This window comes from Kitasatospora sp. NPDC048722 (assembly GCF_040650235.1).
Classification (GTDB): Bacteria; Actinomycetota; Actinomycetes; order Streptomycetales; family Streptomycetaceae; genus Kitasatospora.
In genome coordinates this window covers 1-56,297 of record NZ_JBEZGX010000043.1, presented here as the reverse complement: position 1 = coordinate 56,297, position 56,297 = coordinate 1, and the positions used below count along the sequence as shown (strand labels likewise).

The 56,297-nt window shown below is 74.6% G+C and carries 51 protein-coding genes (1 of these 51 running past the window's edge); 23 read left to right on the top strand and 28 right to left on the bottom strand.

All coding sequences use genetic code 11. The annotated features are described in order from the left end of the window. The 8 genes from AB0C76_RS28095 to AB0C76_RS28060 all read right to left on the bottom strand — a co-directional run. A protein-coding gene (locus AB0C76_RS28095; RefSeq protein WP_359970911.1) for a helix-turn-helix transcriptional regulator crosses the window boundary here: on the bottom strand, positions 1 to 724 show its 5' portion. Its footprint begins 101 nt before the window's first position; 724 of the gene's 825 nt are visible here — the first part of the coding sequence; its start codon is at positions 722 to 724; its stop codon lies off the left edge, out of view. A gap of 118 nt (positions 725 to 842) precedes the next feature. Further along, entirely contained in the window at positions 843 to 2,156 is a 1,314-nt protein-coding gene (locus AB0C76_RS28090; protein ID WP_359970910.1) for an MFS transporter, read from the bottom strand. Further along, positions 2,153 to 3,397, bottom strand: a complete 1,245-nt coding sequence (locus tag AB0C76_RS28085; protein WP_359970908.1) for an ATP-grasp domain-containing protein — start codon at positions 3,395 to 3,397, stop codon at positions 2,153 to 2,155. Before AB0C76_RS28085 ends, AB0C76_RS28090 begins: the two co-directional genes overlap by 4 nt. 39 nt (positions 3,398 to 3,436) lie before the next feature. Continuing rightward, positions 3,437 to 5,518: a biotin carboxylase N-terminal domain-containing protein gene (locus AB0C76_RS28080; protein ID WP_359970906.1), complete on the bottom strand. Its 2,082-nt coding sequence runs from the start codon at positions 5,516 to 5,518 to the stop codon at positions 3,437 to 3,439. Between the two features lie 7 nt (positions 5,519 to 5,525). Continuing rightward, complete coding sequence (locus AB0C76_RS28075; protein ID WP_359970904.1) at positions 5,526 to 7,130, bottom strand: carboxyl transferase domain-containing protein; 1,605 nt, start codon at positions 7,128 to 7,130, stop codon at positions 5,526 to 5,528. Then, on the bottom strand, positions 7,127 to 8,386 hold the full coding sequence (locus tag AB0C76_RS28070) for an aminotransferase class I/II-fold pyridoxal phosphate-dependent enzyme (RefSeq protein WP_359970902.1): 1,260 nt from the start codon (positions 8,384 to 8,386) through the stop codon (positions 7,127 to 7,129). Before AB0C76_RS28070 ends, AB0C76_RS28075 begins: the two co-directional genes overlap by 4 nt. Before the next feature lie 318 nt (positions 8,387 to 8,704). Continuing rightward, positions 8,705 to 9,571: a PhzF family phenazine biosynthesis isomerase gene (locus tag AB0C76_RS28065; protein WP_359970900.1), complete on the bottom strand. Its 867-nt coding sequence runs from the start codon at positions 9,569 to 9,571 to the stop codon at positions 8,705 to 8,707. 40 nt (positions 9,572 to 9,611) lie between these two features. After that, positions 9,612 to 10,709, bottom strand: a complete 1,098-nt coding sequence (locus AB0C76_RS28060; protein WP_359970898.1) for a DUF5937 family protein — start codon at positions 10,707 to 10,709, stop codon at positions 9,612 to 9,614. A 101-nt stretch (positions 10,710 to 10,810) separates the two neighbouring features. On the opposite strand from AB0C76_RS28060, the gene AB0C76_RS28055 reads away from it, so the two are divergent. The 5 genes from AB0C76_RS28055 to AB0C76_RS28035 all read left to right on the top strand — a co-directional run bounded on the left by AB0C76_RS28055 (position 10,811) and on the right by AB0C76_RS28035 (position 15,448). Beyond that, positions 10,811 to 12,094, top strand: a complete 1,284-nt coding sequence (locus tag AB0C76_RS28055; protein WP_359970896.1) for an MFS transporter — start codon at positions 10,811 to 10,813, stop codon at positions 12,092 to 12,094. A 164-nt stretch (positions 12,095 to 12,258) separates the two neighbouring features. After that, entirely contained in the window at positions 12,259 to 13,062 is an 804-nt protein-coding gene (locus AB0C76_RS28050; protein ID WP_359970894.1) for an MBL fold metallo-hydrolase, read from the top strand. Between the two features lie 6 nt (positions 13,063 to 13,068). Continuing rightward, positions 13,069 to 13,500 (top strand): nuclear transport factor 2 family protein, encoded by a 432-nt coding sequence (locus AB0C76_RS28045; RefSeq protein WP_359970892.1) that lies wholly within the window; start codon positions 13,069 to 13,071, stop codon positions 13,498 to 13,500. 193 nt (positions 13,501 to 13,693) lie between these two features. Next, positions 13,694 to 14,941: an FAD-dependent oxidoreductase gene (locus AB0C76_RS28040; RefSeq protein ID WP_359970890.1), complete on the top strand. Its 1,248-nt coding sequence runs from the start codon at positions 13,694 to 13,696 to the stop codon at positions 14,939 to 14,941. 90 nt (positions 14,942 to 15,031) lie between these two features. Further along, entirely contained in the window at positions 15,032 to 15,448 is a 417-nt protein-coding gene (locus tag AB0C76_RS28035; RefSeq protein WP_359970888.1) for a DUF3592 domain-containing protein, read from the top strand. Here the strand turns inward: AB0C76_RS28035 and AB0C76_RS28030 are convergent. Further along, positions 15,445 to 16,326 (bottom strand): helix-turn-helix transcriptional regulator, encoded by an 882-nt coding sequence (locus tag AB0C76_RS28030; RefSeq protein WP_359970886.1) that lies wholly within the window; start codon positions 16,324 to 16,326, stop codon positions 15,445 to 15,447. The genes AB0C76_RS28035 and AB0C76_RS28030 overlap by 4 nt on opposite strands. Before the next feature lie 182 nt (positions 16,327 to 16,508). On the opposite strand from AB0C76_RS28030, the gene AB0C76_RS28025 reads away from it, so the two are divergent. After that, entirely contained in the window at positions 16,509 to 17,267 is a 759-nt protein-coding gene (locus tag AB0C76_RS28025) for an SDR family oxidoreductase (RefSeq protein ID WP_359970885.1), read from the top strand. Between the two features lie 54 nt (positions 17,268 to 17,321). Here AB0C76_RS28025 and AB0C76_RS28020 read toward each other — a convergent pair whose 3' ends face one another. Continuing rightward, the gene (locus AB0C76_RS28020) at positions 17,322 to 18,053 is read right to left on the bottom strand and encodes a GPP34 family phosphoprotein (protein WP_359970883.1); all 732 of its coding nucleotides are present in this window, start codon (positions 18,051 to 18,053) and stop codon (positions 17,322 to 17,324) included. Positions 18,054 to 18,079: 26 nt separating this feature from the next. Continuing rightward, positions 18,080 to 19,027 carry a Clp protease N-terminal domain-containing protein gene (locus AB0C76_RS28015; protein WP_359970881.1) on the bottom strand — a complete coding sequence of 316 codons (948 nt, stop codon included), beginning with the start codon at positions 19,025 to 19,027 and terminating at the stop codon, positions 18,080 to 18,082. 224 nt (positions 19,028 to 19,251) lie between these two features. Between AB0C76_RS28015 and AB0C76_RS28010 the strand changes: the two genes are divergently transcribed. After that, positions 19,252 to 20,937 (top strand): alkaline phosphatase family protein, encoded by a 1,686-nt coding sequence (locus tag AB0C76_RS28010; protein ID WP_359970879.1) that lies wholly within the window; start codon positions 19,252 to 19,254, stop codon positions 20,935 to 20,937. Positions 20,938 to 20,962: 25 nt separating this feature from the next. Here AB0C76_RS28010 and AB0C76_RS28005 read toward each other — a convergent pair whose 3' ends face one another. From AB0C76_RS28005 to AB0C76_RS27995, 3 genes are all read right to left on the bottom strand, one after another. Then, entirely contained in the window at positions 20,963 to 22,483 is a 1,521-nt protein-coding gene (locus AB0C76_RS28005) for a hypothetical protein (protein ID WP_359970877.1), read from the bottom strand. A gap of 239 nt (positions 22,484 to 22,722) precedes the next feature. Then, a complete protein-coding gene (locus AB0C76_RS28000; RefSeq protein ID WP_359970875.1) occupies positions 22,723 to 23,145 on the bottom strand; it encodes a hypothetical protein in 423 nt (140 codons plus the stop codon). Positions 23,146 to 23,151: 6 nt separating this feature from the next. Next, positions 23,152 to 23,706, bottom strand: coding sequence for a universal stress protein (locus tag AB0C76_RS27995; protein WP_359970874.1), 555 nt, complete (start codon positions 23,704 to 23,706; stop codon positions 23,152 to 23,154). Between the two features lie 362 nt (positions 23,707 to 24,068). Here AB0C76_RS27995 and AB0C76_RS27990 point away from each other — a divergent pair, with 362 nt between their 5' ends. From AB0C76_RS27990 to AB0C76_RS27970, 5 genes are all read left to right on the top strand, one after another. Continuing rightward, positions 24,069 to 25,517, top strand: coding sequence for a cytosine permease (locus tag AB0C76_RS27990; protein ID WP_359970872.1), 1,449 nt, complete (start codon positions 24,069 to 24,071; stop codon positions 25,515 to 25,517). 31 nt (positions 25,518 to 25,548) lie between these two features. Then, entirely contained in the window at positions 25,549 to 25,896 is a 348-nt protein-coding gene (locus AB0C76_RS27985) for a GntR family transcriptional regulator (RefSeq protein WP_359970870.1), read from the top strand. After that, positions 25,893 to 26,900, top strand: a complete 1,008-nt coding sequence (locus AB0C76_RS27980; RefSeq protein WP_359970868.1) for a DUF1648 domain-containing protein — start codon at positions 25,893 to 25,895, stop codon at positions 26,898 to 26,900. Before AB0C76_RS27985 ends, AB0C76_RS27980 begins: the two co-directional genes overlap by 4 nt. A 191-nt stretch (positions 26,901 to 27,091) precedes the next feature. Then, on the top strand, positions 27,092 to 27,781 hold the full coding sequence (locus AB0C76_RS27975; protein WP_359970866.1) for a DUF6304 family protein: 690 nt from the start codon (positions 27,092 to 27,094) through the stop codon (positions 27,779 to 27,781). Between the two features lie 103 nt (positions 27,782 to 27,884). After that, positions 27,885 to 28,637, top strand: a complete 753-nt coding sequence (locus AB0C76_RS27970; protein ID WP_359970865.1) for a hypothetical protein — start codon at positions 27,885 to 27,887, stop codon at positions 28,635 to 28,637. 245 nt (positions 28,638 to 28,882) lie between these two features. Here the strand turns inward: AB0C76_RS27970 and AB0C76_RS27965 are convergent, their stop codons facing one another. Together AB0C76_RS27965 and AB0C76_RS27960 are read right to left on the bottom strand one after the other, a co-directional pair. Further along, positions 28,883 to 29,593 (bottom strand): response regulator transcription factor, encoded by a 711-nt coding sequence (locus tag AB0C76_RS27965; RefSeq protein ID WP_359970863.1) that lies wholly within the window; start codon positions 29,591 to 29,593, stop codon positions 28,883 to 28,885. Between the two features lie 8 nt (positions 29,594 to 29,601). Next, complete coding sequence (locus tag AB0C76_RS27960) at positions 29,602 to 30,792, bottom strand: sensor histidine kinase (RefSeq protein ID WP_359970861.1); 1,191 nt, start codon at positions 30,790 to 30,792, stop codon at positions 29,602 to 29,604. Between the two features lie 133 nt (positions 30,793 to 30,925). On the opposite strand from AB0C76_RS27960, the gene AB0C76_RS27955 reads away from it, so the two are divergent. Then, positions 30,926 to 31,837, top strand: coding sequence for an ATP-binding cassette domain-containing protein (locus AB0C76_RS27955; RefSeq protein WP_359970859.1), 912 nt, complete (start codon positions 30,926 to 30,928; stop codon positions 31,835 to 31,837). Then, complete coding sequence (locus tag AB0C76_RS27950) at positions 31,834 to 32,661, top strand: ABC transporter permease (RefSeq protein ID WP_359970857.1); 828 nt, start codon at positions 31,834 to 31,836, stop codon at positions 32,659 to 32,661. The genes AB0C76_RS27955 and AB0C76_RS27950 overlap by 4 nt, the downstream gene beginning before the upstream one ends. Positions 32,662 to 32,794: 133 nt before the next feature. Here the strand turns inward: AB0C76_RS27950 and AB0C76_RS27945 are convergent, their stop codons facing one another. Next, a complete protein-coding gene (locus AB0C76_RS27945) occupies positions 32,795 to 34,267 on the bottom strand; it encodes an MFS transporter (protein WP_359970855.1) in 1,473 nt (490 codons plus the stop codon). 142 nt (positions 34,268 to 34,409) lie between these two features. Here AB0C76_RS27945 and AB0C76_RS27940 point away from each other — a divergent pair, with 142 nt between their 5' ends. Next, positions 34,410 to 36,485, top strand: a complete 2,076-nt coding sequence (locus AB0C76_RS27940; protein ID WP_359970853.1) for an MDR family MFS transporter — start codon at positions 34,410 to 34,412, stop codon at positions 36,483 to 36,485. Positions 36,486 to 36,488: 3 nt separating this feature from the next. Here the strand turns inward: AB0C76_RS27940 and AB0C76_RS27935 are convergent, their stop codons facing one another. Together AB0C76_RS27935 and AB0C76_RS27930 are read right to left on the bottom strand one after the other, a co-directional pair. Further along, positions 36,489 to 36,983 (bottom strand): GNAT family N-acetyltransferase, encoded by a 495-nt coding sequence (locus tag AB0C76_RS27935; protein WP_359970851.1) that lies wholly within the window; start codon positions 36,981 to 36,983, stop codon positions 36,489 to 36,491. Between the two features lie 42 nt (positions 36,984 to 37,025). Continuing rightward, positions 37,026 to 38,063, bottom strand: a complete 1,038-nt coding sequence (locus AB0C76_RS27930) for an aldo/keto reductase (protein ID WP_359970849.1) — start codon at positions 38,061 to 38,063, stop codon at positions 37,026 to 37,028. Between the two features lie 101 nt (positions 38,064 to 38,164). On the opposite strand from AB0C76_RS27930, the gene AB0C76_RS27925 reads away from it, so the two are divergent. Further along, positions 38,165 to 38,779 (top strand): TetR/AcrR family transcriptional regulator, encoded by a 615-nt coding sequence (locus AB0C76_RS27925; protein ID WP_359970847.1) that lies wholly within the window; start codon positions 38,165 to 38,167, stop codon positions 38,777 to 38,779. A gap of 58 nt (positions 38,780 to 38,837) precedes the next feature. Here AB0C76_RS27925 and AB0C76_RS27920 read toward each other — a convergent pair whose 3' ends face one another. After that, complete coding sequence (locus AB0C76_RS27920; RefSeq protein ID WP_359970845.1) at positions 38,838 to 39,446, bottom strand: hypothetical protein; 609 nt, start codon at positions 39,444 to 39,446, stop codon at positions 38,838 to 38,840. A gap of 89 nt (positions 39,447 to 39,535) precedes the next feature. Next, complete coding sequence (locus AB0C76_RS27915; protein WP_359970843.1) at positions 39,536 to 41,131, bottom strand: NAD(P)/FAD-dependent oxidoreductase; 1,596 nt, start codon at positions 41,129 to 41,131, stop codon at positions 39,536 to 39,538. Positions 41,132 to 41,220: 89 nt separating this feature from the next. On the opposite strand from AB0C76_RS27915, the gene AB0C76_RS27910 reads away from it, so the two are divergent. After that, on the top strand, positions 41,221 to 41,916 hold the full coding sequence (locus AB0C76_RS27910) for a C39 family peptidase (protein ID WP_359970841.1): 696 nt from the start codon (positions 41,221 to 41,223) through the stop codon (positions 41,914 to 41,916). A 24-nt stretch (positions 41,917 to 41,940) separates the two neighbouring features. Here the strand turns inward: AB0C76_RS27910 and AB0C76_RS27905 are convergent, their stop codons facing one another. The 3 genes from AB0C76_RS27905 to AB0C76_RS27895 form a co-directional block, all read right to left on the bottom strand. Beyond that, the gene (locus AB0C76_RS27905) at positions 41,941 to 43,023 is read right to left on the bottom strand and encodes a TerD family protein (protein ID WP_359970839.1); all 1,083 of its coding nucleotides are present in this window, start codon (positions 43,021 to 43,023) and stop codon (positions 41,941 to 41,943) included. A gap of 86 nt (positions 43,024 to 43,109) precedes the next feature. Next, entirely contained in the window at positions 43,110 to 44,294 is a 1,185-nt protein-coding gene (locus AB0C76_RS27900) for a cytochrome P450 (protein ID WP_359970837.1), read from the bottom strand. Between the two features lie 9 nt (positions 44,295 to 44,303). Continuing rightward, a complete protein-coding gene (locus AB0C76_RS27895; RefSeq protein WP_359970963.1) occupies positions 44,304 to 44,831 on the bottom strand; it encodes an inorganic diphosphatase in 528 nt (175 codons plus the stop codon). Positions 44,832 to 44,998: 167 nt separating this feature from the next. On the opposite strand from AB0C76_RS27895, the gene AB0C76_RS27890 reads away from it, so the two are divergent. The 4 genes from AB0C76_RS27890 to AB0C76_RS27875 all read left to right on the top strand — a co-directional run bounded on the left by AB0C76_RS27890 (position 44,999) and on the right by AB0C76_RS27875 (position 48,758). Continuing rightward, a complete protein-coding gene (locus AB0C76_RS27890) occupies positions 44,999 to 45,517 on the top strand; it encodes a PadR family transcriptional regulator (RefSeq protein ID WP_359970835.1) in 519 nt (172 codons plus the stop codon). Between the two features lie 186 nt (positions 45,518 to 45,703). Further along, on the top strand, positions 45,704 to 46,957 hold the full coding sequence (locus tag AB0C76_RS27885; RefSeq protein WP_359970833.1) for a DUF2306 domain-containing protein: 1,254 nt from the start codon (positions 45,704 to 45,706) through the stop codon (positions 46,955 to 46,957). 45 nt (positions 46,958 to 47,002) lie between these two features. Next, positions 47,003 to 47,860 carry a hypothetical protein gene (locus AB0C76_RS27880; RefSeq protein WP_359970831.1) on the top strand — a complete coding sequence of 286 codons (858 nt, stop codon included), beginning with the start codon at positions 47,003 to 47,005 and terminating at the stop codon, positions 47,858 to 47,860. A 70-nt stretch (positions 47,861 to 47,930) separates the two neighbouring features. Then, a complete protein-coding gene (locus AB0C76_RS27875; protein WP_359970829.1) occupies positions 47,931 to 48,758 on the top strand; it encodes a hypothetical protein in 828 nt (275 codons plus the stop codon). Positions 48,759 to 48,783: 25 nt separating this feature from the next. On the opposite strand, the gene AB0C76_RS27870 is transcribed toward AB0C76_RS27875, so the two are convergent. The 3 genes from AB0C76_RS27870 to AB0C76_RS27860 form a co-directional block, all read right to left on the bottom strand. After that, positions 48,784 to 50,679, bottom strand: coding sequence for a CocE/NonD family hydrolase (locus AB0C76_RS27870; RefSeq protein WP_359970828.1), 1,896 nt, complete (start codon positions 50,677 to 50,679; stop codon positions 48,784 to 48,786). Next, positions 50,676 to 51,083: a cupin domain-containing protein gene (locus tag AB0C76_RS27865; protein ID WP_359970961.1), complete on the bottom strand. Its 408-nt coding sequence runs from the start codon at positions 51,081 to 51,083 to the stop codon at positions 50,676 to 50,678. The genes AB0C76_RS27870 and AB0C76_RS27865 overlap by 4 nt, the downstream gene beginning before the upstream one ends. Before the next feature lie 167 nt (positions 51,084 to 51,250). Beyond that, positions 51,251 to 52,003, bottom strand: a complete 753-nt coding sequence (locus AB0C76_RS27860; RefSeq protein WP_359970826.1) for a Mut7-C RNAse domain-containing protein — start codon at positions 52,001 to 52,003, stop codon at positions 51,251 to 51,253. Between the two features lie 119 nt (positions 52,004 to 52,122). On the opposite strand from AB0C76_RS27860, the gene AB0C76_RS27855 reads away from it, so the two are divergent. Next, complete coding sequence (locus AB0C76_RS27855; protein ID WP_359970824.1) at positions 52,123 to 52,383, top strand: hypothetical protein; 261 nt, start codon at positions 52,123 to 52,125, stop codon at positions 52,381 to 52,383. Here AB0C76_RS27855 and AB0C76_RS27850 read toward each other — a convergent pair. Next, positions 52,287 to 53,585, bottom strand: a complete 1,299-nt coding sequence (locus tag AB0C76_RS27850; protein ID WP_359970822.1) for an MFS transporter — start codon at positions 53,583 to 53,585, stop codon at positions 52,287 to 52,289. The genes AB0C76_RS27855 and AB0C76_RS27850 overlap by 97 nt on opposite strands. Before the next feature lie 258 nt (positions 53,586 to 53,843). On the opposite strand from AB0C76_RS27850, the gene AB0C76_RS27845 reads away from it, so the two are divergent. Further along, positions 53,844 to 56,207 (top strand): molybdopterin cofactor-binding domain-containing protein, encoded by a 2,364-nt coding sequence (locus AB0C76_RS27845; RefSeq protein ID WP_359970820.1) that lies wholly within the window; start codon positions 53,844 to 53,846, stop codon positions 56,205 to 56,207. Positions 56,208 to 56,297: the final 90 nt, after the last annotated feature.

Here is a 56,297-nt window from a genome sequence, read left to right as displayed (position 1 = left end):
GCAGGCTGACCCGGTCACCGTCGCGGTTGGCGACCACGCAGGCCCGGTCGGCCCACAGCCGGCGGCAGACCGGGTCGCGCAGGACCTCGGTGAGCAGCGCGACGAGCTGTTCGTCGCCGGGGTAGCCGGCCATGGCGAAGCGGATCATGGCGAGGGTCATCCGGGCCTGCCAGGTCCAGTCGAGCAGCTGCGTGCGGGCCTCGGGGTCGGTCAGCAGCCAGCGGACGAGGTTGGCGCCGGGGCGGGCCACCCACGGGAACCACTCGGCGGCGGCCCGGTTGTAACCGACGACGTTCCAGGCGTGGTCCGCGAGGTAGGCGGGCTCCGGCATCTGACGGTCGACCAGTTCCTGCAGGTTGATCAGGTCCCCGGGCGCGTGCGGTCCGACGGCCGGGGTGCCGCCCATCGCGTACAGGTACAGCGAGGCCCGCTCGTCGGCGTCCAGCAGCAGGACGTCGGCGAGGCGGGCCAGCAGCCTGGGGTCGAAGCGGGCGCTGCCGCCGCGCTCCAGGTCGCGGTACCAGCGCTCGCTCATGCCGAGCGTGGTGGCGACGGTCATCTGCGGCAGCGGCTTGCCGAGGCCGAGCCGCTGCCCGGCCCGGGCCCGCCAGTCGCGTAACAGACTGGCGAGCCCGGGGAGTTCGGCGACGGCCGACTCGTCCTGGTCGCGGGGCACCGGAATGCTCAGTGCCTCGCGCGGCACCGTGAGCCTCTCCGCCGACAAGAGTCCCCACCCCCATGGTTCTGTGCCGGTGGTGTCCTCGGCACGCTCAGGGGAGCCTAACTCCTGGCGTGTACTCAATCAAGCAACTATGTACCCGGTTAAGCAACACAGAGTGACATCAGCTGGTCAGCGCCTCCGATTCGGCGGTGGTGGTGGCCCGCTCCGCCGCGACGGCGCCGCGCGAGGCGAGGACGGTGACGGCGGTGGCCCCGGCGAAGAGGGCGGCGAGCAGCACCCAGCCCGCCGCGCCGGCCGGCAGCAGCAGGCCGGTGGCCAGGAACGGACCGATGATCAGCTGCGCACTCATGCCGGTGCTGAACAGCGACAGGTAGCTGGAGCGGCCCGCCGGCGGCGCGAGTTCGTAGGAGATCTCCCAGCGCGAGACGGCGTGGAGGTTCTCCCCGACGGTCAGCATCGCGACGGCGACGACCGCGGCCCCCAGCGCCAGGTACTCGCCCCGCCCGTCGGCGAACGCGAAGAACGCACAGGCCAGCACCAGGAACAGGCACGCGACGCGGAGCATCTTCAACGCCCTGGCGAGCCCCTGCGCGAGGCGGCCCACCGAGAGCTGGAGCACCACGGTGAGCACGGTGTTGATCGCCAGCAGGCCGGAGCTGGCGCTGGCCGGCAGGCCGGCCCGCTCCACCACCCAGAGCGGGAGCAGGATGAACAGCACGCAGTCGTGCAGCATCAGGATCGCGTTGGCGGCGGTGACCAGCAGGAACCGCCGGTCCCGGTAGGGCGATCCGCCCGTCGCGGCGGCCTCGGCCGGTGCGGCGTCGGCGGCGGGCGCCGGTGCTCCGGCACCGCCGGCGACCCGGCCGGCCCGCACCACGGCGAGGGCCACGGCGGTGAAGGCCGCCGCGTTGAACAGGAACAGCGCGACGAACGCGGCCCGGGAGTGGGCGGCCTGCACCAGCGCGGCCAGCAGGAAGCCCGCGGTGAGGCCGATGTTGGTGATGGCCCGCAGCGAGGCCATGGTCTTCGTGCGCTCGGCGGCCCCCTCGAACTCGCCGACGATCACCTGCAGCAGCGGTGAACAGGCCCGCGCCGCCGCGATGGTGAAGCACGTGACGACGAGGTACCCGGCGTAGCTGCCGACCAGGGCGTACCCGATGAACCCGGCGCCGCGCGCGAGCGTGAGCGCGACGTAGACCGGGCGGGCGCCGAACCGGTCGGCGACCGGCCCGAAGACCAGCGGGCTGATCAGGCCCACGACGTTGGCGGAGGCGATCGCGGTGCCGACGGCGACGGCACTGATGTTGAGGTAGTGGACGAAGTACAGCGTGGCGGTGGCCAGGTAGAGGCCGTTGGCCACGGCGTCCACGGTGGTGCCGGCGGCCATGATCCGGCCCTGCCGGGAGCCGGGCAGCAACGTCGCGGTCAACCGGCGCAGCAGGCTCGCCGCCGGCGGCGTGGCGGTCGTCGTCACTCGGACTCCACGGTGAAGCGGACCGAGTCGGCGAGTTCGCGGGCGAGCTTGCGGGCCTGGGCCGGGGTGTCGGCACCGACGACGATGACGCCGGCCCGGTCCCCGGAGGTGCGCAGCGGGCGGACGGTGCCGCCGGGCGCGACGGCGAGTTCGGCGCGGAGCACGTCGGGGTGCGCCGCGGCCTCCTCCCAGCCGTCGACGGCGACGACCTTCCCGGGCGGCGGGGTGAGGTAGCGGGCGGCGGCTGCCCGGACCGGTGTCAGGTCGGCCGTTTCGCGCGGGAGGCCGAGCAGGTCGTCGTAGATGAGGCCGTAGACCTCGAACCCGGGGATGACGTGGCCGAGCATGCGGTGGATCCAGTCGCCGCCGTAGCGGTTGTGGACCTCGCCGAGCACGATGCCGTCCGGGCCGAGCCAGAGCTCGACGTGGAAGGCGCCGCGGCGCAGGCCGAGGACGTCGAGCGCCGCCGCGACCGTCCGCTCGATCTCCGTCCGCCGCGCGTCCGGGAGTTCGGCGGGGAGGATGTGGCCGACCTCGACGAAGAAGGGCGGCTCGACCTTCTCCTTCTCGGTGACGGCGAGGACGACCGGCGCGCCGTCGAGGAAGAGCCCCTCGACGCTGTACTCGGCGCCCTCGACGAACTCCTCGACCAGGAACGGGCCGGTGCCGGGCAGCAGGGCGACGGCGTCCGCCAGCCCGTCCGGGCCGGTGATCCGGCTCACGCCCGTGCTGCCCATCGCGTCCCGGGGCTTGACGATCCAGGGCCCGGTGGACGCCTCGAGGAAGGCCGCGGCCTCGTCGGTGCCGGCGCAGAGGCGGACGGCGGGCTGGCGGAAGCCGGCCGCGGCGAGCGCCTCGCGGCAGGCGTCCTTGGTGCGCACGCGGCGGACGGCCTCCGGCGGGTTGCCCGGCAGCGCGAGGGCCTCGGCGGTGTCGGCGGCGGCGACCTGGGCCATCTCCTGGAGGGCGAGGACGGCGTCGAACCGGGTGCCGTCGGCGACCTGACGGCGCGCCCAGGCGGCCGACTCGCCGGGGACGGTGAAGTCCACCGCCGAGACGGCGCCGGCCCGGCCGGTCACCGCCTCCGTCGCGGCGAGCACCGCCTCCTGGTTGGTGAGGTGGGTGCGCAGCCCCCGCTCGTGGGCTTGGTCGAGGGCGAGTTCCGCCATGTCGAGGCCGAGCGACACCGCCCGTACCCCGCCGACCAGCAGCAGCGTGGCGGGGTCGGTTCCTGCGGACATGCGAGGGCTCCTTGCTCCAGGGGGTGGGTGGTGCGTGGGTCAGGCGTCGTCGTCGGCGGGCGTGAGTTCGACCAGGACCTGCTCGGTGGCGACCAGGTCGCGCACCGCGCACGTGATCGCGGTGACGACGCCGGTGAAGGGCGCGAGGATGCGGTTCTCCATCTTCATCGCCTCGACGACGACGAGGGCGGCCCCCTCCTCGACCCGGTCGCCGACCTCGCAGAGGAGGCCGACCACGGTGCCCGGCATGGGCGTCTTGACGGCGTTGTCGGCGGCCGCGGCGCCCGCGCCGGCGACGCTCCGGTCGGCCAGGGCCACGCGGTGCCCGTCGATGCCGAGCTCCCAGCCGGTCGCGGTGCGCAGGCCCGTCCAGTCAAGGCCGTCGACGGTCCCGCGGAACAGGCCGGGGATGCCGGGCACGGCGGTGGCGGCGACGGTGAACGGCCGGCCCTCGACCTGCGCCTCGACGCTCGCGCCGCGCCGGACGGTGAGGCCGACGCCGAGGGTCCGTCTGCCGTGGCGCAGCTCGACGCGGCCGAACGGCGCGACCGGGTCGAGCCGGCGGCGGTCGGACGGGCCGACGGTGCCCTGCCAGGGGGAGGCGGGGGCGCCGTCGAGGGGCGGGAGCTGCATCGCGGCCACGCAGGCGGCGGCGGCCTCGGCGCGCTCGGTCGGGGTGGTGCTGCCCTCCGCCGGGTCGGCGACCAGGGCGTCCACCAGGTGGGTGTCCATCCGGCCGGCGACGACGGCGGGCGCCCGCAGGAGCTCGGCGAGGAAGCCCAGGTTGGTGGTCAGGCCGAGCAGGGCGGTGCCGCGGACGGCGTCGGCCAGGCGGCGCAGCGCGGCCGGGCGGTCGGGCGCGTGGGCGATCAGCTTGGCGACCATGGGGTCGTAGAAGGCCGGGACCTCGGCGCCGCCGGTGAAGGCGGATCCGCCGAACTCCGGCTCGGCGGCGTCGAATCCCGCGTCGAATCCGGCCGCGCCGGTGCCGTGTCCGGTCGCGGTGTCGTCGAAGGCGGCCTCGACCCGGACGCCGGCCGGCCAGCGCACCGCGGCGGCGCGGCCGGGCGCCGGGCGGAAGCCCTCGGCAGGGTCCTCGGCGTAGACGCGGACCTCGACGGCGTGGCCGGTGGCGGTGATCTCGTCCTGGGCGAGCGGGAGCGGTTGCCCGTCGGCGACGCGCAGCTGCCACTCGACCAGGTCGACGCCGGTGATCTCCTCGGTGACCGGGTGCTCGACCTGGAGGCGGGTGTTGACCTCCAGGAAGTAGCAGCGGTCGGCCGGGTCGACGATGAACTCGAAGGTGCCGGCGTTGACGTAGCCGAGCGAACGGGCGCCGCGGACGGCGGCTTCCAGGAGCTCGGCGCGGACGGCGTCGGGCAGGTTGGCGGCCGGGGCCTCCTCGACGACCTTCTGGTGGCGGCGCTGCAGCGAGCACTCGCGCTCGAAGAGGTGGACGACGTTGCCGTGGCGGTCGCCGAAGACCTGGACCTCCAGGTGGCGGGGCCGCTCGACGTAGCGCTCGACGAGCAGCCGGCCGTCGCCGAAGCTGCTGCGGCCGAGCCGGACGGCCTCGGCGACGGCGTCGGGCAGCTCGGCGGCGGCGCGCACGACGCGCATGCCCTTGCCGCCGCCGCCCGCCACGGGCTTGAGCATCACGGGGTAGCCGATCCGCTCGGCGTCGGCGAGGATCGCCTCCGGCGACTCGGTCGCGGTCTCGGAGCCGGGCAGGACGGGCACGCCGGCGGCGGCCATCAGGGCGCGGGCCGTCGACTTGTCGCCCATGGCCGTGATCATCTCGGCGTCGGGGCCGACCCAGACGAGCCCGGCGGCGGCGACGGCCGCGGCGAAGCCGGGGTGCTCGGAGAGGAAGCCGTAGCCGGGGTGGACGGCGTCGCAGCCGGTGCGTACGGCCGCGTCCACGAGCGCGGTGACGTCGAGATAGCTCTCGGCGGCCGCGGCGGGCCCGATCCGGACGCGCTCGACGGCGCCTTCGAGGTGGGCGGAGCGGTGGTCCGCGTCGGAGTGCACGGCGACGTACTCGACGCCCAGGCGGCGGCAGGTGCGGGCGATCCGCCGGGCGATCTCGCCGCGGTTGGCGATCAGGACTCGTTTGATCATTTCGTCATCACATCCGGAACACGCCGAAGCGCGTCTCCTGCTTGGGAGCATCGACGGACATGGCCAGGCACAGCGCCAGCCATTCGCGGGTCTCGGTCGGGTCCACCACGGCGTCCACCCACATCCGGGCGGCGTAGTAGAGCGGGTGGGACTGCCGCTCGTAGGTCTCGATGATGGGACGCTTGATCGACTCCTCCTCTTCGGGGGAGAGGACCTTGCCCTCCTTCGCCAGCTGGTCGCTGCGCAGGAGCGCCATCACCGTCGCGGTCTGCTCGGCGCCGACCACCGTGGACTTGGCGCTCGGCCACATCGCCATCAGCCGCGGGCCCATCGAGCGCCCGCACATGGCGAGGTTGCCGGCGCCGTAGCTGCCGCCGACGACCAGGCTGAACTTGGGCACCTTGGCGGTGGAGACGGCGTTGACGAGCTTGGCGCCGTGCTTGGCGATGCCGTCGGCCTCGTACTCGGCGCCGACCATGAAGCCGTTGATGTTGTGCAGGAACAGCAGCGGGATGTCCCGCTGGGTGCACAGCTCGATGAAGTTGGCGGCCTTCTGGGCGCTCTCCGGGAAGAGGACGCCGTCGTTGATCAGGACGCCCACCGGGTAGCCGCCGATGTGGCCGGTGCCGCAGACGATCGTCGGGCCGTAGCGGGCGCGGTACTCGACGAGCTCGCTGCCGTCCAGGAGGCGGGCGAGGACGTCCCGGGCCGGGATGTGCTCGCGCAGGGTCGCGCTGACGATGCCGGGCAGTTCCGCCGGGTCGTACAGCGGCGGGCGCGGGGCCCGAGGCGGCGGGGCGAGCGCCGGACGGCTGTCGCGGGCCATGATCTCCCGGACGATCGCGAGCGCGTGCTCGTCGTCCTCGGCGAGGTGGTCGGCCACGCCGCTGACCCGGGTGTGCAGGTCGGCGCCGCCGAGGGTCTCGGCGTCCACCATCTCGCCGGTGGCGGCGCGCACGAGCTGCGGGCCGCCGAGGAAGACCGTGCCGGTGCCGCGCACGATCACCGTCTCGTCGCACATCGACGGGATGTACGCGCCGCCGGCGGTGCAGCTGCCCATGACCGCCGCGATCTGCGGCAGGCCGAGGGCGGACAGCTCGGCGATGTTGCGGAACATCCGGCCCAGGTGGTGCTCGCCCGGGAACAGGTGCTCCTGCAGCGGGAGGTAGACGCCGCCGGAGTCGACCAGGTAGATGCAGGGCAGGCCGTTCTCGCGGGCCACGTTCTGGGCACGCAGCTGCTTCTCGACGGTCAGCGGGAAGTAGCTGCCGCCCTTGACGGTCGCGTCGTTGGCGAAGATCACGGCGGGCCGGCCGCTCACCACACCGATGCCGGTGACCAGGGCGGCCGAGGGCACGTGCTCGTCGTAGACCTCGTGCCCGGCGAGCTGGCCCAGCTCCATGAACGGCGTGCCCGGGTCCAGGAGCCGGTGCACACGCTGACGGGCGGTCAGCTTGCCGCGCTCGGTGTGGCGCCGGCGCGAGCGCTCGTCGCCGCCGGCCACGGCGGTGGCCCTGGCCCGCGCGATGACCTGGCGCTTCTCGTCGAACGCCGCCGAGTTGCGGCGGAACGCCTCGGAGGAGGTGTCGACGTGGGACTGCAGGACGGTCATCGGCGCTGCGCCTCTTCGCCGGAGGCCTTGGTGGCCAGGCCCTCGGCGCGCAGGCCGTCGTTGAGGGCGGTGCAGAAGTCCCGGATCTCCGCCTCGGCCATGTTGGCGCGCAGCATCAGGCGCAACCCGGCCTTGCCGCGGCCGATCACCGGGAAGAAGATCGGCGAGGTGTAGTAACCGCGCTTCAGGAGCTCCCCGGCGAGGCGGATGGTGGCCTCCTCGGAGCCGATGTCCACGAAGCGGATCGGCAGGCCGTCGCCGCTGAACGAGGTGTCCACGAGCGAGTCGAAGAGGGCGATGTTGTCCTGCAGCCGCAGCTGGAGCTCCTTCAGCTCCGGGGAGCGGTGCAGCTCGACCGAGGCCATGATGGCGCCCAGCCCGGCGGTGTTGATGCGCTGCGACCACATCAGCGGGCCGCCGTTGCGCAGCGCGGTGTCACGGCGCTTCTGCGCTCCGCCCGGCCCCAGGAAGATCGCCCCGCCGGAGGCGCCGAAGCCCTTGTTGAGCGAGGTGATGATCAGCGTGCGGTCGTTCATGCCGCCGCGCGCGGCCATCTCCTCCAGGACGGCGCCGCGGCCGCGCTCGCCGACGGTGGAGACGCCGTGCGCCTCGTCGAAGAACAGGAACAGCCCGTACTTCTCCTGGAGGCGCAGCAGTTCGGCGATCGGGGCGGCGCCGCCGGTGCTGTAGACGCCGTCGGCGACGAAGGCGACCTGCGGGTGCTTGCGGCAGAGGTCTTCCAGCGCAGCCATGTCGTTGTGCGCGATGGTGACGATCTCGGCCTCGTCGGCGACGGCGGGCTTGAGCGCGTTGAGGCAGAAGTGCGCGTTCTTGTCGAAGACCATCAGCGGCGGCACGTCGTCGGTGAGCAGCCCGGAGGCGAGCAGCGGCAGACTCGCCCAGGCCGCGGCGGCGCACGAGGCGACGGTGACGGCCTCGACGTCGAACAGCTCGGACAGCGCGGTCTCGGCGTCGCGCAGCGAGCCGAAGCGGATGCGCATGCGGGAGGTCGAGCTGTTGAGCGCGCCCTCGGCGAGCACCGCGTCGGCGGCGGCCCGCACGATCCGGGGGTGGGTGTCGAGGCCGAGGTAGGAGTAGGAGGACATGTTCACGAACTCGTGGCCGTCGGCCAGCGCCCGGTGCCGTCCGTCACCGAGGCCGGACACCACGATGTCGAACATCCCGGCCTCGGAGGTGACCTCCCAGAAGTCGTGGCTGATCCGCGCGGACTTCTTGAGGTTCAGGTATGTGTGCACGCCGGTTTCCTTGTCGGATTGCGGTACAAAAAATGCATGGCGAAGCCACCCGGAATGACGACGTCATTCGGGACCATCGGGGTCATTGGGGGAAAGGGCAACGCCGTTCAGCGAACGGAAGCATTGATCCAAAGAATTCAATACCCCGGAACGACTGTCAACCGGAAACTATTTGCCGCCTCACAAAAACGGACAGACCGGTATGCGCCGGGTGCACCGGAAAATATTTGCCGGTCGGCCGGCATTGACACCCCATAGGTCTTGGATAAGGATCCGGGGCGCGTTTTCCGACCGACCGGCGGGTGGGAGACCCGGGGTCTACCGGATCGGGACGGCGGCACCCGAGACGCGGACGCGGGCGTCGCCCTCGCGCAGCTCGACGTGCAGGAGGCCCCGGCGCCCGAGGTCCTCGCCCTGGTGGAGCGTCAGGACGGCCGGCGCGCCGACGGCGCCCAGCTCGCGCAGGTAGGCTCCGAACGCGGCGGCGGCGGAGCCGGTGGCCGGGTCCTCCACCACGCCGCCGACGGGGAACGGGTCACGGACGTGGAAGACGTGCGCGCTCTCCCGCCACACCAGCTGGAGGGTCGTCAGGTCCCGGGCCGTCATGTAGGCGGCGAGGCCGTCGAAGTCGTACGCGAGGCGGGCCAGGCGGTCGCGGGTGGCGGCGGCGAGCACGAGGTGACGGGCCCCGGCGTAGGCGACGCGGGGCGGGAGGTCCGGGTCGAGGTCGGCGGCGGCCCAGCCGAGGAGGGCGAGTGCCTCGGCGACGTCCGCCCCGCTCACGTCCTCGACCTTCGGCTCGACGCTGGTGAGGGTGGCGCGCAGCACGCCGTCCGCGTCCGCCGCCACCTCGACCGGGACCTGCCCGGCCGCGGTGGTGAAGACGAACCGCCCGGGGCCGGTGCGCGCCGCGAGGGCGACGGCCGAGGCCACGGTCGCGTGCCCGCAGAACGGCACCTCGGCGAGCGGGCTGAAGTACCGGACGGCGTAGGCGCCCTGGCCGCTGCCGGGGGTGAGGAAGGCGGTCTCCGAGTAGCCGAGCTCGGCGGCGATGGCGAGCATCCGCCCGTCGGACAGCCCGGTGGCGTCCGGGACGACGCCGGCCGGGTTGCCGCCCTCGGGGCGGGTCGCGAAGGCGGCGTAACCCAGGATCTCGGGCGTGGCTGCGGGTTCGTCATGGGTCATGCCCCGACGAACGCGGGCCGCCACGGCCGTGTTCCCCCGGTCACCGCAGGACGGCCTCCAGCAGGTCGGAGCCCAGCCGGGCGCTGCCGGCCAGGTCGAGCTCGTACAGCATGTAGCGCCCGCGCCGCCGGGTGACCAGAAGTCCGGCCTTGCGCAGCACGGCGAGGTGGCGGGAGACCTCGGGGGCCGAGAGCTGCCAGGCGGCCGCGAGTTCGCCGGTGGTGTGCGGGCCGCGGGCGATCGTCCGGGCCAGGCGCAGCCGGATCGGGTGGGCGAGCGCCTCCAGCCGCTGCTGCACGAGCGCCAGCGAGACCGGCTCCGGCAGCCCCGCCTCGGCCACGGGGTACTGGACGACGGGCCGCCAGCCCGGGGCGTGCACGACGAGCAGGTGCGGACGGCCGAACGCGGTCGGGATGAACGTCACTCCCCCGCTCGCCGCACCGCTGGTGGCGTTGTCCTGGAGCTTGTCGATGACGATCCGGCGCCGCCCGTCCGCGCCCTGCTCCAGCGCCACGGACGGCGAGACCGCCGAGAGCGCCTCGCCGGCGCCGCGCAGGCGCACCAGGTCGGCCTTGTGCCGGGCGTCGGCCGCGAGGTCGGGCAGGACGCGCTGCCAGGCGTCGGCGAAGAACGCCGACTGGCAGTCCTCCAGCATCCGCCGCACCAGGGCGCGCACGGCGGGCGGGTCGGCCAGCAACCGGTCGGCGAAGGCGGCCTGACGGGGCCCGCGGGCCAGGGCCAGCTCGCGGGCCCGTTCGTTCGCGACGGGATCGCTCAGCGGGGAGGCCATCCGCCGGGTGAGCCTGGAGGAGCCGCACGTGGTGATGAGCGCGGCGGTGACGTACAGCTCGTCGTCGACCCGGTCGACGGCGTCGAGCTCCTCGGCGAGCGTGGCGCCGGGCAGGCCGGGCACGAGGAAGTCCGCGCGGGAGGAGCGCCAGAGGAAGTCCGCCTCCCGCAGCCGCTCCGACAGCTCGGGCGGGATCGTCGCGGCGGTGGAGGAGGCCCAGCCGTGCAGCGCGGGGTGGTGCCCGGGCTCGGCGAGGACGTGCAGCATCGCGTTCAGCTCGGCGAGCGGGGACGGCGTGAAGACGAGGCGCTCGTCGGGCAGTCCGGTGATGTCTATGGTCAAACTCACGAGGACGATCCTCCCACCAGGGCCGATGCACCCCGCCGTCGATTGACGCGAACCGTCAATCGACGTGCCCCGGCGGCCGGCCGGAGCGCACGGTGTCGGCCATGAGCCTGATCCAGGAGAAGTCCGTCCACGACCACGCCGCCGCCCGGGCCGGTGAGCCGCCCGCGCCGCCGATCGGCACGAGCCGCCGCGGCCCGTCCGCCCTCCTCACCCTGCTGACCGCCGCCGGCGGACCGCGCTACGCCACCGCCCTGCTGGTGGACGCGGTGGGCACCGGCCTGCTGCGCCCGTTCCTGCTGCTCTACGGCATCGAGGTGCTGCACCTGACCGCCGGCGCGGCCGGCCTCGCGATGACCCTCGGGATGGTCGTGGGCCTGCTGGTGGTGCCGCTGACCGGCCGGTGGATCGACCGGGGCGCCCGCACCCTGCCGGCCGCGGCGACGCTCGCGGTGCGGTCGCTGGGCGCGCTCGCGCTGCTCGCGGCCGGCGGCCTGCCCGGCTTCACGGCGGCGGCCGTGCTGATCGGCGTGGGCAGCCAGTCCTGGCCCGCCACCCACGCCGCCGTGGTCAGCACCCTGACCGAGGGCCGGCTGCGCGACGCGGCGCTGGCCGCCGGACGCTCGCTGCGCAACGCCGGGCTGGGCGCGGGCGCGCTGCTGGCCACCGTCGCGGTCACCGGCGGCGAGGGCGCGATCCGGCTGCTCGCGGGCGTGACGGGCGTGGCGTGCCTCGGCGCCGCCGCCCTCGTCCACTCGCTGCGGGTGACGGCTCCGCCCGCTCCCTCCGCCCCCGCCGGCGCTCCGCAGGCCGGCCCCCGCGCGCCGATGCGGCGGATCACCCTGCTGAGCCTCGCGAACGTGCCGTACGCCTTCTGCTTCGACGTGCTGGAGGTGGCCCTGCCCGCGCTGCTCGTGCTGCACCTCCAGGCCTCGCCCGCGTGGTCGTCCGGCGTCTTCGTGGGCAACACGGTGCTGGTGATCGCGCTCCAGCTCGCCCTGGTGCTGCGCCTCGCGCACCGGCCGCGGCGCGTGGTCATGGCGGCCGCCGGATTCGCGCTGTCGCTGTCGTTCCTGGGCTTCTGGGCGGCCGGTTCGCTGGGCGGCACGCCGGGCGCGGCGGGCATCGCGGTGGTGGCGGTGCTGTTCACGCTGGGCGAGATCCTCTACACCGGATCCGGCACGGCCCTGGTGACGGCCGTCGCGCCGCCCCACCTGCTCGGGCGGGCCCTGGCCCGCTGGGAGCTGTCGATGGGTGTGGGCCGGGCGGCGGCGCCCGCGGTGCTGACGGCCCTGCTGGCGGCCGGGCCCGGGGTGCTGTGGTCGACGCTGGCGGTCGCCACGCTCGCGGGGGCGGTGGCGGTGCTGCGGCTGGGGCCCGCGGAGTGACGCCGGCCGCGGTGGCCCGTCCCGGGATGCGGGCGGGCCGCCGAGCACCGATCCTGGGCGCGACGCCTGTCCCCGGAAGGAACATGCATGAGCGAGCGAATCGAGCGGATCATCGACAGGTGCGTGTTGCGCGAAGCGCCTGCCGACCGAAGGGAGGCGGGCGCGTGAGCGCGCTTGATTTCGAGGTCATCGACAGCCCGGACAGTTCCCTCAACAAGACCTCCGTCCTCGTCACCGGTCCGAACGACGCCCTGCTGGTGGACGCCGGCTTCACCCGCTCCGACGGCCGCCGGCTCGCCGAGCGGATCCGGGCCACCGGCAAGCGGCTCACCACGGTGTTCGTCAGCCACGGCGACCCGGACTTCTACTTCGGCGCGCAGGAGGTCCAGGACGCCTTCCCCGAGGCCCGCTTCCTCGCCACCCCGTCCACCGTCGAGCACATCCACGACACCTACGCGGCCAAGCTCCAGGCCTGGGCGCGCCTCGGCCCCGAGCTGCCCACCCGGCTCGTGCGGCCCGAACCGCTGCACGGCGACGAACTCGTCTTCGAGGGCCACCGGTTCGAGCTGCGCGGCGCCGACTTCCACCTGCCCGACCGGCACTACCTCTGGCAGCACCACCACCACGCCGTCCTCGGCGGCGTGCTGCTCTTCGAGGGCCTGCACGTGTGGACCGCGGACACCCCCGCCCCCGAACAACGGGCCGCCTGGATCGACCTGTTGGACGGCATCGAGGCGCTGGAGCCGCAGTTCGTCGCGGCCGGCCACCGCACCGCGGGCGCGCCCACCGACCTCACCTCCGTCTTCCACACCCGCGACTACCTGCGCGCCTTCGAGACCGAGATCGGCCGCTCCCCGGACGCCGCAGCGGCCAAACAGGCCCTGGAGAAGCGCTTCCCGGATCTCGGCCTGGCGATCGCCGTCGACCTCGGCACGAAGGTCGCCATGGGCGAGACGACCTGGGGCTGAGCCACGATGATCGAGATCCCACGCGAGACCGCCGCGTTCAACGAGTCCGCCGCCCCCGCCGACGTCGTCCGCCGCCAGTACCTCGCCTCCGCCCGCGGCGACCTCGCCGCCCTGCGCACCACCCTCGCCGACGACGTCGAGTGGACGGAGATGGCCGGGTTCCCCCTCGCCGGCACCTACCGCACCCCCAAGGGCGTCACCAGCAACGTGATGGAACGCCTCGCCGCCGAGTGGCACAACTGGACGACCCACGACGACACCTACGTGGTGGACGGCGAGAACGTCGTGGTCCTGGCCCGCTACACGGCCGTCCACAAGAGCACCGGAAGACCCCTCGCGGTGCGCGTCGCCCACCACTTCGTCGTGCGCGGCGGCCGCATCGTGCGCTTCGAGCAGTTCACCGACACCGCCCTGGTCCGCGACGCGACACTGCCGTAGGTCACGCCCCGCGGACGAGTCGACCGCGGACTCCGAGCAGTCGTGCACGGGGCAGTGGGCGCACCACCGGGACGAAGCGGGACCCTCACCCGAACGGGGGAGCCTGTGGCGGCGCGCCCGGCGCGGTCTCGACAGCCCACGACCGAGGCGGCAGGCTGACGGTCGATTCGGGCCGGAGAGCGAGGAGTCCACCATGGGAACCGCGGACGACAGCGGACGCGAGCGGCCGATCGTCATCGTCGGGGCGTCGCTCGGCGGGGCCAAGGCCGCGCAGGCGCTGCGCGAGGCCGGGCACCGGGGCGGCATCGTCCTGATCGGCGAGGAGCACGAGCGCCCGTACGAACGGCCGCCGCTGTCCAAGGGCTACCTGCTCGGCAAGACACCCCGCGAGAAGATCTACGTCCACCCGCCGCAGTGGTACGCCGAGAACGACGTCACGCTGCGCCTCGGCACCTCCGTCGCCGCGATCGACCCCGCCGCGCACACCGTGACCCTCGCCGACGACGGGCGGATCGAGTACGCCAAACTCCTGCTCACCACCGGCTCGGTGCCGCGCCGTCTCCCGGTGCCCGGCGCCGACCAGGACGGCGTGCTCTACCTGCGCCGGGTCGAGGACAGCGACCGGATCAAGGCGGCGCTGCGCCCGGGCGCCCGGGTCGCGGTGATCGGCGCCGGCTGGATCGGACTGGAAACCGCCGCCGCGGCCCGGGAGGCGGGCGCCGAGGTCACCGTCCTGGAGGCCGCCGAGCTCCCCCTGCTGCGCGTGCTCGGCCGCGAGGTCGCCCAGGTCTTCGCCGACCTGCACCGCTCGCACGGCGTCGACCTGCGCTTCGAGGTCCGCGTCGAGGAGCTGACCGGCACCGACGGCACCGTGACGGGCGTCCGGCTCGGCGACGGCAGCACCGTCCCGGCCGACGTCGTCATCGTGGGCATCGGCATCGCGCCCGCCACCGCCCTCGCCGAGGCCGCCGGCCTGGAGACCGACAACGGCATCAAGACCGACGAGCACCTGCGCACCTCCGCCCCCGACGTCTACGCGGCCGGCGACGTCGCCAACGCCTACCACCCGCTGTTCGCCCGCCACATCCGCGTCGAACACTGGGCCAACGCCGTCAACCAGCCCCAGACGGCCGCCCGCGCGATGCTCGGCGAGGACGACGCCACGTACGACCGCGTCCCGTACTTCTTCACCGACCAGTACGACCTCGGCATGGAGTACGTCGGCTACGTCGACCCGGGCGGCTACGACCGCGTGGTCTTCCGCGGCGACCCGGCCACCCGCGAGTTCATCGCCTTCTGGCTGGCCGACGGCCGGGTGCTCGCCGGCATGAACGTCAACGTCTGGGACGTCACCGACCCGATCCGCGAACTCGTCCGCTCCAAGCGGACGGTGGACCCGGCCCGCCTCGCCGATCCGGCGGTCCCCCTCGGCGAGGTGTAGCAACAGCGCCCCCTCGGCAGGACCGACCGCCTCGCACCGCCGTCCGTGATACTGGAGGTCCGGGGACGGCGGTGCGGGCAGGGAGGCGTGGTGGGTGGGACGGCCGGGTTCGCCGTGGTGGTGTTCGGTGGGCTGGGGGGCGTGGTCGCGTACCTCGCCGGGGTGGTCGGGTTGCGGGAGGTGCGGCGGCTGCGGCGGGTCGGTGTGCCGGTGCGGGCGCTGGTGCGCGAGCGGGTGCCGGCTCCCGAGGACCGGGCCTCGCCCCCGCGTCCGCTGCTGCAGTTCGAGACCGAGGACGGCCGGGTGGTCGAGGTCTTCTCCCCCGTCCCGTCCACTCCGCGCCACCCCCTGCCGGACGGCGGCTACGTGCCGCTGCGCTACGACCCGGCCGACCCGCGCCAGGTGCTCGTCGAGGGGCGCGAACGGCGGCCGCTGGAGTACGGGTTCGTGGCGCTGGGACTGTCGATGGTGCTGATCGCGCTCGTCCTGGCGGTCGTGGTGCTCTAGCCGCGGCTCGCCCGGAGGGCGGAGGGGGTGGTGCCCGTGTGGAGGCGCATCGTGCGGGTGAGGTGGCTCTGGTCGGCGAACCCGCAGAGCTGGGCGATCGCGGCGATGGGGGTGTCGGTGGTGAGCAGGGCCCGGCGGGCGTGTTCGAGGCGCAGGCGGACGAGGTACTGGTGCGGCGACTGGCCGGTGGAGGCGCGGAACGCGCGGGTGAAGTGGGACGGGCTGACACCGGCGACGGCGGCGAGGTCGGTGAGTGAGAGCCGGCCGTCGAGGTAGCCGTTCATGTGGTCGACGACCCGGTCGAGCCGCTTCGGGGTGAGGCCGCCGTCCCGTTCGGGCAGGCCGGGGCCGCGGGTGGCGGCGGTGCGGATGAGGTGGGCGGCGAGGGCCTGGAGCAGGGACTGCGCGTAGAGCGGGTCGGCGGGGCGGGGGCCCTCGTACTCGGCGACCAGGCGCTCGACGAGCATGGCGAGGAACGGGTCGGTCAGGTGGAAGCGCGGGGCGAGTTCCAGGGGTCCCGGCAGGTCGCTCTCGGTGGCGAGCTTCTCCAGCCAGGCCGGTTCGAGGGCGACGACCATGAGTTCGGCGTCCTGCCCCCAGCGCGGGCGGGACGCCCACCCGGCCGGGTTGATGAGCGCCTGGCCGCGGTGGAAGCGCTCGCGCCGGGGCCGGCCGTCGGCGGACCAGGCGAGGTCGGCCGAGGTGCCCGCGTGCACGGCGAGGACGTGCCGGGTGGGTCCGTCCTCCATCGGGGATTCCCCGGTGGCGGCCCGTTCGAGGCCGCGCTCGACCACGGCCTCGTCGAGGTCCCGGCCGCTGCCGGAGAGCCGGAGCAGGTGCGGCTTGATGGCGGACAGGGACGTCGCTCGGGTGGTCATACCGTCGATTCTGGTCCGTCCCGGGGACGGATGACGACCGCGGGCGGCGACGGATCCGGGTGCCGGGCGAGATCGTGAGCGGTTCGTTCCAGGGGGCGCCGGATCGTCCAAGCCCGGGAGGGGCCTCGCGGCGGACAGTGGTGCGGCGAACACATCCCCCATCTGGCGAGGAGCCGTAGATCATGAGCAGCAACCACTCCCTGGCGGGCAAGGTCGTCCTGGTCGGCGCCGGTGCGAAGAACCTCGGCGGGCTGATCAGCCGCACCGCGGGCGCCGACGGCGCGAAGGTCGTCGTGCACTACCACTCCGACGGGACCGCGGCGGAGGCCGAGGCGACGGTCGCCGCGGTCGAGGCGGCCGGCGGCGAGGCGGTGGCCGTGCAGGGCGACCTGACGAAGCCCACCGACGTGGAGCGCGTCTTCGCCGTCGCGAAGGAGGCCTTCGGCGGCGTCGACGTCGCCGTGAACACGGCCGGCATGGTGCTGCGCAAGCCGATCGTGGAGACCACCGAGGCCGAGTACGACGTGATGCACGCCGTGAACGCCAAGGCCGCGTACTTCTTCATCCGCGAGGCGGGCAGGCAGCTGAACGACGGCGGCAAGGTCGTCACGATCCTGACCTCGCTGCTCGCCGCGTTCACCGACGGCTACTCGACCTACGCGGGCGCCAAGGCCCCGGTCGAGCACTACACGCGGGCCGCGGCCAAGGAGTTCGCCGTGCGCGGGATCTCGGTGAACAACGTCGCCCCGGGCCCGATGGACACCCCGTTCTTCTACGGCCAGGAGACTCCGGAGCGCGTGGCGTTCCACAGGTCTCAGGCGATGGGGAACGACCTGACGAAGATCGAGGACATCGTGCCGATCGTCACGTTCCTCGCCACCGACGGCTGGTGGATCACCGGCCAGACCCTCTTCGCCAACGGCGGCTACACCACCCGCTGATCCTGCCGGGCACTGGCGCTGCCCCGGGCCCGTCGGGTCCGGGGCAGCGCGCCGTCACGTGATGACCGCCGTCGTGGCGGCCGTGGCGGCGGTGACGACGGTGATCGCCGCGATCGCGGCCTGCGTGTTCCGGATCGCCTCGCCGACCGGTCCGCTCGCCCACTCGCCGGCCGCGATCGCCGCGAACCGCGGCTCGACCTCCTTGCGGGGCAGGTCGGGGAAGGCCAGGCGGTACAGGCGGGTCGCGTGGATCAGGGCGATCAGCGTGGCGGTGCGGGCGTCCGGGTCCTCACCGCGCAGGACGGCGGCGGCGAGGCGCTCGCGCAGTTCGCGCTCGACGGTCGGGTCGGCCTCCGGGTAGCGGCGGACCGGGAAGAGGCCGAACGCGCGGTGGCGCTCCTCGGTGACCAGGCCGCGCTCGCACAGGCGCTGGACGGCGTCGCGGACGGCGGTGGGGCGGTCCCTGGTGAGCCAGTCGGACGCCTTCGCCTGGCCCGCGACCCGGTCCGCGGCCTTCCCGGCGGCCTTCCCGGCGGCCTTTTCGTCGGCCTTGCGGTCGGCCCACTCGGCGAGCCGGTCGAGGCGGCCGTCCAGGAGCGGGTCGCCGGTGGGCGTGCGGTCGGCGACGGCGAGCCGGCCGTCGTCGACGGTGACGCGCCCGGCCAGCACGAGGTCCGCGAGGATGCCGCCCGCGACGGCCCAGCCCGCGCTCGCCGCCTCCTTCGCGACGCCGGACTCGTCGTCCAGCGAGAGCAGCATCAGTTCTTCGCCGATGGTCACCTGCATGTCCCGGCCCCTTCCGTGGTTCGTGATCATTGTCCCAGGAGGCCCTCGGGGCCCGTGAGGTCGACCCCCAGGGTCTCGGCGAGGCGACGCGCCCGGGTGTCCTCGCGCAGCAGCGTCCGGAGCAGGGCGTCGGTGTCGCGGGCGCCGGCCAGGTAGGCCTCGACGGAACGCGGGTCGGCGGGCAGCGGCACCCCGCCGCCGGCGAGGGCTGCGTGCGCGCGGGCGTGGTCGAGGCCGAGGCGGGCGGCGAGTGCGCGGTCCTCACCGCCCTCCGGTCCGCCCTCCGGTGCGCCCTCCGGGGGCTGCCGTTCGTGGCGGGCGACCTCGTGCAGGGCGAGGACGGCGAGCAGGACGTGTTCGGTGCCGGGCGAGCGCCGGCCGAGGCGTTCGGCCTGGGCGTCGGTCTCCCGCCGGACGGCGGTGAGGGCGGCTCCGGCGGCGGCCGGGCGCGTCAGCATCCGCTTCCAGCGCGGCTGCCGGTCCGCGCGGTGGGCGAGGAGGGCGTCCCGGGTGGGGCGCAGCAGGGGGTGGAGGCCACCGCGGGCCGCCGGGGCGTCGAGGTGCGCGAGGACGGCGGCGGGGGCGACGCCACAGCGGGCGAGCAGTTCGGTGGCGCGGTTGCCGGGGTCCGCGAGGACGGCGCGCAGGACGTGTTCGGCGGTGAACCTCGGGGCGTGTTCGTCACGGGCGTGGTCCATCGCCGCGGCGAGGGCGCGGGCGGCAGCGGCGGAGATCCGGCGCTCGGCGTCCGCGAGCCCGCCGTCGTCGGCCGTCCACTCCTCGTTGCGATCGCGCAGGGCGGCGTGCAGGGCGGGCGCGGGCGCTCCGGCGGCGAGGAGGGCGCGGGCGGCGGCGCCGCCGGTGTCGGCCGCGGCGGCGAGCAGGTGTTCGGTGCCCAGCCGCCCGCCGCTCACCTGCCGAGCGGTATCCAGGACGTCCAGCGCCCGCCGGTCCGGTTCCAGCGTCGTCTCCATGCCGGCCCTCCCCAGGTCTTGACCGCGACTATACGTCGAATTTGCTTTCACTTTGCAGAATCCGGCGTAGGGAACGCGTCAGGAGGTCCGGGGCCGCGGGCCGGAAGTCCGGGCGGCTCCGCGTCGTCGGCACCGGGGAGAACCCGAAGGACCGGCCGAAGGACTGACCGCCGGACCGGCGTGGGACTTTGACGATCCGTCACCACCGGTGCTGGGGTGGGCCCATGGAGCCAATCGAACGCATCCGGCAGGCGATCACCCACGAGCGCGAGGAGTGGCGCGCCTGGCTCGCCGGGCTGCGGGCCGGCCGGGGACCGGCGCCGCAGGGCCGGATCCGGCACGTCTTCGTCCTCGTCCTGGAGAACCGCTCCTTCGACCACATGCTGGGGGTGTCGACGGGCACGGTGACCGACGGCGTCCTCCACCACGGCGTCGGCACCGACGCGGTGACGGGCGCGCCGACCACCGTCGACGGCCCCGACACCAGCGCGAGCAACCACCACGCGGGCACCGCGTACCCCGTGCGGATCGGCGCGCCGTTCGCACTGCCCGTCGACCCGCCGCACGAGTTCTGCGACGTCCAGCTCCAGCTCGCCTCGACCGCCATCACCGGCCGCCCGCACGACGACCGCTGCGCCTACGACGGCACCTACCCGCCGATCACCCTGGACGGCTTCGTCGACAACTACGTCAACGAGGCGACGGTCAAGCGGGACGCCGAGGCCCTCGCCGACCCCGGCGCCGTCATGGCCTGCTTCACCGCCGAGCAGCTCCCCGTCCTCAGCACCCTGGCCCGCGAGTTCGCCGTCTGCGACCGCTGGTTCTCCGCCCTGCCCGGGCCGACCTGGCCCAACCGCTTCTTCCTGCACGCGGCGAGCTCGGCCGGCCTCGACCACAGCCCCGGCCCGGTCGACACCGTCCGGTCGCGGCTGAGCGGCTACACCTTCGAGCACGGGACGCTCTACGAGGCCCTGGACCGCAAGGGCCTCCCGTGGCGCGTCTACGCCGGCGACGCGCTCCCCCAGGTCAGCGCGCTCGCCGGGATGGACCTGGCGACGACCGTCGAGCACTACCACCACCTCGACGACCTGGCCGAGCACCTCCAGGACCCCGCGTACCCGGCCGTCTACACGTTCATCGAGCCGGACTACGGGCACGTCCTCACCCACGGCGGCGACTTCCGCTGCGGCAACAGCCAGCACCCGCTCGACGACGTGACCGACGGCGAGGCCCTGATCAAGGACGTCTACGAGGCGCTCCGGCGCTCGCCGCTCTGGGAGTCCAGCGTGCTCGTCATCACCTACGACGAGCACGGCGGCTTCTACGACCACGTGCCGCCGCCCGCCGCCGTCCCGCCGGGCGACCGCACCGACCCGGAGCACAGCGCCCACGGCTTCCGCTTCGACCGGCTCGGCGTCCGGGTGCCGGCCGTCGTCGTCTCCCCGTGGGTCCCGGCCGCCGCGCCCGGCGGCCGGGACGGACGGAACTGCAACCTGATCGACCACACGCAGTACGACCACGGCTCGCTCCTCGCCACCGTGGAGCGGCTGTTCGGACTGGCCCCGCTCACCGACCGCGACGCCCGCGCCAACGACTTCCTCCACCTGCTCTCCGCCGACGCCCCGCGCGACGCGCCCCGCACCCTGCCCGAGCCGGCCGAGTCGGGCGTGACCTGGAAGGCGGAGGCCACCGGGCCGGCCGAGCCCGGCCGGCCCGTCACGGCGACGCTGCGCGGGTTCGTCGAGACGGCCGCGATCCAGGAGGCGCGCCTGCACCCGGAGGAGCACGACCGGGTCCGGGGGAGGGCCGGCGGGATCGGGACGGTGGCCGACGCCGAGCAGTACCTCGCGGACGTCACCGCACAGTTGGGCCGGGCCGGGCTGCGCATCGCCCGTCCGCCGCGGGGCTGACCCGTCCGGATCCGGTCCCGCCCGCTCAGGCGTACTCGCGCAGGCGCGGGCGGACGCCCGCGACGACGAGGGCCAGTGCCACCGCGAGCACAGCGGTGCCGAGCACCGCCGTCACCGCGTCCAGGTCGTCGTCCGTCGCCGTGACGGCCCGGTCCATGGCGGTCTGGTTGATCGCCTGGACGTCGTCGAGGGCGGCGGCCAGGCGGGCGAAGTCGGCGTTGGACTCACCGGCGGCGGTGCCCGTGTCGAAGGCGATCGCCTCCTTGAGGCGGCCGCCCGCGTTGAGGTCGCGGATCCTGTGGTCGTCGCGCTGGTAGTCCTCGAAGGCCGCCAACACCCGCTCCGCGGCGTCCTGTTCGCCGGCGAAGGTGATGTTGCGCAGTTCGTCGCCGAGGAAGCCGCCGAAGCCGATCGTCGTGTGGTCGGCCCGGTGGTGGTCGGCGAGCGGGGCGAGGGCCGCGGGGTAGCCGGCCAGGGTGGTGCCGCCGACACGGGCGAAGGACTGGGTCTTGTCGAAGTAGCTCTGCTCGTAGGCCGCCGCCCGGCCCGGGTCGCTGAGGAAGCGGCTCTCGTCGGCGTTGAGGTCGTAGGCGGTCGCCCGGGCGCGGCTGAGCGCGATGACCGAGTCGAAGGCGTCGTGCTTGGCGACGACGAGATGGTCGTCGGCCCGGTTCACCAGGACGACACCGCCCACGAGCCCGCCGAGGGCGAGCAGCGTGGCGGCGGCGATCGGCGCGTTGAGGACGCGCCGGTAGCGGACGGCGAGCAGCCGCTGGAGCCCGGCGAGGGCCGCGAGGGCGAGCACGCCAGCGGCGACGATCCACCAGCGGCCGCTGCCGAGGTCGCCGCGTTCGGCGGCGAACCGGCGTTCCACGGTGCCCGCGTTGGCGGCGGTGACGCTGTCCGCGGCCGGCAGGAGGCGCTGGCGCAGCAGGTCGGTCGCGGAGCGGTAGGCGGCGAGGGCGTCCGCGGGCGGGCGTCCGGCGGCGGCGCGGGCCTGGTCGTCGAGGAGCTGGGCCTGGGCCACGAGGGCCTGGTAGCGGCCGAGTTCGTCGATGACGGTCTGGACGGCGGCGCGCCCGGCGGGGTCGTCGGCGGTGGCCTCGGCGACCTGCTGGAGGTCGGTGGCGGCCTGGTCGCGGCGCCGGTCGTAGGTGTCGAGGCTCTCGCGGCGGGCCTTGGCGAAGTCCGGGTCGGCGCCGTAGAGGAGGAGGTTGGCGGCCTGCGCGTCCATGTCGTTGAGCGCGAAGTAGAGGTCGGCGGAGCGGACGACCTGCGGGGCGGCCTTGTGCCCGATGACGTCGGTGCCGTCGTGGGCGCCACCGAGGACGCCGGCGGTGACGACGCCGCAGAGGGCGAGGGCGGCGAGGCAGGTGCCGGTGAGGACGCGGACCAGGCGGGGCGTGGTCCAGCTCCGGCGTGCCGCCGGTCTCCACGGGCGGGGGGCGCGCGGCCCGGCGGGCGGTCCGGCCGTGGCGGAGCTCGCCTCCGCGGGCGATTCCGCTGTCCGAACGACGACCGTACCGCTCGACGTACCTGCAGGCATCGCCGCGCGCCCCCTTCACCTGTCTTCCACCGGCTGCCGAAGGTCCCGGAGGACCGGCCGGGACCCGGAGTCGGCGCGGTTCGCCGACGGGCCCTTGCAAGCCCGGCGCCGAACCGTTTCTGCGCAGCTCACGCTAGGTACCCCGGACGCCCGGCCGGCCGTTCCTGACGACTCCCTGACGCGCCACCCGCCGATCTTGACGCCGCCTTGGCGGCCGGGTCGGAAACCCGCGGGCCGGGTCAGAAGCCCGGCGGCCGCCCGAGGTGCACGCTCGCCACCCGGACCGTCCGCCGCGGCACGGCTGCCGGCAGCGCCACCAGCAGCGCCGCGGCCGTGAACAGCGCGAAGTGGCCGCCCTCCGGCCACGGGCCGGACCAGCCCAGCTCGGCGTGCCGGTGCTCGGCGAACGCGTTGCAGCACAGCCAGGCCGACAGCCCGATCACCGGCGCCGCCGACGGCCGGGAGAACGCGCCCGTCAGCCCGCTGAGCGCCGCGTACGCGGCCAGGGCGAACCAGCCCGGGTGCAGTTCCCCCAGCGTGCCCAGGCCGAGGGCGAGGACTCCCCCGGCGACGAGCGCGACGGTGCCGGACACCGCCACCGCGAGCCGGTCCACGACCGGGCGGTAGCGCTGCCCGCCGGGGCGCGCCGAGTACATCCGCACGGGCGACTACCCCTTCATGCCGGCGAGTTCGGGCACGTGACCGATCGGCAGGTGCCACCGGGTGCGCCGGTGCAGGGCCTCCAGCTCGCGCTGGAGCGGCGGGGCCGGGACGGTCAGCACCGGGCAGGCGGCCTCGCGCAGGCAGTGGGACGCGACGGCGCGGCGGAAGCCGCGGCGCAGCAGTCCGCCGCCGTGCCCGAGGACGAGGAGGTCGTCGGGACGGTCGGCGATGTGGACGAGCGCCGGGCCGGTCTCGCCGCGGACGACCACCGGGTGCACCGGCACGCCCGGGTCGGCGCCGGCGAAGGCCGCGTCGAGCGCGTCGCGCAGCCGCCGGTCGGCGGCGTCGCGGGCGGCGGTGAGCAGCGGCGGGCAGGGCGAGCGGCGGTAGCCGAGCTCGCCGCCCGGGGGCTCCCAGGCGAGGACCGGCACGAGGGCGGCGCCGGTGCGGCGGGCCTCGGCGGCGGCGCGGTGCAGCGCCGCGAGGCTGCCCAGTGAGCCGCTGACCCCGACCACCACCCGCGTGGTGCCGCAGTCGTCGTACCGCCGGTTGCCGTGCATGGTGTCGTCCTCGGGTCGTCGTTCGCGGGTCGTCGTTCGCGGGCCGTCGTCCGCCGCGGTTCCGCGTTCGGTTCCAGCCAATCGCCGGAAGGACCACGGGCGGCGTTCCTTAGCGCTTCCCTGACGTCCGGGGCGCCCTTCCGAACGCGGTCCATACGCCGGGCCCGGCGCCACGGCCCGGCGCGCCCCGGAAGGGCGGCTGCCACCTGCGGTTTTGTGGCAAGCGACAAGGTGTGTCCGCAATCCGGAGGTGGCGGTTCGTCCGGATCGCCCCTCTTGCGGCGGGGCCCGGTGGCGAAGGATTGGCAGGCCGTCCGGAGTGACCGACTCCGGGCGGATTCCTGCACCAGAAGGCTTCCCTCATGCCGCAGAGCACCCACATCGAGCAGTACGGGGTGGACACCATCCCGGACGCCGACCGCACCAGCACTCCCCGGGACGTGGTCAGCATCCTCGTCGGTTCGAACCTCGCGTTCGGCGTCGTCGTGTTCGGGTGGCTGCCGGTCTCGTTCGGGCTCTCGTTCCGGGCGAGCCTGAGCGCGCTGGTGCTCGGCACCGTCGCGGGGATCGTGCTGACCGCGCCGCTCGCGCTGGTGTCGCTGCGCACCGCGACGAACCTGTCGACCAGCTCGGGCGCGTTCTTCGGCGTGCGCGGGCGGCTGATCGGTTCGGTCGTCGGCCTGCTGCTGTCGCTCGGGTACACGGTGCTCGCGCTGTGGGTGGGCGGCGACGTCGTGGTCGGGTCGCTCAACCGGATGCTGGGGCTGCCCGCCGACGGCGTCGCGTACGTGGCGACGTACGGCGTGCTGGCGGTACTGAGCGCGACCGCGGCCGTGTTCGGCTACCGGCTGCTGCTGAAGCTGGAGCGGGTGCTGATGTGGGCGATGGGCGCCCTGCTGCCGGCCGGGCTGTTCGCGTTCGCCCCGCACTTCGACGGCTCCGCGCACGGCGCCTACCTGCTGGGCGGATTCCGGCCGACCTGGCTGCTGGCGGTGGTCGCGGCCGGGCTGAGCGGGCCGATCGCGTTCATCACCCTGCTGGGCGACTACACCCGGTACGTCTCCCCGGCCCGGCACGCGCCGCGCAAGGTGCTGTGGTCGACGTGCCTGGGCCTGTTCCTGGGACTGCTGATCCCCCAGGTGTTCGGCACCTTCACCGCCGTCGCGACCGGCGCGGGCAACGACTACGTGCACGGGCTGATCGCCGGCGCCCCGGCCTGGTGCCTGCTGCCCCTGCTGATCAACGGGCTGCTGGGCAGCGCGGGCAACACCGGCCTGATGCTGTACAGCATGGGTCTGGACCTGGACGCGATCCTGCCGCGCGCCACCCGCCTGCAGGCCACCTACGTCGTGGCGGCGCTCGCGACCGTGCTGGTCTTCCTGGGTCACTTCGTGTGGAACGCGCAGGACGCCGTGACCTCCTTCGTGCTGGTGCTGACCGCGATCGGCACGCCGTGGGCCGTCATCACGCTGATCGGGCACCGGCGCTTCCGCGGCGACTACGACCAGCACTCGCTCCAGGTGCTCAACCAGCGCACCCGCGGCGGCATCTACTGGTACCGGGCCGGCTGGAACGTCCCGGCGACGGTGGCCTGGGCGGCGGGCAGCGCCCTCGGCCTGTGCGCGGTGGACACCCCGGCCTACCAGGGGCCCCTGCTGCCGCTGACCGGCGGGATCGACCTCAGCTTCGTGCTCTCGGGCGCCCTCGCGGCCGCGCTCTACGTGCTGCTCTCGCGCGGGGCGCGCGGCAGGGCGCCGGCCCTGCCGAGGCGGGAGGCGGTCCTGGAGGCGGTTCCCGAGACGACCCGCTGAAACCACCCATGGTGCTATTGTCAGTAGCACCATGTTGCTGAAGCTGGACATCGGCGACGCCCGTCCCCTGCACGAGCAGGTGGCGGGCGCGATCCGTCGGGCCGTCGCCGAGGGCGAGTGCGCCCCCGGTGACAAGCTGCCGCCCGCCCGGGACCTCGCACGGGCCCTCGGCGTCAACACCAACACCGTCCTGCGCGGGCTGCGCGCCCTGCGCGACGAGGGCGTGCTGGAGTTCCGCCGCGGCCGCGGCATCACGATCGCCGCCGACGCCGGATCGCGCGCCGAACTGGTCGACCGGGTACGGGAGTTGATCGCGGACGCGGCCCGGGCCGGCTACAGCAGGAACGATCTCGTGGATCTGATCAGGGGGATGCCGTGAACGACTCGGAGCCTGTAGTACCCACCGCGACGAAGCAGCGGCCACGCCGGGGAGGGCCCTGGGCGGCCGCGGCCTTCGCGGCCGGCGTGCTCGCGCTGCTCGTCGCGCTCCCGCTGGCGGCGCGCGACCGGCTGCCGGACCCGGTGGCCACGCACTGGAGCGGCAGCCGACCGGACGGCTCGATGTCGCTCACCGCCGCCGCGCTGTTCCCGGCCCTGCTCTGGCTGGGCCTGGTGGCCCTCGCCGTCGCCGTCCGCCGCTTCCGGGGCCGCCAGGCGCCGGGCGCGCCCGGGGCGATCCTGGCCTCCGGCGGGGTGCTGCTGAGCGGCGCCCAGGCGTCGATCGTGCACGCCAACCTCGACCGCGCACGCTGGCAGGACGCCGCCTCGATGGACGCCTGGGTGATCCTCATCGTCCTGGCAACCGGCGCCGCCGGCCTGCTCACCTGGCTCGCGACCCGCACGCCCGTCACCGGCGCCGCCCCCACCGGCCCGCGCGGCCCGGTCATGACGCTCCCGGCCGGGGAGCGGTTGATCTGGCTGTCCCGCACCTCCAACGTCTGGATGCAGCTCGCCGCCGCCGTCCTCGGCCTCGGCGCGGCCGGCACCGCCCTGGCCGGCGCCACCGGGCTGACCTCCGGGCACTGGTCGCTCACCGCCATGCTCGCGATCCTCGCGCTGACCGTCCTCGCCTGCTCCTCCGTCCAGGCCCGCGTCACCGCGAAGGGCCTGGACGTCGGCTTCGGCCCGTTCGGCTGGCCCCGGCGGCACTGGTCCCCCACGGACATCGGCGCGGCCCGCGCCGAGCGGCGCACCGCCGCCCAGGCCGGCGGCTGGGGCTACCGGGTCAACGGCCTCGGCACCACCCTGATGCTCCGCGGCGGCGACTGCCTGGTCGTCGAGGGCCCCCAGGGCCACCGGTTCGCCGTCAGCGTCGACGACGCCGAACGCGGTGCCGCGCTGCTCAACTCCCTCGCCGAACGGGCGAAGGCCACGACCGCCTGAGCTCCCCCGCCAGCGTCCGCCACCCGGCACCGCCCGGGTGGCGGGCCCGTACGACTGCGACCCGGACGACGCCGGGTTCGTCCAGGAGCCGGGCGCGGAGGCCGCGTTGCCGTTCCCCGAAGTCCTGCGCCGCCCGTCGGAGTCCTTCGAAACGATGGCTGGGGCCCCGCCCCGCGCCTCATAATTCCACTATGCCGAGCGAGTTGAGATACGAGCCGCCGCTGCGCCTGCCCGCCGTCGTCACCGACCGCTGGGGCCGTGCGGACACCGTCCTGGTCAACGACGGGCAGACCTTCTCCCTGCTCCTGCGGGGCAACCGGTACGAGGGCGACAGCCTCGACTCCCTCGAACTCGTCGGCCGGCTCGACGAGGACGCCCTGCCACCCGACCTGACCCGGCTCGACGAACTCTGCTCCTGCACGATCGAGTGGCGCACCCCGCTCCAGGTCACCGGCCCCGGCCCGGACCCGCGGCCCGGCGTCCTGCACGCCCGGCTCGTCCTCGGCGACGCCAACCCCGACGGCAGCCTCGACGCCCTGCACGTGACCCTCGAACTCGACCTCCCCGACGACGCCGGCACCGTCACCTCCGGCGGCCCCTGGGAGGACATGGAGGACGCGCTCCTCGACCTCCAGCGCCAGCTCCCGCCCGGCGTCGCCCTCGCGGCCTGCATCGCGTGCGCGTTCTCCGACTACTCCCCGGCCGGTTCCGGCTTCATCGGCTCGATGGCCTGCTTCCGCGACGCCAAGGACGCCTACCGCGCAGTCACCGGCAAGGCCGACATCTTCCGCCTCTGGGACCGCCGCACCGGCTTCGCCCAGGAGACCTTCCACTGCGCCGAGTTCGAGTCCCGCCGACCGGGCACCGGCTACCGGGGGTAGGGCCCGGGCCCCGCACGCGACGGAAACCACTCGTACCGGTGGTGTGGGGTCGTGCGGCGGCGCGGGTACAACAGTGGCAGCGCCGAGCCTCAAGGAGGCGTCCATGATCCCCCACTGGCGTGCCGTCACCCGTCCATCACCCGCTTCGTCCGATCCGACCGACCCGGCCGACCCGTCCGGCTCCCAGGACGAACGGACCGTCACCTTCCTGCGCCTCGGCGTCGGGCTGATCGGCATCCTCCTGCCGATCGCCCTGCCGCTGGGCAACTGGCTGTTCGCCGAGCTCAGGGGCCTGAGCTCGAACGGCTACTGGCCCGCGTCGATGAGCGGCGCCTACTACTCCAGCACCCGGAACGTCTTCGTCGGGAGCCTGTGCGCCCTCGGGGTGTTCCTCGTCTGCTACCGCTTCGACCGACGCGACGACCGCTGGAGCACGGCGGCCGGGGCGTGCGCGATCGGTGTCGCGCTCTGCCCGACCTCACCGCCCGACCCGACGGCGTTCCAGACCACGGTCGGGGCCGTCCACCTCGTCCTCGCCGCGCTGCTGTACGTCGTCCTGGCGCTGTTCTCCGTCTACTCGTTCCGCGACCCGCGGTACGAGCGCAAGCCGTGGGTCGCCCGCGGCTACCTCGCGGCCGGCGTGCTGATCCCCGCGCTGCTCCTGCTGGCCGCCGTCGCCGCGCTCACCCACCTCGGCACGGACTGGCCGATCCGTCCGGTCTACCTGTGCGAGTGGCTCGCCACCTGGGCCTTCGGAGCGGCCTGGACGGGCGCCGCGGTCGAACTCGCCGCCGCGGCAGGCCCGTCCGGCTCGCGCGCCACCGTCGCACCGACCGCGGACCCGGCGCCGCAGTAGGCGGCCGACCGGTTCGCGTGACCGCCGCGCGGGGCCGCTCCCGCGCGGCGGCCCACACTGACGTTCCGTCATATCACGGACCCGAACCGGCCGTTACCATGCGCACCGCTTTCGACGGCGACGAGCTCCTCGACCCCGGCGTGACGCTCGTCCACCACTGGCCCCCGCCCCGGACGCCGCGCCCGTCCGCGACCGGGACATCGCGATGTACGCGGGCGTGGCGGTCAAGCGCTGAGCGCGCGGCCTCACGGGCCCGTCGCGGAGACCAGGCCCGCCTCGTAGGCGAGGATCACCAGCTGCACGCGGTCGCGGGCGTCGAGCTTGGCGAGCAGCCGGGTCATGTACGTCTTGACGGTGGCGATGCTGAGCACCAGCTCGGCCGCGATCTCGCCGTTGGACAGGCCCCGCCCGACGAGGGTGAGGATCTCGCGCTCGCGCCCGGTGATCGCGGCGAGGCGCGGATGCTCCGGCGCCGGGGCCCGGGCCGCCGCTATCGGGGTCTGCCCCGCGAAGGCGGAGATCAGGCGCCGGGTGACGCTCGGCGCGATGAGGGCCTCCCCCGCGGCGACCACCCGCACGGCGGCGAGGATGTCGTCCAGCGCCATGTCCTTGACCAGGAACCCGGACGCCCCGGCCCGCAGCGCCGCGTACACGTGGTCGTCGTCGTCGAACGTCGTGAGGACGACGACCCGGGTCGGCCCGCCGGCGGCGGCGACCAGACGGGTGGCCTCGATGCCGTCCGTGCCGGGCATCCGGATGTCCATCACGACGACGTCCGGCCGCAGTTCGGCGGCCAGCCGGACGGCGTCGGCGCCGGTGCCGGCCTCGCCGACCACCTCGACGTCGTCCGTCTCCGCGATCACCATCTCCAGCGCGGCGCGCACCAGCGGCTGGTCGTCGGCCAGCACGACACGGACCACCCGCCGTTCCGCCCGCGCGCTCGCGGTCCCGCTCACCGGCCCGCTCACCGGCCCGCCTCCGCCCGCAGGGGCAGCCGGGCCACGACCCGGAACCCGCCCCCCGGACGCGGCCCCGCGCTGAACTCGCCGCCCAGCAGCGCGACCCGCTCGCGCAGCCCGGCCAGGCCGAAGCCGCTGCCCCGGACGGTGCCGTGGCCCCGCCCCCGGTCGGTGATCTCGACGGACACCTCGTCCTCCTTCGTGCGGTCGACGGAGACCCGGCAGGCGCTCGCGCCCGCGTGGCGCACCACATTGGTGACGGACTCCTGGATGACGCGGAACGCCGCGAGATCCACCTCGGCCGGGAGTCCGGTCTGTTCACCGAGCCGCCGGACCTCCACCACGACGCCCGCGGCGGTGGTCGCGGCGGCCAGCCGGTCGAGGTCGGCCAGGCCCTGCGGCGCGGTGACCGACGCCTCCCCCTCGGCCTGGCGCAGCGCGACGAGCATCCGGCGCAGCCCGGCGAGCGTCTCCCGTCCGGCGGCTTCGATCGCGCCGAGCGCCTCCTTTGCCCGTTGCGGCCGGGTGTCGATGACCCGGCGGGCGGCGCCGGCCTGGAGGGCGATGATGCCGATGCTGTGGGCGACGGTGTCGTGCATCTCGCGGGCGATCCGCAGGCGTTCGTCGGTGACGGCCGCCGCGGCGGCCCGGGTGCTCAGCGCCTCGGCGTGCTCGCGGTTCTGCCGCACCGAGCGCCCGGCCAGCCAGGCGACGAGGGCGAGCAGCGCCGCGCCGTCGGCGGAGCCGATGTGGGTGCCGGTGAAGATGCCGACGGTGTTGCCGTGCACGAGCCCGATGTGCAGCACGAGGAACGTCATGACCAGGGCGAACGCGCTCCGGGAGGTGCGGTGCGGCGCGGTGGCGGTGATCAGGCAGAGGGCGGCGTCGACGGCGAGCAGCGAGGCCGGGGGGACCTGGGTGTTCGCGGCCCAGCCGTCGGTCTCCGTCCAGGTGGCGATCAGCAGTAGCGCCACGGAGAGCACCGGCAGACGGCGCACGAGGGCCGCGCCGGCGAAGGCGACGGCGGTGTCGAGCAGGGTGAACGCCAGGCCGCCGTGCGCGGCGGCGCCGCCGTGCTCCCGGGCGGCGCCGCCGAGCACGACGGCGGGGTAGGCGGCGGCCGCGCACCAGGCGAGTCCGACCCAGGCCTCGGGCGGCACGCGCCGGAACAGCGGTGGCGTCGGCGTCGTGATCATGGTGGTGATCGTATCGACGGATCGTCGGCGGGTCATCAAACCGTGGTCGTACGACCGGGGATGAAGCCGGGGCCGCACGGTGTCAGCGCCGGTCCGATGCGGCGGCCCGGTCCGGGCCGGCACCGTGGTGCCCATGATCGAAGTCATCGAGCTGACCAAGCGCTACGGCCGCCGGGCCGCCGTCGACGGCCTCACCTTCACCGTCCGCCCCGGTCACGTCACCGGCTTCCTCGGCCCCAACGGCGCCGGGAAGTCCACCACCCTGCGGATGGTCCTCGGCCTCAACGAGCCGACCTCCGGCACCGCGACCGTCGACGGCCGCTCGTTCCGCGGTCTCAAGCGCGGCCTGCGCCACGTCGGCGCGCTGCTCGACGCCGCCGACGTCCACGGCGGACGCACCGGCCGCGCCCACCTGCGGGCGCTGGCGCGCAGCAACGCGATCCCGCTCGGGCGGGTCGACGACCTGCTCGCCGAGGTCGGTCTGGCGGGTGCCGCGCGCCGCCGGATCGGCGGGTACTCGCTCGGCATGCGCCAGCGCCTCGGCATCGCGGGCGCCCTGCTCGGCGACCCGCCGGTGCTGCTCTTCGACGAGCCGCTCAACGGCCTCGACCCGGAGGGCGTCCTGTGGGTCCGCGGGCTGTTCCGCCGCCTGGCGGCCGAGGGGCGGACGGTCTTCGTCTCCAGCCACCTGATGAGCGAGATGGAGCACACGGCCGACCGGCTGGTCGTGATCGGCCGGGGCCGGCTGATCGCCGACGAGGGCCTGGCGGAGTTCTCCGCCCGGGCCGGCCGGTCGAGCGTGACCGTCGTCGCGGCCGAACCCGCCCGCCTGACCGGGGTGTTGACGGCCGCCGGCGCCACCGTCCGGCCGGGCCCCGAGGGCGCCCTCGCCGTCACCGGACTGTCCGCCCCGCGGATCGGCGAACTCGCCCTGGAACACCGCCTGTTGCTGCACGCCCTCACCCCCCGCGGCGCCTCCCTGGAGGAGGCGTTCATGGAACTGACCGCCGACAGCGTCGAATACCTCGCCGGAGAGTCCCGTTGAGCCCCGTCTCTGCTGCCACCACCGCTCTGGGCCGCGCCCGCTTCCGCGACCTCCTCGCCGCCGAGTGGATCAAGTTCTGGTCACTGCGCTCGACCCCGTGGGTCCTGCTGCTCGGCGCCGCCGTGGTCGTCCTCGCCGCCGTCAAGAACGCCACCTACACGTACGACCACTTCGAGCCCGGCCCGGCGGCCGGCTACCACCAGGCCGCACTCGACTCGGCGTTCAGCTCCGTCGGCGCCGACGTCGTCATGCTGGTGGGCGGCGGGCTCGGCGCGTTCGTCGTCGTCTGCGAGTACGCCAGCGGCCTCATCCGGGCGAGCCTCGCGGCCGTCCCCGACCGGCGGGCGCTGCTGCTCGCCAAGGCGGCCGTCCTGACGGGCGTGATGCTCGGCTGGGGCGCCGCCGTCTCGGGCACCGCCTTCGGCGTGGCGCAGGCGGTCATCGGCGGCCGGGGCATCGGGCTGCCGATCACCGACCCGGGCGCGTTCCGGTTCGTCGCGGCGGCCGCGCTGTTCGCGCCGGTCTGCGCGCTCGTCGGGCTGTGCCTGGGCGTGCTGATCCGGCACACGGCGGCGAGCGTCGTGAGCACGATCCTGGTCCTGTTCTTCGTGCCGTCGTTCTTCACGGACACGTACCACTGGTCCGCCGACGTCGCGCACGCCCTGCCGTTCACCGCGTGGCGCCGACTGGCCGAGGTGGACCTGACGAACCAGCGGGTGTCGCCGTACCCGGCCACGGTCGCGAGCGGCTGGATCACGTTCGCGGTGTGGTCCGTCGCGGCGGTGGCGGTCGCCGCGTCCACGATCCGGCGCCGGGACCACTGACGGTGCGCAGCGGCCGCTGACGGTGCGCCGGGACCGCGGACGGCCGCCGGAGCCCCGGACGGCCGCCGGGCCCGCGGAGGGCCGCCGCCCGGTGAGAACGCGCGGGGCCCGCCACGGGGGTGCGGGCCCCGCGTCACCTGGTGCGCCCGGCCACCAGGTCCATCGTCGCGACCACCAGCGCCGCCAGGACCAGTCCCGCCGCGACCGTCGCCCCCAGCTCGAAGGCGAGCGCCCAGTCCGGGTTCCGCCCGCGGGCGTGGGCGAAGAAGACCGAGCCGACGATCGCGATCCCCACCGCCGAACCGACGCGCTGCGCGGTCTGCAGCACTCCGCCCGCGCTGCCGGCCCGGGCCAGCGGCACCTGCGAGAGCGTCAACGTCTGGTTCGGCGAGATCACCAGCCCGCTGCCCGTCCCCGCCACCAGCAGCGGCACGGCCGTCGCCCAGCCCGCCCACGTCCCCGGCCCCAGCCGCACCGCCAGGACCGACGCCCCGAGCCCGACGAGCACCAGCACCAGCCCGAACACGACCAGCCGCCGCCCCAGCCGGGTCACCACCCGCCCGCCGAGCGCCGCCGAGACGGCCGAGCCCACCGCGAACGGCGTGATCGACAGACCCGCCGCCAGCGCCGAGTAGTGCAGCCCCGCCTGGAGGTACAGCGTGAAGATGAAGAAGATCGCCGTGAACCCGGCGAAGTACACCAGCGACAGCGCCACCCCCGCCGCGTACGGGCGCACCGCGAACAGCTCCATGTTCACGAGCGGCTCCCGCCGCCGCGCGTAGTGCCGCTCCCACCCGACGAACGCCCCCAGCAGCAGCACCGCCACCGGCAGCAGCAGCCACCGCGCCGGGCTGTGCCACTGCTGCGCCTGGACGAACGGCAGCAGCAGCACCACCGTCCCGCCCCCGAGCAGCACCACCCCGACCGGGTCGAAGTCCCGGTGCCCGGCCCGCTCGTCCGCCGGCGGGGGCGGCGGCAGCAGGTGGTAGGCGACCGGCAGCGCCGCGATCCCGATCGGCAGGTTGACCAGGAACACCCACCGCCAGCCGTCCTGCGGCCCGAACAGGTGGATCAGCAGCCCGCCCAGCAGCGGGCCGACCGCCGTCGACACCCCGATCGTCGACCCCAGCGCGCCGAACGCCCGCCCCCGCTCGGCCCCCTGGAACAGCGTCTGGATGAACCCGGACACCTGCGGCACCAGTACCCCGCCCGCCGCGCCCTGGAACAGCCGGGCCAGCACCAGCCAGGTCTGGCCCTGCGCCGCCCCCGCGAGCGCGCTGGCCAGCGTGAACAGCGCCAGCCCGGTCAGGAACACCGCCCGCCGGCTGCGCGCGTCCCCGAGCCGCCCGGCCGGGACGAGCACCAGCCCGAAGGCCAGCGCGTAACCGCTCAGCACCCACTGCAGGCCGCTCTCCGACATGTGCAGCCCGGTGCGGACGGTCGGCAGGGCGACGTTCACGATGCTGACGTCCAGCAGCGTCATGAACCCGGCCACCAGGCACACCGCGAGTGCCCGCCAGCGCCGCGCCCCGGCCCGCCCGCCGGCGGCGGCGGAGGCGCCCTGGGACGGCGGGCGCGCGGTGCTGTTGGGGGGATCGGGGTTCATGGGGAGCCTTTTCCGGACCTCCGGACGCCCGGCATCGTCCTGGGGCCCCATCGTCGCCCCGCCCGACCGCGGGGGCCACCCGGCTCACCCGGACGGCCGAACCGCCGCGCGGCGGGCCCGCGGGCGCGGCGAGGCTGGGCGCATGACCGTCGACACCGGGACCACGCCGTCCGCCCCGCCCGTGCTGGACGTCCGGCAGCGGAACGTCGTCTTCGCCACGATCGTGCTCGGCATGCTGCTGGCCGCCCTCGACCAGACGATCGTCGGCACCGCCCTGCCCACCATCGTCGCGGACCTGGGCGGTGCCGCCCACATGTCCTGGGTGGTCACCTCCTACCTGCTCGCCGAGACCGTCGCCACCGTGCTGGCCGGCAAGTTCGGCGACCTGTACGGGCGCAAGCTGATCTTCCAGGTGTCCGCGATCGTCTTCATCACCGGCTCGTTCTTCTGCGGCCTGGCGACCGACATGACGTTGCTGATCGCCTGGCGCGCCCTCCAGGGCATCGGCGCGGGCGGCCTGATGGTCACCGCGATGGCGCTGATCGCCGACGTCATCCCGCTGCGCGAGCGCGGCAAGTACCAGGGCGCGATCGGCGCGGTGTTCGGCGTGGCGACGGTCATCGGCCCGCTGCTCGGCGGGCTGTTCACCGACCACCTGTCCTGGCGCTGGGCGTTCTACGTCAACGTGCCGATCGCCGTCCTCGTGGTCGTCGCGGCGGCCCGGACGATCCCCTCGGTGCGGGCCGCCGTCCGGCCGGTCATCGACTACCTGGGGATCGCACTGGTCGCGGTCGGGGCCGGTGCCCTGATCCTGGCCACCAGTTGGGGCGGCAACCAGTACGCGTGGGGCTCGGCGACGATCATCGGACTGTTCGCGGGCGGCGCCGTCGCGCTCGGCCTGTTCTGCCTGGTCGAGACGCGCGCGGCCCAACCGATGCTGCCCATGCGGCTGTTCCGCAACCCGGTGTTCGCGGTCTGCTCGGTGCTCAGCTTCATCGTCGGCTTCGCCATGCTCGGCGCGCTGACCTTCCTGCCGACCTACCTCCAGTACGTCGACGGCGACTCCGCCACCGTCTCCGGCGTCCGCATGCTCCCGATGGTCATCGGCCTGCTGCTCGCCTCCATCACCAGCGGCAACGTCGTCAGCAAGACGGGCCGGTACCGGCTGTTCCCCGTCGCCGGCACGCTCGTGATGGCCTTCGGCCTCTACCTGCTCTCGCTGCTCGAGCCCGGGACGGGCACCGCGCTCGCCTCGCTGTACATGTTCGTCCTCGGCGTCGGCATCGGGCTGAGCATGCAGGTGCTCACCATCGCCGTGCAGAACACCGTCGACTACGCGGACCTCGGCACCGCCACCTCCGGCGTCACGTTCTTCCGCACCATCGGCAGCTCCTTCGGCACCGCCGTCTTCGGCACCATCTACGCCAACAGCCTCAGGACCGAACTCGCCGACGGCATCGCCTCCTCCGCCCGCCTCACCGGCGCGAGCCCGGCCGTACTCGGCAAGGCCGCCGAGAGCCCGCAGGGCCTGCACGCGCTGCCCGCCGACCAGGCCGCGCCGATCGTCCAGGCGTACTCCGACGCCCTGCACACCGTCTACCTGTGGACCATCCCGGTCGCGGTGGTCGGCTTCGTCGTCGCGCTGTTCCTCAAGCAGGTCAAGCTGCGCGACAGCGCGCGGGCCGGCTCCACCGACCTCGGCGAGGGCTTCGCCCAGCCGACCACCAGCGACGCCGACCCGCACCTGGAGTACTCGGTCTGCAAGATCGTGCGCGGGATCGACCTCGACGTCGTCCGCTCGATCGTCGCCACCGCCGACACCCGCGTCGACCTCGCCGGCGCATGGGCCCTGATGGAGGTCGCCGGCCACACCAAGGCCGTCGGCCGGGCCTCCCTCGACCTCATCGCCGCACGCAAGCGCGTCCCGCCCGAGGTCCTGGAACCGGTCTTCGACCGAGTGGCCGACGAGGGCTACCTCACCCGTGACGGCGACCACCTGGCCCCCACGGAGGCCGGCCGCCGACAGATCACCGTCCTGGCCGGCGCCTGGTCCGACTGGCTCAACGCCCGCCTCGACGCCGACGCCGGCCGCCCCCGCAGCCCCCAACTGCGCACCGCGGCCGACACCATCGCCTGGCGCCTCCTCGTCGAGGACCTCACCAACGGCCTCCCTGCCCACGCCCGCCCGAAGGCGCCGGCGACGGTACCGGCGGAGTAGGCCCTACACCAGCGGCTTGGCCAGGACGAGTTCGCGGCCGGTGCCGTCGTCGAGGAGGTCTCCGAGTTCGTCGGTGTCGGCGAAGGCGTGGCGGCGGTAGAGGGCGATCGCGGCGTCGTTGTCGGGCATGACGGCGAGCTTGAGGGTGGTGCAGCCCTGGGCGGCGGCCCACTTGGCGATCTCGGTGATCAGGAGGTCACCGACGCCCCGGCCGCGGGCCGCCGGGGCCACCCACATCGAGATGAGCTCGGCGGCCGTCGGGTCCTCGTCGGCGGGGACGCCGCTGGCCATGGCGACGGGCCTGCCGTCCAGGACGGCGACCAGGTCCAGCGCGCCGGGGATCTCCAGGCGCGAGCGCCAGCGGTCCTCGTGGTCGCCGGGGCCCTGCCAGTCGGCCAGGGTGGAGCCGAAGGCGTACGGCGCCTCGGCGAGAGCGGCGAGGCGCAGCTCTCGGAAGACGGGCCAGTCGTCGGACGAGAGGGTTCGCAGTTCAAGCATGGTGCGGACCCTGCCGCACCGGGCACCGGTCCGGCAAGCCCATTATCCGGCGAGCGGCGGGTTGAGCCGGGCGAAGGCCTCCTGGCGGCGGTAGGGGAAGTAGGGGTAGGGGGCGGTGCGGAGGCTGGCGGCGTCGAGGCGGGTGATCTGGTCGGGGGTGAGGGACCAGCCGACGGCGCCGAGGTTCTGGCGGAGCTGGGCCTCGTTGCGGGCGCCGATGATGACGGAGGAGACGGTCGGGCGGCGCAGGAGCCAGTTGATCGCCACCTGGGGGACGGTGCGGCCGGTCTCCTCGGCGATCCCGTCGAGGGCGTCGACGACGCGGTGGAGGTGGTCGTCCTCGACCGGGGGGCCGTAGTCGGCGGTGTCGTGGAGGCGGCTGCCGGCCGGGAGGGGCGTGCCGCGGCGGATCCTGCCGGTCAGACGGCCCCAGCCGAGCGGGCTCCAGACGAGGGCGCCGACGCCCTGGTCGGCGGCCAGCGGCATCAGCTCCCACTCGTAGTCACGGCCGACGAGCGAGTAGTAGACCTGGTGGGCGGCGTAGCGGGGGCGGCCGTGGCGGTCGGCGGCGGCGAGGGACTTCATGAGCTGCCAGCCGGAGAAGTTGGACACGCCGGTGTAGCGGACCTTGCCGGCGCGGACGAGGTCGTCGAAGGCGGCCAGAACCTCCTCGACCGGGGTCGCGGCGTCGAAGGCGTGCAGTTGGAACAGGTCGATGTAGTCGGTGCCGAGCCGGCGCAGGGCGTCGTCGACGGCCTTGGTGAGGCGGGCCCGGGAGGTGCCGGCGTCGTTGGGGCCCTCGCCGGTGGGCAGGCCGGCCTTGGTGGAGATGAGGACCTGGTCGCGGCGGCCGTGGACGGCCTTGCCGAGCACCTCTTCGGAGGCGCCGTCGGAGTAGACGTCGGCGGTGTCGAACATCGTCACGCCGGCGTCGATGGCGATGTCGAGGAGGCGACGGGCCTCCTGGTCGTCGGTGGTGCCCCAGGAACCGAAGAGCGGGCCCCGCCCGCCGAAGGTGCCGGTGCCGAGGCTGAGCGCGGGGACCTTGAGGCCGGACGCGCCGAGCTGCCGGTATTCCATGGTGGTTGCTCCCCCAGGAGGCGGTTAACGGGACAGTCGTTCCGTTAGGATGGCTCGACCGTAGCAGAGTCCGGTGATCTAATGGAACAGGAATCCCGTTAATGGTCGAGGAGAGCCAGCCCACCCCGGGCACCGTCCGCCCCGGCGGCCGCACCGCGCGCGTGCGCGCCGCCGTCCTACGCGCCGCCGAGGACGCGCTCGTCGAGCACGGCTTCGCGGGCCTCGACCTCGGCGACATCGCCCAGCGCGCCGGGGTCGGGCGCACCACCGTCTACCGGCGCTGGGGCGGCACCAGCGCCCTGGTCGCCGACCTGCTCGCGGACATGGCGGAGCAGTCGCTGCCGCGCACCCGCAGCGGCTCGCTCGCCGAGGACCTGCGCGCCAACGCCCGGCTGGTCCAGCGCACCCTCGCCGACCCGCGCCAGGGCGGGCTGTTCCGCGCCGTGATCGTCGCGGCGAACTGCGACACGGGTGCGGCGCAGGCGCTCCGGCGCTTCTACGAGGCGCGGGTCGCCGAATGGGCGCCGTGCGTCGCCGAGGCCGTCGAGCGCGGCGAACTGCCCGCCGGCACCGACCCGGCGGAGGTCGTGCGGGCCGTCTCGGCGCCGCTCTACTACAGGATGCTCACGACGGCCGACCCGCTGGACGAGGCCGCCGCCGACCGCGCCGCCGCGGCCGCCGGGGCGGCGGCCCGGGCGGGGGCGTACTGCCGCTGAAACGCGAACGGCCGCACGGCGCCTGGGCGCCGTGCGGCCGAAGGGACCAGGAAGGGGGTCAGTCGAGGTCCAGGTAGCCCTCGCGCAGCTCGTCCAGCACGCCCTGCCAGAAGTCGTGTTCCTCCGGGTCCAGTCCCAACTGCTCCAGCAGCGCGGTGAATTCGGCGAGTGCCGTCGCGTCTCCGTCCTCGAAACGCTCCTCGAACCCGGCCAGCAGGACGAACGCGGCCAGCGCCTGCGGCACCGACTCGGCCACGCACCCGACGTGGCCGGCGGCGTGGTCCCAGCCGTTCGGGTCGTACGCCTCGACGACGCCGCTGACGCCGTCCGCCATCAGGTGCACGTCGTCGACGAGCCCGACGCAGTAGGCGTAGCCGTCCGGCGGGGTGTCGTCGTCCGGGTAGCGGCGGCCGTAGATCTCGTCCGGGTCGGCCTCCCAGAGGCCGCGCTCGGGGAGGCCCCCGCCGTCGAAGCCGGTGAAGCCGTTGCGCGCGGCCGGGATGCCGACCTCCGTGAGGAACGCCCGCGTCCCGGCGTGCTCCAGCCCCTCGGGCAGCGACTCCGGGCTCGGGCGCCAGAGCGTGCCCGGGCCGTAGCAGGCCTCCAGCCACTCGGCGGTGGGGTTGGCGGCCACGGCGGGCAACACGACGTCGGAGGTGGTGGTCATGGGCGGATCTCCCCCGGATGGAACGGTGCGACAGCGGCACGATGGCGGTGCGACAGGCCCATCCAAGCGCATCGCACCGACAGCCCGGGTCACCGGGCCGCCTCCTCCAGGACCGCCATCGCCGCGTTGTGGCCGGGGATGCCGCTGACTCCCCCGCCGCGCACCGCCCCCGCGCCGCACAGCAGCACGTTCCGGTGGGCCGTCGCCACGCCCCAGCGTTCGGCGGCGCCGGCCGGGTCCCCTTCCGCGTACGGGAAGGACAGGTCGCGGTGGAAGATGTGACCGCCCGGCAGGCCGATCTCGCGCTCCAGGTCCAGCGGTGTCCTCGCCTCCACGCAGGGCCGCCCGTCCGCGTCCGTCGCCAGGCAGTCGGCGATCGGCTCGGCGAGCACCTCGTCCAACTGCGCCAGACTCGCGGCCAGCGCACGGGCCTTGACGTCCTCGTGCGCCGCGGGGTCCGCGAACAGCCGTGCGGGCATGTGGAGCCCGAAGAGGGTCAGCGTGTGGAGGCCCTGCCCGATCGCGTCCGGGCCGAGGATCGAGCTGTCGGTGAGCGTGTGGCAGTAGATCTCGGACGGCGGCGCCGAGGGCAGTCGGCCCGACGCCGCCTCGCCGTACGCCGCCTCCAACTGCCGGTAGCCCTCGGCGATGTGGAACGTGCCGGCGAAGGCGTCCCGCGGGTCGACGGCGGAGTCCCGGAGGGCGGGGAGTCGGCGCAACACCATATTGACCTTCAACTGTGCGCCCTCGGGCGGCAGTCCGGTCGACGGTGCACCACCGAGAAGGCGGTCCAGGGCCGCCGGCGCCGCGTTCACCAGCACCTTGGCACCCGCCACCACGGCTTCGCCGTCCTCGTGCCGGTACGTCACCTCGGCATCGCCGAGGCCGTCCGTCGCGATCGCCGTGACCTCGCAGTCCGTGCGCAGCTCGGCGCCCGCCGCCAGCGCCGCCTCGGCGAGCGCGCCGGTGACCGCGCCCATCCCGCCGACCGGGACGTCCCAGTCGCCCGTTCCGTTGCCGATGACGTGGTACAGGAAGCAGCGGTTCTGCCGCAGCGAGGGGTCGTGGGCGTGGGTGAAGGTGCCGATCAGGGCGTCCGTCAGCACGACGCCGCGCACGAGGTCGTCGGCGAAGGTCCGCTCGATCGCCTCGCCCAGCGGCCGCTCGAACAGCGCCTCCCAGGCCGCGTCGTCCCCGATGCGGCGGCGCAGTTCGGCACGCGGGGGCAACGGTTCGGTGAGCGTGGGGAAGACGCGTTCGGCGATCCGCCCGGTCGTGCCGTGGAAGCGGCGCCAGGCCTCCCACTCGCGCTCGCCGCCGGTCAGCGCCCGGAAGGACTCGCGCGTGCGGTCCGGGTCGGCCGCGTCGACGAGCAGCCCGGTGGGCTTCCCGTCCCGCACGACCGGGGTGTACGAGGAGATCCGGCGGCGCCGCAGCTCCACTCGCAGGCCGAGCTCGCGCACGATCGCGCGCGGGAGCAGGCTCACCAGGTAGGAGTAGCGCGACAGCCGCGCGTCGATCCCCGGGAAGGCCTCCGCCGACACCGCCGCGCCGCCCACCCGCGGCAGCCGTTCGAGCACCAGCACCCGCCGCCCGGCCCGCGCGAGGTACGCCGCCGCCACCAGTCCGTTGTGCCCGCCGCCGACGATCACGGCGTCGTACCGCGAGGACGCGTTCGTGTTCATCACGCCACCGTACGACCGAACGGACGCCGCGTCACCGGTTCGGGGCGCACCGGCTGCGCTCCGTAGCCGTCCTTCGTAGCGTCATGGCCATGACGATCATTGCGAAAGCACGCGTGGCCTGCATCGCCGCCCTCGTCGGCGCGACCCTGGCGGCCGGCACCGGGACCGCGACGGCCGGCGGGGGCGTCGGCGGCGGCGTCGAGGCGGCATCGGTGCCGTACTACCGCCAAGCGCTCGCCAACGACTGTGAGGCGGCGGCCCTGCGCATGGTCCTGGCCGCGCGCGGCGTGACGGCGAGCGACCAGGACGTCCTGGACCGGATCGGCGTCGACTGGGACCACCCCGAGTTCGGGCACTCCGGCCCACGCTCCGGGGACCCGTACGAGGCCTTCGTCGGCGACCCGGACGGCTCGGAGGTGGACGGCACCGGCTTCGGCGTGTACGCCCCGCCGGTGACGAAGGCCGCCCGCGCCTTCGGGCTCTCCGTGACCCACACCGGTTCGGGCATCCCGGTCGGGACCCTGAAGGACAGCCTGGCCGCCGGCCACCCGGCGATCGTCTGGGTGGACTACCTGTGGCGCCGCCTCGCCTCGACCTCCTACACGGCGTACGACGGCCGGCAGGTGCTGTACGCGGGACCGGCCGAACACGCCGTCGTCGTCACGGGGTTCGGCGACGGCACGGTGTCGGTCAACGACCCCGCGCGCGGCCGGACGACCGTCTCGGAGGCGGACTTCGAGAACGGCTACGCGACGTACGGCCGGATGGCGGTCGTCGTCGAGTGACGCCCGCCGTCCGGGTCGGGAGGCCTAGAAGAAGCTGTCGTCGTCGCCCTCGTAGTAGTTGTTGACGACGACCTGGGGCTCGTCGTCGCTCAGCGCCTCGTTGAGCAGCGCGCCGCCGACCAGGCCGGCGGCACCGGCACCCAGCAGGGCGCCGGTGCCGAAGCGGCGGCCGCCCTGCTGCTCGGGATGGCCCTGGCCGGGGACCTGCGGGTGCCCCTGCTGGTAGCCCTGGGGGTACCCCTGCTGGACCGGCTGCGGGTACCCCTGCTGCGGGGTGTAGAACGGCGGCGGCGTGGTCTGCACGCGCTGGGCGCAGGCTGCGCACGCCTGGATCTGGCGCGGCACGCCCCACTGCGGCGACCACAGCACCGCGGTCGAGCCGACGCCGTGCGAGGGGTCGAAGAAGCACGTCACTGGGGAACTCCCTGTTGCTCGCTGAACCGTGGCTGCCTGCTGGACGACGGCGGGCGGAGCCGCCGGAGCGGGCGGAGCCGCCGGGACCTCCGCAGCCGCCGGGGCGGCGGGCTGGAGCAGCGCGACGCCGAAGTCGGTCGCGATGCCCGCGAGCCCGGTCGCGTAGCCCTGCCCCACGGCGCGGAACTTCCAGTCCGCGCCGTTGCGGTAGAGCTCGCCGAACACCATCGCCGTCTCGCTGCCCGCCTCGGCGGCCACGTCGTAGCGCACCACCTCGGTGGCGCCGTCGGCATCGGTGAGGCGGATGTACGCGCCGCGCACCTGCCCGAAGGACTGGTGGCGCTGCGCCGCGTCGTAGATGGCGACGGCGAAGACGATCCGCTCGACGTCGGCGGGCACGGCGGCGAGGTCGACGTCGATCCGCTCGCGGTCGCCGTTGGCCGCGCCCCGTGCGCCCGAACCGTCCAGGTCACTGCCGTGGTGGCGGACCGAACCGTCCGGGCTGCGCAGGTTGTTGAAGAAGACGAAGTGCCCGTCCGAGACGACCTGACCGGAGCGCCCGCAGAGCAGCGCGCTGGCGTCCAGGTCGTATCCGGGGCCCGCCGTCCAGCCGAGGCCCACCCGCACGGCCCCCAGCCCGGGGGCCTGCTTGCCCAGCGAGACGTTGCCGCCCTTCGTCAGGGCCACACCCATGGCGCTTCCTCTCCTCCACACCCTTGCGTTTTCCGCCGTCCGCCCTCGACAACGCTGTAGAGCCCGTGCCGGTTCCCGCCCGCGGGTCAGTACCGGACGGGCAGTTCCAGCAGGCCGCGGGCGCGCAGCGCGGGCCGGTGGCGGAGCTGCTCGACGGGCACGTCGAGGGCCAGGTCGGGGAAGCGGCGCAGCAGCGCGCCGAGGGCGAGTTCGGTCTCCAGCCTGGCGAGCGGCGCGCCGAGGCAGTAGTGGATGCCGTGACCGAGGGAGAGCTGGCCGCTCTCGCGGCGGCGCAGGTCCAGCCGGTCCGGGTCGGCGAACTGGTCGGGGTCGCGGTTGGCGGACGCTATGGCGAGCAGCACGGTCTCGCCGGCCGGGACGGTGACACCGCCGATGGTGACGTCCTCGCGCGGGAAGCGCCGGATGGACACCGGGGTCGGGCCGTCGAAGCGGGCGAACTCGTCGAACGCGCCCTCGACCAGGGCCGGTTCGGCCCGCAGGGCGGCGAGCTGCTCGGGGTGGGTGAGCAGGGCGAGCACGGCGTTGGCGATGAGGTGGACGGTGTTCTCGTAGCCGGCGAAGAGGATCAGGAAGGCGAGCGAGGTGAGTTCGTCCTCGCTGAGCCGGTCCTCGGCGTCGCGGACCGCGATGAGGTCGGAGAGGAGGTCGTCGCCGGGAGCGGTGCGCTTGCGCCCGATGAGGCCGGTGAAGAAGGCGAGCATGGCGCCGACGGCGGCCTTGGCGTCCTGCGGGCGCTCGGGGTCGGGGGTGATGAGGGTGTCGGTCCAGGCACGGAAGTCGTGCCGGTCGTCCTCGGGGACGCCGAGCAGGTCGCAGATGACCGTGATGGGCAGCGGCGCGGCGTAGGCGGCGAGCAGGTCGGCGCGGCCGAGCGGGGCCATCGCGTCGAGCAGCTTCTCGGCGACCTGCTCGATCGGGCCGCGCAGGGCGGCGGTCCGGCCCGGGGTGAACGCCTTGGTGACCAGCCGGCGGATGCGGGTGTGGTCGGGCGGGTCCATGTTGAGGAGGTTGGCGTCGAGGGCCGGCGGCAGTCTGAAGCCGTGGTAGTTGCCGGGCGCCGCATGGGCCTTGTCGAGGGACAGCCGCGGGTCGGCGAGGGCCTGGCGGACGTCCGCGTAGCGGGTCACCAGCCACACGGGCAGTCCGTCCGGTCCGACGACCCGGTGGACGGGGGCGGATGCGCGCAGGGCGGCGTAGCCCGCGTAGGGGTCGGCGATCAGGGCCTTCACGGTCAGGTCGGATGGCGTCACGTGATCACCCTACGGCCGGCGGCGGAACCCGTTTCCCCCGCCCCGGGCCGCGCGGGCCGGCCCGGCGAAGCGCGTCCCCGCCGCCCGGGCCCGGGAGCCGGCGATCTCGCGGTAGGCGTCCGCGCGGCTCGCCCAGTGCGAGCCCTCGACGGACTTGCCGCGCTCCAGGTCCTTGTAGACCTGGAAGAAGTGGGTGATCTCCAGCAGGTCGAAGCGCGGCAGGTCGCCGATGTCGCGCAGGCCCTCGTAGCGCGGGTCGCGGGCGGGCACGCACAGCACCTTCTGGTCCGGCCCGCGTTCGTCGCGCATGACCCACATGCCGACGGCCCGGCAGGTCTGCGCGCAGCCCGGCACGGCCGGCTCGCCGCCGAGCACGAGGGCGTCCAGCGGTTCGCCGTCGCCGCCGAGGGTGCCCTCGACGTAGCCGTAGTCCGCGGGGTAGCGGGTGGCGGTGAAGAGTGTCCGGTCGAGGCGGATGCGGCCTGCCGCGAAGTCCATCACGTACTTGTTGCGGGACCCCTGCGGGGTCTCGATCATGACCTCGAAGAACGTCGACCCGGGCCCGCCCCGGTCCTCGAACTCCACCTGCGCCTCCACTTCGGCCTCCTCGCCGGTCCTGTGGCGATTGTCCGCCGCACGGGCCCGCGCCGCCCACCCTTCGCGACGCGTGTTGGGGCGCCGGGTGCGCGCGGTACCGTCACCGCATGCCCGAAACCCGGTTGACCACCCCCTCGTTCCTCGTGCTCGGCATCATCGACAAGCTGGGCGAGGCCAGCCCGTACGACGTCAAGGTGGAGGCGGCCCGGACGGTCGCGCCGTTCTGGTCGGTGCCGCACGCGCAGGTGTACGCGCAGTGCGACCGCCTGCTGCAGGGCGGGCTGTTGTCCGAGGTGCGGCAGGAGGGCGGGCGCAACCGGCGGCTGATGCGGCTCACCGACGAGGGGAGGGCCGCGCTGGCCGAGTGGCTGGCCGATCCGGGCTTCGAGCCGGTGGAGGCGCGGGAGCGGAACATCCTCAAGTTGTGGTTCGGCGGCAGCCCGCGGATCCTCGCGCCGGGGCAGGTACTGGAGCACGGCCGCACGCTCGGCGAGTACGAGCGCCTGGCGGACGAGGTCGGCGAGCTGCTGAGCCGGGGGGAGCGCGAGGCGCTGGAGTTCGGCATCCGGTACGAGCGGATGATGGTGGACTTCTGGCAGTGGGTGCAGTCCCGCGACGACTCCTGACGCCCGCCCGAGGCCCAGGTGAGGCCTACTTGACGCCTGCTTGACGGTGGCAATCCGCGCCGGACCCATTGACCGCGCCGCCGGACGGCCCTACCTTCCACATAGTCCCTTCTGGACCATCGAATCTGGACCATCCGGTCCGGACTATCGGAACCGACCAATCGGCGGGGCGGCGGGAGGGTCGCGATGCGGCGGCTGAACGGCACGACGGACGAGCGGGACGGGCGGGCCGACAGGCGGACGGGCGGACGGACCGACGGACGGACCGACGGACGGACCGACGGACGGCGGGACGCCCGCTGGGGCCGGGTGGCCGCCCTCGCGGTCGCCGGACTCTGCGTCGTCTACGCGCCCATCGCCATGACCGACATCTGGCCCTACGACCACCCCGGCGCGTTCGCGCCCGGCCGGTGGGCGCTCGCCCACTCCGGGGTGTCGCCGGCCCACGTGGCCGAGGCGCTCGCCGACCGGCTCGAACCGTACCGGCGCAGCTTCGTGCCGCTGCTGGTGCACACGGTCCTCGGCGGCGCCCTGATGCTGCTCGGACCGCTCCAGCTCTGGTCGGCCGTCCGCCGGCGGATCCGGCTGCACCGCGCCGTCGGCGTCGTCTTCGCCGCCACGGTGTACGCGTCGATGGCCGGCGCCGCCGCCTACCTGGCCCGCACCCCGCCGGCCCAGGCGTTCAGCGGGCCGGCGTTCTGGGTCGTCCTCGCCACCATCCTGGTGGGCACGGTGCTGAGCACGACGCTCGGCATCGGCGCCGCCCTCACCGGCTTCCCCGACCTGCACCAGCGCTGGCTGCTGCTCTGCTACGGCTACCTGATGACGGCACCACTGCTGCGCCTGGAGTGGGGCGCGCTGCCACTCGTCCTCGGAGACCAGCCGGTCGCCGAACTCAACCGGGTGGCCATCATGCACCTCGGGTCGATCGTGACGTTCGGCGCACTGCTCGCCTCCCGGGCCCTCGACCGGCGGACCACCGTGCGCGGCATGACCGGCACGTGGTGCCCGCCCGCCGTCCTGGCCGTCGCCCAACTCATCGGCGCCGCCGGGGTCGTGTGGCTGGTGCGGTCCTTCGCGGCCTGGGGCTCGGAGGGCCGGCGGCTCCTGCTCGCCTACCTCATCCCGCTCCTGCTGACGTACGCCTTCGTCATGGCGCGCCAGCGGCGGACGACGGGCTGGGCGCGCGAGGAGTGGCGGCTGCACCTGGCGTTCCTGTGCCTGGCGCCCGCGTTCTCCGCCGTCGCGGCACCGCTCTTCGAGCACGGGATGCGCCTGGACGGGCGGACCGCGCTCATGGCCGGCGTCGGCATCGGCTGCGGGATGCTCGCCTTCGCCGCCACCGCCGTGGTGAGCCTGCGGGTGCTGCACGCCCGCGAGGTGACGAAACGTCAGACCGGACCGTCGGCCGAGCGGCCGAAGCGGGCCCTCCCGCTGTGACGGCCCCGCCCGGCCGATGACCGACTCCCCAGGAGGACCGCGCACATGAGCACCCAGGACCCGGGCCTCGGCGGCCGGGAGCTGTCGCCCGCCATCACCACGCTGTCCGCCGTCGTCGCGGTCGTCAGCATCCTGACCGGCGCACTGCTGGCCGTCGCGGGCCTGACCGGGCACGCCTTCGGCGCGTGGCACTCGCCGGAGGCGCTCAGCCCCGGCCTGATCGGCGCGGCCATGGTCGGCGTCTCCCCCGGGCTGCTCGTGGTGGGCCGCGCGCGGGTGTGGGAGGAGGTACGCACGCTCGTCCTGCCGACCGTCGTCGTGCTCGTCGGACTGTTCGCCGTCAGCGTCGCCGATGCGCGCGAACTGCACGTCGCCACCGGCGGGTTGATCGTCCCGGTGCTGTTCAGCCTGGGCTGGGTCGCCACCCTCGGCGCCCTGGCCGCCGCGTCGGTGCTCTGCCTCGTCGTGCAGTACCGGCGACCCGTCGCCGTGCCCCCGGCCCGGATCGCCCCGCTGCCCGCGTGGTCGAAGCCGCTGCTCGCGGTGCTCGGCTCCGGGTGGCTCGGCCTCGGCACCGGCCTGGTGCTCTCTCCCCGTTTCTGGGGCGGGCTCGTGCCGTGGGCGGTCGGCCGGGCCGACGCGCAGGGCCTCGGGGTCTGGTGCCTCGCGCTCGGGGTGGGCGTGCTCGGCGCCCTCGCCGAGGACGACCTCGCCCGGCTGCGACCCGCCCTGATCTCCGTCCCCGGGGTGGCGCTGGCGTCGGCCGTCCTGCTGGCCGGGCGCGCGGGGGACGTCACGTGGTCGTCCGGGGCGGCTCTCCCGCTCGTCGTCCTGCTCGCCGGCCTGCTCTCCACCGGCGCCATCGGGCACTGGCTGTGGACCCGGCGGTCCGTGCCGGCCTGACTCCCCCAGGGCCCGTCTGCGAACCCCCGCCTGCCGTGCGGGCATCCGGGCACACCCTACGATCGCCCGCATGGGGAACTGGCACGTCACCGTCATCGACCAGCAGCGCAGGCGCGGCATGGACCCGGTCTACGCGGTGCGCGAGGAACCGTTCGCCGCCCGCGACGACCTGGTCATCGGCGGCCGCACCGGCGAGATCACCTGCACCGACCCCGCCGGGCGCCTCCGGTGGACCCACCCCGTCCCGGGAACGCCCAACGCGGCGCACATCTCCTCCGGACGCGTCCTCGTCACCACCGGCTCCATCAACTACCACGCGTGGGGCCACCTCGGCCCCGCCTACCTCCTCGACCTCGCCGACGGCACCCTGGTCGCCGAACTCCGCGGCGAGCGCGGCGCGGCGCTCGACGGGGGCCGGTTCCTGCTCGGGCTGGAGGGCTACGACTACTTCCACACCTGGCAGTTCGACCGCGACGGCAACGTCACCGACACCTGGCGCAGCTACGGCCACTACGTCGTCGGCACCGGCGTCCGCGTCGTCGAGGCCGACCGCGCGACCCCCACCGGGAGCCGCGTCGTGCGCCTCCTGCCCGGCGGCGTGATCGAGCGCAGCTCCCTGCTGCTCACGTCCTCGCAGCTGCGCGAGCCGGTCGTCCTGTCCGACGGCACGGTCCTGATCCTGGACGCGGGCGTGCTGCGGGCGGTCGGCCGCGACCTGACGGACACCGTGCTCGCCGAGCTCCTCGCCGTGCCCGACGGCGAGGGCGAACGGTTCGTCGCCACGCTGGAGCGGACGGCCGCCGACCGTCTCACGGCCGTCGTCCGCGAGCGCAACCCCGAGCGACCGAACAAGTACCTCACGCACACCTGGACGCTCGTCCTCCACCCGCCGCAGTGACGAGCGGAGGACGAGCGCCGGCCCGTCAGCCCACGACCGGGAGTTCGAGGTAGGACGGACGGGCTCCGCCGTGGCCGATCGCGTACACGGCGCGGCCGTCGGCGGGCAGCAGCTGGAACGAGTCCGGGTTGGCCGCGGCGACCGTGACGCGGATCCGGTCGCCCGCCCTGAACAGCACCGACGTGGGGAGCAGGTCCACCGTCACCCGCTCGGGGCGGCCCTGCGGGAACGGCGTCGCGTCGGCGGCGGCGTACGTCCGGGGCGTGCGCAGGCTCCGCCAGTCGGGGTTGTCGCCCCGGTCGGCCACCGCGCGCTCGTTCAGCGCGAGTTGACCTTCCGCCAGGTACGTCACGCGGCCGTCCGGGGTGACGTCCTCCAGGTACACGTGCAGGGCGCCGTTCGCCGACCCCTCCAGCCCGGTGACGTCGAGGACCACACGGCCGAGGCCGGTCACCCGGGTGTCACGGCCGAGGGCCGGGCCGGTGTAGCCGAGGAGGCGGGTGTCCACGGCGGCGCGGTCGGGGTAACTGACCTTGTTCCCGGTGAGGTTGGTGTTCCAGCGGTCGAACCTGCCGGTCCCGGCGGTCGGGTCGAGGCGGAGTGTGTCGCTGCCCCCGCCCCCGTCGCCACCCTCGCCGTCGCCGGCCTCGTCCGGGCGCTGCCAGGAGAGCGCGTTCCCGCTGTCGAGGTAGAGACGGCGCTCGCGGGTGCCGGGCAGCGGGAAGCGGTCGGTCGTGCGCCAGACCCCTTCGTTCATGGTGTAGTAGTGCAACTGCCTTTTACCGTCGGGCTGTTCGCCGCTCCTCACGTAGCGGTCGAAGAACGCGGCGGTCCGGTCGTCGAGCTGGGCGCGCTCGGCGTCGGTCAGGTGGCGCGGGGTCTGGAACGGGTCCGCGATCCAGGCCATGCCGTGACTCCACGGACCGATCCACGCGTCCTGGGTGTTCGACAGGGCGGTGAACTGGGACAGCACGCCGTTGGCGGTGCCCGCGTCGAGCCAGCCGGCGTCCGTCAGGACGGGCACGCCGCCCGTCTCGACGGCGTCGGTCTTCTCCCCGACGCTGCCGACCGTCCAGCTCCTCGGGCCGTCCCGGTAGTCGCGGTAGGCGCCCTGGTGGGCCATCTCGACGAGGTTGGCGTTGCCCGCGTGCTCGGCCCGGGCGGCCGCCAGCAGCGCGAGCCCGTCGGGGCCGTCCACCGGCCGCGGGATCGCGCCGGTGAGGCCGGTGGCGTCGCAGACCGCCCGGGTCTCGGCGCTGGTGTCGCAGGTGGTGCCGGCCGACCGGTCGAGGATCCGCAGGAGCATCGCGTAGGGCGCGATCCGCGGTTCGATGAGCACCCCGCCGGGGCGCACGAGGTCCTCGTACGGGTCGAAGTCGTAGGAGACCGGCGCGGCGGCGGTGATGTGGTGGTCGCCGAGCGCGGTGGCGAGCATCGCCGTGTCGCCGCCGTAGGACACGCCGGTGGTGCCGACCCGGCCGTTGGACCAGGGCTGCGCGGCGATCCAGTCGCTCAGGGAGCCGCTGTCGGCGACCGCCTTCTCGCCGATCTCGGCGTCCAGCGTGCCGAAGGACGCGCCGGTGCCGCGCAGGTCGGCGACCACGTAGGCGTAGCCGCGGGCGTTCCACCCCGCCGCGTCGCCGCTCCCGCCCTGGTCGGGCGCGCCCTGCTGCACGCGGGCCCGCCAGTAGCGCTGGGTGACCAGGACGGTCGGCAGGTTCGCGCCCGCGGCGGCGCCGGCGGGCAGGTAGACGTCGACGGCCAGGCGCACGCCGTCGGGCATCGGCACGTACAGCGACCGCAGGTGCGGTTCGGCCGGCGGTGCTGCGGCAGCGGCCGGGACCGTCGACAGGCCGAGTACGGTCAGTGCCGCGAGCGCCGCCGCCGAGGCGCGGCGGAGCCTCCCCCCTCCACGGCTCATCGGACCGTCGCCTCCCACTGGCCCTGCTCCGGGCGGGCCTCGGAGTCCGTCCCCGGCCACGGCGGCATCGTGACGGCCGCGATGCGCAGCGGCCCTTCGGCGTCCTCGTCCGCCCGGAACTGGAACGCGGTGCCCAGCGGTATCGACGCGGCCGTCCCCGGGACGAGCGGGACGGTCTCCTCACGGTCCCCCTGCCGGCGCCACAGCTCGCCTCGACCCCCGGTGACGAACCACAGCTCCTGCACGGTGGCGTGCGACACCGCACGCGTCACGTCCCCGGGTGCGAGCTCGAACACCGCGAGGCTCCCCCGCCCGGCCATGTCGAGCAGCGGGAACACCGCCGCACCGTCCGGCGCCACCACGACGGGCGCCTCGCCCACGTCTGTCGTCCCGAACGGCTGCACGTTCAACGAATGCATGTGAATCGGACCCGGCCTCTCTGACGCGTCTTCCAGGACGGAGCACCCCCGGCTCGCCCCCACCGCCGATGGGATCACGCCCCGCGGGACACCCGCCAGAGGACCGGTCCCTGGCTCTACCCTGAGCCCGGCGTCCGGGTCATCCGGGGCGCTCAGTCACCCGCCGTGACGGCCGTCCCGCCGAACTCGCGGACCGCGTCCGCCACGATCGCGTCCAGCCGCGCGTGGTGCGCGCCGCGCCAGTACGCCTGGCCGCAGTCCGCGCACTGCGCGAACGCGTCGTACGAGCGCTCGGTGCCGTCGTGCAGCTGCTCGCGCACCGTCGTCTTCTCCACCGTGCGCAGCGTCCCGTTGCACGTCGTGCAGCGGCTCCAGGGGGCCAGCGGCGGGGCGAAGCGGGAGAGGACGTCACGCAGCTGCTCGGCCGGGCGGTGGCTGTAGACGTAGGCGCCGGCCCAGAGTTCGCGGCGGCGCAGGAGGCCGCGGTCGCGCGAGAGCATGACGCGCCGCTCGGCGGCGGAGCGGGCGGCGAGGGCGGCGTCGCCGATGTCCGGGTTCTCGTAGGCGGCGTCGACGCCGAGCAGGCGCAGGCGGCGGGCGAGGGTGCCGAGGTGGACGTCGAGCAGGAAGCGCAGCGGGCCCGGGGCGGGCTGCGGGCGGGCGACGCCGCGCACCTCGACGTGTTCGGCGTCGGCGGGGACGTGCGAGTCGGACACCGGGCGGCCGTCGACGAGCAGGGCACCGACCTCGGTGAGCGGCACGCCGAGGGACTCGACGACGTGGCCCAGCGTCGAGGTGCCGTCGGTGCGCAGCTCCGACCGGCCCTCGCGGCGCCGGCCTGCGACGAAGAGGTGCAGCTCAGGGGCGAAGTCGACGAAGATCTGCGGTCTGTCCGGGGTGTCCACGCGGCCAGCATGCCAGCGAGCGGCGAGCCGGGGCCACCGTTTTCCGCCGCCGCTCGGGCCGAGCGGCGGCGGAGTACGATCGGACGCATCCGGAGCAACGGCGGCCTTGGGAGCACGCGATGGCCGGTGACGGGCAGCCCCACCACGACCGGCGGGGCGACGATGCGGCGGGGCCCCTGACCCGCCTGGACGCCGGGGAGCCGGACGACCTCTTCGACGGCCGCGACGAGCGCGGGCCCCACCGGAAAGCCGAGGTGCCGCCCTACGGCGGCGACGACGACCTCTACGGCGCCTCGGCGGCGGTGACCGGCGTCGGGGCCGCGGACGTCGCCGCGTCGGACGCGGCGGTGGGCGGCGCCGACGAGACGGACGACGGGTAGCGCCGGTCGCGCTCGGCCCACCGGACGGCCGGGCCCATCGCGCAGCCGGCCACCAGGAACACCGCGCCGAGCACGAGCCAGCCGGGCAGCCCGCCGTCGAGCAGCAGCGTCGTGAGGACGAGCGGCCCGAGGGTCCGCGCGACGGCGACGCCCGTCCCGAAGAAGCCCTGGTACTGCCCGATCCGGTCGGCGGGCGCGAGGTCGAAGCTGATCTGCCACGACCCCGCCGACTGCCGCATCTCCCCCACCAGCAGGAAGATCGATCCGCCCAGCAGCAGCGCCGCGAACGCCCACACGGGCACGTCCAGCGCCGAAAGGCCGAACACCGCGCACGAGACGAGCAGCAGCACACCGGCCGAGCGCACCGCGCGCGAACCCGACGCCGGGTCGCTCACGTCGCGTGCCACCCGCACCTGGAACGCCATCACGCCCACGGTGTTGAGGACGAACAACACCGACCCGAGCCAGCCGAGGCCCGACGCCCGCTGCGCGAGCCAGAGCGGGATCACCAGGCTCAGCAGCGGCATCCGCAGCAGCAGAACGGTGTTGACGAGCGCGACGAGTGCGTACCGGCGGTCGGTCAGCACCTCGAACCGCGGCCCCGGCCTCGACTGGCCTGCCGCCGGGGGGACTTCGGGCAGCCTCAGCAGGACCAGCCCGCCGACGACGAACCCGAGCGAGGTGACGACGAACGCCCCGAGGTAGGCCTCGCGGGTGCCGACGGTCAGCGCGATGCCGCCGACAGCGGCGCCAACCGCCAGCCCGCCGTTGAGCGTTGACTGCAAGTGGGCCAGCAGGCCGGTCCGCTCCGCGGGCGACACCAGCCCGCCGACGAGCGCCTGGCGCGCGGCGGTGAGCCCGGACTGGGTGGTCGCGTAGAGGCAGATCGCGACCAGGAACAGCGGGTAGGAGCGGATCACCAGGAACAGCGCGACGACCGCCGCCGTCGCCAGCGCGAGCCCCACCGCCGTGCGGCGCGGGCCCCGCTGGTCGGCGAGCTGGCCCAGCGGCACGCCCGCGAGCGAGCCGAGCGCCCACGCGACGGCGAGGCCGACGCCGAGGCGGGCCGCGGACATCCCGACGACGTGCGTGAAGTAGAGCGCGGAGCAGGTGTAGTAGGCACCGTCCCCGACGGCACTCGCCAACTGGGCGGCAGCAAGCGTCCGCTGGGGCCCGGCGGGCGGGACGAGACGAGTCGGCACTTCGCTCCTGACAGGTCGGGGGCGGCGCGCGGGCCGCCCGTTCGCAACGGTTCGCAACGGTTCGCACGCCAGCCTAGGGAGCCGGTGGCCCATCCGGAAGAGCCAATGATCAAGCTCTTTCCTGGGCCACTTGCCCACCGGCACCCGCACCGGCACGCGACGGCTGAACCGCCGTGCGACGGCGTCATCCGTTCGCCCGCAAGCGATCCGCCCGCCGGACCAAATTTGCCGGTGTTGACCCGTCAATACCGCCCTCCTATGCTCAACGGCGTTCGCGACCCGGCACCGACCGTACCGGCGCCGTCACCGGCTCGAAGGGCTCCTCCCATCACCACCTCCACCGCCCCCTCGGGCGGCGCCCCCGGCGCGCCCGACGCGCCCGACGCCGAAACCGGTCGCCGCCGCTTCCTCACCTACCTCCTCGCCGCACCCACCCTCACCGTCGCCGCCCGACTCGGTCTGGACGCCGCCGCCCCGGCCACCGCGCGCGCCGTCGTCCGGGCCGCCGCGCAGACCGCCTCACAGGCCACCGCGCAGGCCCGAAACGGCTCCGCACCACCGCAGTTGATCGGCCTTCCGGGCATCCCGGACGTCCTGGACCTCGGTGACGCCCTCATCCTGGCCGGCCTGCCGACCTCCCACCTGCTCGTCCTGGAGCTCACCGCCGCCGGGCGCGCCGTCCTGCGCCTGCCCCGCCTGGAGGTCGGCCAGGGCCTCACCACCGCCGTCGCGATGCTCGTCGCCGACGAACTCGACGCGCGGCTCACCGACGTCGACGTGCCGCTCTCCGACGGCCGCCCCGAGCTGCTGTTCAACCAGCTCACCGGTGCCTCCAACTCGGTGCGCTCGCTGTACGGCCCGGTGCGCGCCGCCGCTGCCGCCGCCCGCGCCCGCCTGGTGACCGCCGCCGCGAGCCGCTGGGACCTCCCCGCCGCCACCCTGCGCACCGCCGACTCCGGCGTCCTCGCCCCGGACGGCCGTCGCGCCGGCTACGGCGAACTCGCCGCCGACGCCGCGACGATCACCGTCCCGGCCGTGTCCTCGGCCCCCAAGGCGGCGGACCGGCTGCGCCTCGTCGGCAGGCCCACCGGCCGCATCGACGCCCGCGACATCGTCACCGGCCGCGCCACGTACACCGGGGACCTGGCCGTCCCCGGCGCCGTACCGACCGTCGTCGCCCGCCCGACCACCGTCAACGGCACGCTCAGGTCCCTGGACGCCACCGCCGCGCGCGCCATGCCCGGCGTGCTCGGCGTCGCGCGGATCCCGAGCGGCGTCGCCGTCCTCGCCGAGACCTTCGACCAGGCGTTGAAGGCCCGCGACGCGCTCGTCACCACCTGGAACCCGGGCCCGGCCGCGGGCCTGTCCGACGCCGACGTCCGCGACCGGCTCCGCGCCGCCCACGCGCCGTTCCTCGTCCCGCCGCTGCTCACCGCCCACGTGGACGGCGAGTTCGACTTCGCCTTCGTCAACCACGCCCCGATGGAGGTCCTCACGGCGATCGCGGACGTGCGGCCCAACCGGGCCGAGGTCTGGTTCGCCGCCCAGACGCCGATCGTCGCGCAGCAGGCCATCGCCGCCGAACTCGGCCTCCCCCAGGACGCCGTGACCGTCCACGTGGTGCGCGGTGGCGGCTCGTTCGGGCGGCGGCTGTTCTTCGACGCCGCGCTGGAGGCCGCGCAGATCTCCAAGGCGGCCGGCCGCCCGGTCAAGCTCATGTGGACGCGCAACGACGACATGCGCCACGGCCGGATGCGCCCCGCGAGCCACCACCGCGTCCGGGCCACCTACGCCCTCGGCCAGGTGCTCAGCTACGAGCACCGCGCCGCCACCGTCAAGACCGACATGCGGCACGGCCTCGGCGAGGCCCTGACCGCCGCCGGCTTCAACCTCTCGCTCGCCGGGATCAGCCTCAACCAGGCCTTCTTCCTGCTCAGCGAGAAGAACCCCTACAACGTCGGCATCCCGACCCAGCTGCTCGCCGAAGTGCCCCTGGACGTGCACACCGGCAGCTGGCGCTCGGTCTACTCCGGCACCGTCCGGGTCGCCGACGAGATCATGATGGACGAACTGGCCCGCCGGATGGGCCAGGACGAGGTCGCCTTCCGCCGAGCCCGGCTGCGCGACGCCGCCGGGCGGGCCGTCCTGGACACCGCGGCCACGGCCGGGAACTGGGGCCGCCCGATGCCCCCCGGCCAGGCCCAGGGCGTCGGCTACCACGACGAGAACGGCGGGCGCGTCGCCTACCTCGTGGAGCTCGACGCCACCGACCCGAAGAACCCGCGCGTCACCAAGGCGGTGATCGCCGCCGACGTCGGCCAGGTGGTCAACCCCCGTGGCCTGGAAGCCCAGTTGACCGGCGCGCTGATGGACGGCATCTCGGTGATCCTCCAGGCCGGCAACCACCTCGACAACGGCGCCTTCCGCGAGGGCAGTTACGGCGACTTCCACTACGCCCGGCAGCGGCACTCCCCGCCCGCCGTCGAGATCCACCTCATGCCGCCGAGCGGACCGCCCGGCGGCGCCGGCGAGTTGGGCGTCCCCGCCGCCTCCGCCGCGGTGGCCAACGCCTACGCCCGTGCGACCGGCACGAGCCCGCGCTCGTTCCCGATCGACTTCTGACAGTGAGGATGTTCATGAGCGGTTCCCGGGCAGGTCTGACTCAACCTCTGACTGACCTCGGGTCCTCAACCGGATCTGTCGGCCTCGTCC

Coding starts and splice junctions, on each gene's coding strand:
- AB0C76_RS28085 (WP_359970908.1), bottom strand. CDS start 3,397: ATGTCCGCAGGAACCGACCCCGCCACGCTGCTGCTGGTCGGCGGGGTA.
- AB0C76_RS28080 (WP_359970906.1), bottom strand. CDS start 5,518: ATGATCAAACGAGTCCTGATCGCCAACCGCGGCGAGATCGCCCGGCGG.
- AB0C76_RS28075 (WP_359970904.1), bottom strand. CDS start 7,130: ATGACCGTCCTGCAGTCCCACGTCGACACCTCCTCCGAGGCGTTCCGC.
- AB0C76_RS28065 (WP_359970900.1), bottom strand. CDS start 9,571: ATGACCCATGACGAACCCGCAGCCACGCCCGAGATCCTGGGTTACGCC.
- AB0C76_RS28055 (WP_359970896.1), top strand. CDS start 10,811: ATGAGCCTGATCCAGGAGAAGTCCGTCCACGACCACGCCGCCGCCCGG.
- AB0C76_RS28045 (WP_359970892.1), top strand. CDS start 13,069: ATGATCGAGATCCCACGCGAGACCGCCGCGTTCAACGAGTCCGCCGCC.
- AB0C76_RS28040 (WP_359970890.1), top strand. CDS start 13,694: ATGGGAACCGCGGACGACAGCGGACGCGAGCGGCCGATCGTCATCGTC.
- AB0C76_RS28030 (WP_359970886.1), bottom strand. CDS start 16,326: ATGACCACCCGAGCGACGTCCCTGTCCGCCATCAAGCCGCACCTGCTC.
- AB0C76_RS28025 (WP_359970885.1), top strand. CDS start 16,509: ATGAGCAGCAACCACTCCCTGGCGGGCAAGGTCGTCCTGGTCGGCGCC.
- AB0C76_RS28020 (WP_359970883.1), bottom strand. CDS start 18,053: ATGCAGGTGACCATCGGCGAAGAACTGATGCTGCTCTCGCTGGACGAC.
- AB0C76_RS28015 (WP_359970881.1), bottom strand. CDS start 19,027: ATGGAGACGACGCTGGAACCGGACCGGCGGGCGCTGGACGTCCTGGAT.
- AB0C76_RS28010 (WP_359970879.1), top strand. CDS start 19,252: ATGGAGCCAATCGAACGCATCCGGCAGGCGATCACCCACGAGCGCGAG.
- AB0C76_RS28005 (WP_359970877.1), bottom strand. CDS start 22,483: ATGCCTGCAGGTACGTCGAGCGGTACGGTCGTCGTTCGGACAGCGGAA.
- AB0C76_RS27995 (WP_359970874.1), bottom strand. CDS start 23,706: ATGCACGGCAACCGGCGGTACGACGACTGCGGCACCACGCGGGTGGTG.
- AB0C76_RS27990 (WP_359970872.1), top strand. CDS start 24,069: ATGCCGCAGAGCACCCACATCGAGCAGTACGGGGTGGACACCATCCCG.
- AB0C76_RS27985 (WP_359970870.1), top strand. CDS start 25,549: ATGTTGCTGAAGCTGGACATCGGCGACGCCCGTCCCCTGCACGAGCAG.
- AB0C76_RS27975 (WP_359970866.1), top strand. CDS start 27,092: ATGCCGAGCGAGTTGAGATACGAGCCGCCGCTGCGCCTGCCCGCCGTC.
- AB0C76_RS27970 (WP_359970865.1), top strand. CDS start 27,885: ATGATCCCCCACTGGCGTGCCGTCACCCGTCCATCACCCGCTTCGTCC.
- AB0C76_RS27960 (WP_359970861.1), bottom strand. CDS start 30,792: ATGATCACGACGCCGACGCCACCGCTGTTCCGGCGCGTGCCGCCCGAG.
- AB0C76_RS27955 (WP_359970859.1), top strand. CDS start 30,926: ATGATCGAAGTCATCGAGCTGACCAAGCGCTACGGCCGCCGGGCCGCC.
- AB0C76_RS27945 (WP_359970855.1), bottom strand. CDS start 34,267: ATGAACCCCGATCCCCCCAACAGCACCGCGCGCCCGCCGTCCCAGGGC.
- AB0C76_RS27940 (WP_359970853.1), top strand. CDS start 34,410: ATGACCGTCGACACCGGGACCACGCCGTCCGCCCCGCCCGTGCTGGAC.
- AB0C76_RS27935 (WP_359970851.1), bottom strand. CDS start 36,983: ATGCTTGAACTGCGAACCCTCTCGTCCGACGACTGGCCCGTCTTCCGA.
- AB0C76_RS27930 (WP_359970849.1), bottom strand. CDS start 38,063: ATGGAATACCGGCAGCTCGGCGCGTCCGGCCTCAAGGTCCCCGCGCTC.
- AB0C76_RS27925 (WP_359970847.1), top strand. CDS start 38,165: ATGGTCGAGGAGAGCCAGCCCACCCCGGGCACCGTCCGCCCCGGCGGC.
- AB0C76_RS27920 (WP_359970845.1), bottom strand. CDS start 39,446: ATGACCACCACCTCCGACGTCGTGTTGCCCGCCGTGGCCGCCAACCCC.
- AB0C76_RS27915 (WP_359970843.1), bottom strand. CDS start 41,131: ATGAACACGAACGCGTCCTCGCGGTACGACGCCGTGATCGTCGGCGGC.
- AB0C76_RS27910 (WP_359970841.1), top strand. CDS start 41,221: ATGACGATCATTGCGAAAGCACGCGTGGCCTGCATCGCCGCCCTCGTC.
- AB0C76_RS27905 (WP_359970839.1), bottom strand. CDS start 43,023: ATGGGTGTGGCCCTGACGAAGGGCGGCAACGTCTCGCTGGGCAAGCAG.
- AB0C76_RS27895 (WP_359970963.1), bottom strand. CDS start 44,831: ATGATCGAGACCCCGCAGGGGTCCCGCAACAAGTACGTGATGGACTTC.
- AB0C76_RS27890 (WP_359970835.1), top strand. CDS start 44,999: ATGCCCGAAACCCGGTTGACCACCCCCTCGTTCCTCGTGCTCGGCATC.
- AB0C76_RS27885 (WP_359970833.1), top strand. CDS start 45,704: ATGCGGCGGCTGAACGGCACGACGGACGAGCGGGACGGGCGGGCCGAC.
- AB0C76_RS27880 (WP_359970831.1), top strand. CDS start 47,003: ATGAGCACCCAGGACCCGGGCCTCGGCGGCCGGGAGCTGTCGCCCGCC.
- AB0C76_RS27875 (WP_359970829.1), top strand. CDS start 47,931: ATGGGGAACTGGCACGTCACCGTCATCGACCAGCAGCGCAGGCGCGGC.
- AB0C76_RS27870 (WP_359970828.1), bottom strand. CDS start 50,679: ATGAGCCGTGGAGGGGGGAGGCTCCGCCGCGCCTCGGCGGCGGCGCTC.
- AB0C76_RS27855 (WP_359970824.1), top strand. CDS start 52,123: ATGGCCGGTGACGGGCAGCCCCACCACGACCGGCGGGGCGACGATGCG.
- AB0C76_RS27845 (WP_359970820.1), top strand. CDS start 53,844: ATGCTCAACGGCGTTCGCGACCCGGCACCGACCGTACCGGCGCCGTCA.